This is a genomic window from Photobacterium sp. NCIMB 13483 (assembly GCF_003025475.1).
GTDB lineage: Bacteria > Pseudomonadota > Gammaproteobacteria > Enterobacterales > Vibrionaceae > Photobacterium > Photobacterium piscicola.
The window spans coordinates 115,344-173,014 of sequence record NZ_PYLV01000005.1 but is presented as its reverse complement, the minus strand read 5'-3'; the positions used below and the strand labels follow the sequence as shown (position 1 = coordinate 173,014).

General features: G+C 36.4%; 50 protein-coding genes and 2 pseudogenes (2 of these 52 cut by a window edge). 38 read left to right on the top strand and 14 right to left on the bottom strand.

Translation table 11 applies throughout. The features are described 5' to 3' along the window. The 6 genes in view from C9I86_RS06575 to C9I86_RS06550 are tightly spaced (at most 44 nt apart) and all read right to left on the bottom strand, a layout consistent with a single transcriptional unit that may run on beyond the window. On the bottom strand, positions 1–481 hold the 5' portion of the coding sequence (locus tag C9I86_RS06575; RefSeq protein WP_107275964.1) for an AMP-binding protein. The gene continues 920 nt to the left of window position 1, outside the view; only the first 481 of its 1,401 coding nucleotides appear in the window; the start codon lies at positions 479–481; the stop codon falls past the left edge of the window. A gap of 39 nt (positions 482–520) precedes the next feature. Continuing rightward, a complete protein-coding gene (locus C9I86_RS06570; protein ID WP_080156504.1) occupies positions 521–1,084 on the bottom strand; it encodes a hypothetical protein in 564 nt (187 codons plus the stop codon). A 5-nt stretch (positions 1,085–1,089) separates the two neighbouring features. After that, entirely contained in the window at positions 1,090–1,347 is a 258-nt protein-coding gene (locus C9I86_RS06565) for an acyl carrier protein (protein WP_107275963.1), read from the bottom strand. Between the two features lie 5 nt (positions 1,348–1,352). After that, positions 1,353–1,610, bottom strand: a complete 258-nt coding sequence (locus tag C9I86_RS06560; protein WP_080155440.1) for a phosphopantetheine-binding protein — start codon at positions 1,608–1,610, stop codon at positions 1,353–1,355. A gap of 44 nt (positions 1,611–1,654) precedes the next feature. Continuing rightward, positions 1,655–2,434: a 1-acyl-sn-glycerol-3-phosphate acyltransferase gene (locus tag C9I86_RS06555; protein WP_241956855.1), complete on the bottom strand. Its 780-nt coding sequence runs from the start codon at positions 2,432–2,434 to the stop codon at positions 1,655–1,657. After that, complete coding sequence (locus C9I86_RS06550; protein WP_107275961.1) at positions 2,434–3,168, bottom strand: beta-ketoacyl synthase chain length factor; 735 nt, start codon at positions 3,166–3,168, stop codon at positions 2,434–2,436. The genes C9I86_RS06555 and C9I86_RS06550 overlap by 1 nt, the downstream gene beginning before the upstream one ends. A 270-nt stretch (positions 3,169–3,438) precedes the next feature. On the opposite strand from C9I86_RS06550, the gene C9I86_RS06545 reads away from it, so the two are divergent. Next, the gene (locus C9I86_RS06545; RefSeq protein WP_107275960.1) at positions 3,439–4,512 is read left to right on the top strand and encodes a methyltransferase; all 1,074 of its coding nucleotides are present in this window, start codon (positions 3,439–3,441) and stop codon (positions 4,510–4,512) included. Positions 4,513–4,533: 21 nt separating this feature from the next. Next, entirely contained in the window at positions 4,534–5,787 is a 1,254-nt protein-coding gene (locus C9I86_RS06540; RefSeq protein WP_107275959.1) for an NAD(P)/FAD-dependent oxidoreductase, read from the top strand. Positions 5,788–5,849: 62 nt separating this feature from the next. On the opposite strand, the gene C9I86_RS06535 is transcribed toward C9I86_RS06540, so the two are convergent. Further along, positions 5,850–6,062, bottom strand: a complete 213-nt coding sequence (locus C9I86_RS06535; RefSeq protein ID WP_065167185.1) for a VF530 family DNA-binding protein — start codon at positions 6,060–6,062, stop codon at positions 5,850–5,852. Between the two features lie 351 nt (positions 6,063–6,413). Continuing rightward, on the bottom strand, positions 6,414–7,235 hold the full coding sequence (locus C9I86_RS06530; protein WP_107275958.1) for a hypothetical protein: 822 nt from the start codon (positions 7,233–7,235) through the stop codon (positions 6,414–6,416). A 587-nt stretch (positions 7,236–7,822) separates the two neighbouring features. Between C9I86_RS06530 and C9I86_RS06520 the strand changes: the two genes are divergently transcribed. The 9 genes from C9I86_RS06520 to C9I86_RS06480 are packed head-to-tail and all read left to right on the top strand — an operon-like array spanning position 7,823 to position 14,715. Next, complete coding sequence (locus C9I86_RS06520; protein ID WP_107275957.1) at positions 7,823–8,221, top strand: hypothetical protein; 399 nt, start codon at positions 7,823–7,825, stop codon at positions 8,219–8,221. 1 nt (position 8,222) lies between these two features. Further along, positions 8,223–8,990 carry a F0F1 ATP synthase subunit A gene (atpB, locus tag C9I86_RS06515; protein ID WP_080155448.1) on the top strand — a complete coding sequence of 256 codons (768 nt, stop codon included), beginning with the start codon at positions 8,223–8,225 and terminating at the stop codon, positions 8,988–8,990. A gap of 51 nt (positions 8,991–9,041) precedes the next feature. Then, complete coding sequence (gene atpE / locus C9I86_RS06510) at positions 9,042–9,278, top strand: F0F1 ATP synthase subunit C (RefSeq protein ID WP_036791577.1); 237 nt, start codon at positions 9,042–9,044, stop codon at positions 9,276–9,278. Between the two features lie 52 nt (positions 9,279–9,330). Then, complete coding sequence (atpF, locus tag C9I86_RS06505) at positions 9,331–9,801, top strand: F0F1 ATP synthase subunit B (RefSeq protein WP_080155449.1); 471 nt, start codon at positions 9,331–9,333, stop codon at positions 9,799–9,801. Between the two features lie 14 nt (positions 9,802–9,815). Beyond that, on the top strand, positions 9,816–10,364 hold the full coding sequence (locus C9I86_RS06500; protein WP_080155450.1) for a F0F1 ATP synthase subunit delta: 549 nt from the start codon (positions 9,816–9,818) through the stop codon (positions 10,362–10,364). Positions 10,365–10,376: 12 nt separating this feature from the next. Beyond that, complete coding sequence (gene atpA, locus C9I86_RS06495; protein ID WP_080155451.1) at positions 10,377–11,918, top strand: F0F1 ATP synthase subunit alpha; 1,542 nt, start codon at positions 10,377–10,379, stop codon at positions 11,916–11,918. Positions 11,919–11,975: 57 nt separating this feature from the next. Beyond that, a complete protein-coding gene (gene atpG / locus C9I86_RS06490; protein WP_080155452.1) occupies positions 11,976–12,848 on the top strand; it encodes a F0F1 ATP synthase subunit gamma in 873 nt (290 codons plus the stop codon). A 21-nt stretch (positions 12,849–12,869) separates the two neighbouring features. Beyond that, positions 12,870–14,255, top strand: a complete 1,386-nt coding sequence (gene atpD / locus C9I86_RS06485; protein WP_080155453.1) for a F0F1 ATP synthase subunit beta — start codon at positions 12,870–12,872, stop codon at positions 14,253–14,255. 16 nt (positions 14,256–14,271) lie between these two features. Continuing rightward, positions 14,272–14,715 carry a F0F1 ATP synthase subunit epsilon gene (locus C9I86_RS06480; protein ID WP_080155454.1) on the top strand — a complete coding sequence of 148 codons (444 nt, stop codon included), beginning with the start codon at positions 14,272–14,274 and terminating at the stop codon, positions 14,713–14,715. A gap of 191 nt (positions 14,716–14,906) precedes the next feature. Here the strand turns inward: C9I86_RS06480 and C9I86_RS06475 are convergent, their stop codons facing one another. Then, positions 14,907–15,887 carry a helix-turn-helix transcriptional regulator gene (locus C9I86_RS06475; protein ID WP_107275956.1) on the bottom strand — a complete coding sequence of 327 codons (981 nt, stop codon included), beginning with the start codon at positions 15,885–15,887 and terminating at the stop codon, positions 14,907–14,909. 185 nt (positions 15,888–16,072) lie between these two features. Here C9I86_RS06475 and C9I86_RS06470 point away from each other — a divergent pair, with 185 nt between their 5' ends. Further along, positions 16,073–16,834: an EAL domain-containing protein gene (locus C9I86_RS06470; RefSeq protein ID WP_107275955.1), complete on the top strand. Its 762-nt coding sequence runs from the start codon at positions 16,073–16,075 to the stop codon at positions 16,832–16,834. 224 nt (positions 16,835–17,058) lie between these two features. On the opposite strand, the pseudogene C9I86_RS20260 reads toward C9I86_RS06470, so the two are convergent. From C9I86_RS20260 to C9I86_RS06460, 3 genes and pseudogenes are all read right to left on the bottom strand, one after another. Continuing rightward, positions 17,059–17,574: pseudogene (locus C9I86_RS20260) on the bottom strand (DDE-type integrase/transposase/recombinase); the annotation flags it as partial. A gap of 367 nt (positions 17,575–17,941) precedes the next feature. Then, positions 17,942–18,844 (bottom strand): helix-turn-helix transcriptional regulator, encoded by a 903-nt coding sequence (locus tag C9I86_RS06465; protein ID WP_080155457.1) that lies wholly within the window; start codon positions 18,842–18,844, stop codon positions 17,942–17,944. A 1,479-nt stretch (positions 18,845–20,323) separates the two neighbouring features. Next, positions 20,324–22,591, bottom strand: a complete 2,268-nt coding sequence (locus C9I86_RS06460; protein WP_107275954.1) for an Ig-like domain-containing protein — start codon at positions 22,589–22,591, stop codon at positions 20,324–20,326. A gap of 309 nt (positions 22,592–22,900) precedes the next feature. Here C9I86_RS06460 and C9I86_RS06455 point away from each other — a divergent pair, with 309 nt between their 5' ends. From C9I86_RS06455 to C9I86_RS06420, 7 genes are all read left to right on the top strand, one after another. Next, entirely contained in the window at positions 22,901–23,476 is a 576-nt protein-coding gene (locus C9I86_RS06455) for a hypothetical protein (protein ID WP_080155459.1), read from the top strand. Between the two features lie 78 nt (positions 23,477–23,554). Then, positions 23,555–24,100, top strand: a complete 546-nt coding sequence (locus tag C9I86_RS06450) for a hypothetical protein (RefSeq protein ID WP_144396125.1) — start codon at positions 23,555–23,557, stop codon at positions 24,098–24,100. Beyond that, positions 24,097–26,895, top strand: a complete 2,799-nt coding sequence (locus C9I86_RS06445) for a CS1-pili formation C-terminal domain-containing protein (protein WP_080155461.1) — start codon at positions 24,097–24,099, stop codon at positions 26,893–26,895. Before C9I86_RS06450 ends, C9I86_RS06445 begins: the two co-directional genes overlap by 4 nt. A gap of 2 nt (positions 26,896–26,897) precedes the next feature. Next, on the top strand, positions 26,898–27,617 hold the full coding sequence (locus C9I86_RS06440) for a hypothetical protein (RefSeq protein WP_065194313.1): 720 nt from the start codon (positions 26,898–26,900) through the stop codon (positions 27,615–27,617). Beyond that, complete coding sequence (locus tag C9I86_RS06435) at positions 27,580–28,671, top strand: hypothetical protein (RefSeq protein WP_080155462.1); 1,092 nt, start codon at positions 27,580–27,582, stop codon at positions 28,669–28,671. The genes C9I86_RS06440 and C9I86_RS06435 overlap by 38 nt, the downstream gene beginning before the upstream one ends. 654 nt (positions 28,672–29,325) lie before the next feature. Next, positions 29,326–30,417: a NapC/NirT family cytochrome c gene (locus C9I86_RS06425; protein ID WP_107275953.1), complete on the top strand. Its 1,092-nt coding sequence runs from the start codon at positions 29,326–29,328 to the stop codon at positions 30,415–30,417. A gap of 13 nt (positions 30,418–30,430) precedes the next feature. Continuing rightward, positions 30,431–32,884, top strand: coding sequence for a molybdopterin guanine dinucleotide-containing S/N-oxide reductase (locus C9I86_RS06420; RefSeq protein WP_080155465.1), 2,454 nt, complete (start codon positions 30,431–30,433; stop codon positions 32,882–32,884). A gap of 612 nt (positions 32,885–33,496) precedes the next feature. Here the strand turns inward: C9I86_RS06420 and trpS are convergent. After that, entirely contained in the window at positions 33,497–34,528 is a 1,032-nt protein-coding gene (gene trpS / locus C9I86_RS06410; RefSeq protein WP_080155467.1) for a tryptophan--tRNA ligase, read from the bottom strand. Positions 34,529–34,969: 441 nt separating this feature from the next. Further along, positions 34,970–35,191, bottom strand: a complete 222-nt coding sequence (locus C9I86_RS06405) for a GntR family transcriptional regulator (protein ID WP_107275951.1) — start codon at positions 35,189–35,191, stop codon at positions 34,970–34,972. 1,040 nt (positions 35,192–36,231) lie between these two features. Here C9I86_RS06405 and C9I86_RS06400 point away from each other — a divergent pair. The 19 genes and pseudogenes from C9I86_RS06400 to C9I86_RS06310 form a co-directional block, all read left to right on the top strand. Then, complete coding sequence (locus C9I86_RS06400) at positions 36,232–37,695, top strand: MFS transporter (RefSeq protein ID WP_107275950.1); 1,464 nt, start codon at positions 36,232–36,234, stop codon at positions 37,693–37,695. A gap of 244 nt (positions 37,696–37,939) precedes the next feature. Beyond that, positions 37,940–39,802: a potassium transporter Kup gene (locus C9I86_RS06395; RefSeq protein WP_107275949.1), complete on the top strand. Its 1,863-nt coding sequence runs from the start codon at positions 37,940–37,942 to the stop codon at positions 39,800–39,802. 107 nt (positions 39,803–39,909) lie between these two features. Continuing rightward, complete coding sequence (locus tag C9I86_RS06390) at positions 39,910–41,376, top strand: ATP-binding protein (protein WP_080155471.1); 1,467 nt, start codon at positions 39,910–39,912, stop codon at positions 41,374–41,376. Beyond that, complete coding sequence (locus C9I86_RS06385; RefSeq protein ID WP_080155472.1) at positions 41,369–42,064, top strand: response regulator; 696 nt, start codon at positions 41,369–41,371, stop codon at positions 42,062–42,064. Before C9I86_RS06390 ends, C9I86_RS06385 begins: the two co-directional genes overlap by 8 nt. A gap of 125 nt (positions 42,065–42,189) precedes the next feature. After that, positions 42,190–42,462, top strand: a complete 273-nt coding sequence (locus tag C9I86_RS06380) for a hypothetical protein (RefSeq protein WP_107275948.1) — start codon at positions 42,190–42,192, stop codon at positions 42,460–42,462. A gap of 1 nt (position 42,463) precedes the next feature. After that, positions 42,464–42,571, top strand: a pseudogene (locus C9I86_RS06375) (twin-arginine translocase TatA/TatE family subunit); the annotation flags it as partial. Between the two features lie 214 nt (positions 42,572–42,785). Beyond that, positions 42,786–43,127: a hypothetical protein gene (locus C9I86_RS06370; RefSeq protein ID WP_107275946.1), complete on the top strand. Its 342-nt coding sequence runs from the start codon at positions 42,786–42,788 to the stop codon at positions 43,125–43,127. A 261-nt stretch (positions 43,128–43,388) separates the two neighbouring features. Further along, complete coding sequence (locus tag C9I86_RS06365) at positions 43,389–45,104, top strand: NAD-dependent malic enzyme (RefSeq protein WP_080155475.1); 1,716 nt, start codon at positions 43,389–43,391, stop codon at positions 45,102–45,104. Between the two features lie 369 nt (positions 45,105–45,473). Continuing rightward, positions 45,474–45,893 (top strand): D-ribose pyranase, encoded by a 420-nt coding sequence (rbsD, locus tag C9I86_RS06360; RefSeq protein ID WP_080155476.1) that lies wholly within the window; start codon positions 45,474–45,476, stop codon positions 45,891–45,893. A gap of 56 nt (positions 45,894–45,949) precedes the next feature. Then, entirely contained in the window at positions 45,950–46,876 is a 927-nt protein-coding gene (gene rbsK / locus C9I86_RS06355) for a ribokinase (RefSeq protein ID WP_080155477.1), read from the top strand. A gap of 54 nt (positions 46,877–46,930) precedes the next feature. Then, on the top strand, positions 46,931–48,253 hold the full coding sequence (gene fucP / locus C9I86_RS06350) for an L-fucose:H+ symporter permease (RefSeq protein WP_107275945.1): 1,323 nt from the start codon (positions 46,931–46,933) through the stop codon (positions 48,251–48,253). A 53-nt stretch (positions 48,254–48,306) separates the two neighbouring features. After that, a complete protein-coding gene (locus tag C9I86_RS06345; RefSeq protein ID WP_107275944.1) occupies positions 48,307–49,323 on the top strand; it encodes an aldose 1-epimerase family protein in 1,017 nt (338 codons plus the stop codon). A 172-nt stretch (positions 49,324–49,495) separates the two neighbouring features. Then, positions 49,496–50,413 (top strand): ribokinase, encoded by a 918-nt coding sequence (gene rbsK / locus C9I86_RS06340; protein WP_107275943.1) that lies wholly within the window; start codon positions 49,496–49,498, stop codon positions 50,411–50,413. A gap of 32 nt (positions 50,414–50,445) precedes the next feature. Further along, entirely contained in the window at positions 50,446–51,453 is a 1,008-nt protein-coding gene (locus tag C9I86_RS06335; protein WP_080155481.1) for a substrate-binding domain-containing protein, read from the top strand. Between the two features lie 214 nt (positions 51,454–51,667). Then, positions 51,668–52,615: an alpha/beta hydrolase gene (locus tag C9I86_RS06330; protein ID WP_080155482.1), complete on the top strand. Its 948-nt coding sequence runs from the start codon at positions 51,668–51,670 to the stop codon at positions 52,613–52,615. 300 nt (positions 52,616–52,915) lie between these two features. Further along, complete coding sequence (locus C9I86_RS06325; RefSeq protein WP_080155483.1) at positions 52,916–53,212, top strand: SemiSWEET transporter; 297 nt, start codon at positions 52,916–52,918, stop codon at positions 53,210–53,212. 209 nt (positions 53,213–53,421) lie between these two features. Further along, entirely contained in the window at positions 53,422–55,866 is a 2,445-nt protein-coding gene (locus C9I86_RS06320) for a polysaccharide lyase 8 family protein (RefSeq protein ID WP_107275942.1), read from the top strand. A 203-nt stretch (positions 55,867–56,069) separates the two neighbouring features. Next, positions 56,070–57,359, top strand: a complete 1,290-nt coding sequence (locus tag C9I86_RS06315) for an anaerobic sulfatase maturase (protein ID WP_158258926.1) — start codon at positions 56,070–56,072, stop codon at positions 57,357–57,359. A gap of 70 nt (positions 57,360–57,429) precedes the next feature. Further along, a protein-coding gene (locus tag C9I86_RS06310; RefSeq protein ID WP_080155485.1) for a sulfatase crosses the window boundary here: on the top strand, positions 57,430–57,671 show its 5' portion. It continues 1,378 nt past the right edge of the window; only the first 242 of its 1,620 coding nucleotides appear in the window; its start codon is at positions 57,430–57,432; its stop codon lies beyond the right edge, outside the window.

Genomic DNA, 57,671 nt, shown 5'->3' with positions numbered 1-57,671 from the left:
CTTTGGGTATGCCACTTGAACCGGAAGTAAACAATGTCAGTTCGGTATCAGCAAGGGCTAATGGTGGAAAGACCATGTGAGATAATGATATTTGTTCTTGAGTATTGAGCAAGGAGCCAATATTGATGGTAGTCACTGATGAAGGAATGTGTAGTTCCTCATCATGTAGCAAGATATCAAAATGAGTATTTAATTCAGCCAGTGCTGCGGGCTGATGATTACTGGGTAAAATAAGTTGTTTTTTAGCATAAATTACCGCCATAAATGCAACTGCAAACAAATAGCTGTCGTGGCAACAAAGTGCAAAACGCGGCTGTTCAATTATGGCTAATTGTTGGCTTAAACTAAAAACATGGGCTCGAAATTGAGGCCATGAATATTGTTTTGTGCCATTAAATGCCACGTGAGTGAGATGATGAGTAGGGCGCTGCATTAAGGTCGATAATGATGTTAACGTCGAGGGTGTTATTGCTGTATGCATAGCCGTTCTCGTGTGCTATTAATGAAAGTTTGTGCTTACTTACTGTTGGTGTTTTTGTCTAAACCATTGCCGACATAGCCATTCGATTCCAAACAAACTGCCAGCAAAAATATAGCTAATAAAGCCATTATAAAATGTCCAGATATGTAATGGCATAAAACAGGTTATGAATGCAATTGCTCCATTGATAATAAAAAACACACACCAGATTTTAGTGACATTGCGAGTATAGCGTACGCCACTTGGTGGTAGGTTAGGTTCTTGCAGGCGTGCTAATCGCTCAATTAAGCTTTGCTGTTGCCACAAGCTACTGCTGAACAGTCCTAGCATCAATATATTGACGATAACAGGGTAATAGAGCAATAGTCCTTGCTGGCGAAACAATGTCCCTAACAGGATCAACGTAATACCAACGCCACCACTTAACCAGCCAATATATTTTAGCTCTTTGAGTTGCGTCTGCTTGGCTGCAATAATGCGAACAATAAAAAATACCGCCAGTAAAGCGCCAACCGTGGTTATTCCCCAACGGTTAATACCGTAATAAACAGCCATGGGATAAGCTATTAGGGCTAAGGCTGACAGTATAGTTAGCAGACGCATCACCATTATTCAGCCTTGAGTAAATCAGCAACCGCTATAACGACATCATTGACAGTACGAACATTTTTAAATTCATCAGGTTGGATTTTCTTACCTGTGAGGTTTTGTAAGCGAACAACAAGGTCAACCGCATCAATACTATCGAGATCTAGATCTTGGTAAAGGTTTGATTGTGGTTGAATGTCATTGGCATCAAGTTCAAATAGTTCAACTAAAAGGTCTTGGATTTGGATAAAAATCTGGTCGTTATTGATTTGAGTCATAATGATTACGCTTTGTTCTGTGAGATGTAATGAGCAAGGTTAGCCACTGACGCGAAATGTTGGCGCGTATTGGTGTCATCTGCATCAATAACAATATTGTATGTTTTCTTAATTGCCAGCCCAAGCTCTAAAGCATCGATAGAATCGAGGCCAAGTCCATCATTAAAAAGTGGTGCATTGGTGTCGATGTCATCAACGCTAATATCTTCTAAATTTAATACATCGATAATCAATGTTTTTAATTCTGTATATAGTTGTTCCATATTACCTGCTTGTTATTAATGGTTAACGACAGCATAAATAGTTGTCACACATGAGTTGGAAAAATAGCACGGGTTAAATATTGATTTAATTGTCGAGCTGCTGCTGTTGACGATCGGTTTTGGTTTAAAAATGACGCTGTATTAATTTCGTCTTTTATTTCAATTAAAAATAATGGCTTATGATTCGGTACTTGATACCATTTTTGCTGCTTAGTTAAAAAACTGGGTGTAACAGTAATGTGCACAACCCGAATATTAACCTGACTGCGAACGGCTATTTGTGCTGCTCCACGCTGTAACTTTGGCGTTGTTAAGGGCGTAGTGCGTGTGCCTTCAGGAAAGACCAATAACACATTCCCTTGCTGTAAGCGCTGATTACATGTCTCTAACAATAATTCTGGATCTTTATTGGGAATATACCCCGCAGCTTTAACAATACCTTTAATAAAAGGGTTATGCCAGATTGTTGCCTTCACTAAGCAATCACACTGGGGTAATTGTGATGCTAATAAAACATAGTCAATCAGGCTGGGGTGGTTAGCAACAATTAAACATTGTTTATCTGCTTGAAGTGCTGCTAAATTTTCAAAGCGATAATCAATAACACCTAAAAAACGCATCGTACGACAGAAAAAATTAAAGGTACGTTGAATTGTCGTTTGTACTTTGATCTCTCGTTGTTGTTGCGGTGTTAGTAAAGTAATGACCGGAAAGACGATAAAAGTCAGTACCAGAGCACCTAATCCGAATAAGCTGAAACATCCAGCAGTTGCAATAATACGCCAGCTCTTATTGAGTCGTTGTGGTATTGAGAGTGTTTTCATTATTGATGCTGCCATTGCCACTGTTGTTTTTGCGCATTAATAAACCATTGGCTATCTTTATTAGCAAGATGTTTGATAACAGTGAGTGTCTGCGGATAACAATCGACACCATGATGATGTTCACAGATAGCGGGTGACATTGGTTGCCAGCATAGTTGGCTATTGTTGCCGTAAGATATCACCATTGCTAATGCAAAAAGTGGGTATTGATATTGTTCAAATTGTTGGTATTCATTTGGTAGAGGTTGATCATAATCAACCACCAGAACATGATGATCTGGATGCTCATTGAGGTAACATGCAACTTCAATCAATGCCATATGAAGAGTATTTTCACCACCGGTAAGTGATGTAACGGCAAGAGGTTGTTTGGTCGCAATAGTATATAAGCCTGCCGCGGTATTATGTACCGACTGTGAGAAAGCAATCGGTGATGCATCATCACCGTTGATAATGTCTTTAATTAAATTAACGGTGCGGTGTAATTCCCCATGACGGCTGGAAAAAACAATATAATCAACCGTCGTTTTCTCAGTGATCGTCATTGCTGCTTGAAGCGCTAATTTACTTATAGGGCTCATACGTCGACGTATCATTGGCGGGATTTTATCTGCTGCTGGTGGTTGAGCATGTAATAATTGAGGGTGGTTAGCCCATGCTTGTTCGTCTTCTTGTAAGACTAAACCAGGAGTAAGTGCAATCCAGTGGTCAATATTGAAGTGAATTGTATTCATAAGCTCCACATAAACAACAAAACAATCAGAATGATGAGTATAAATAAAGATAACTATTGATAAAGTTTATCATTAAATCAAGCAGATAACTGTGTATTTTATGATCATATATTTAATATTTTAGAATTTATTGATATTTATATTAGTCGTTTTTCTTAGGTTACTGATATATGTGTAATTATTAATATTGTTTGTTTTAAAACAGTGTCTATTAAAAGCGGCTAGTTAGAATAACCGTTGAATTTCCTTCTCCTTAATTACAGGTGTCGCGTGAGTCACTTTACTAAAGATCCATATAATGCATTAGCTGCAAAAACGGAAGCTCAAAAATTGGCTTTTTCGCCGATTGTTTTTCATACCGCACGTACGTTACGCGATTTAAATATACTACAGGTATTGGATAATGCAGGCAAAGATGGGCTAAATGCCCTACAAATTGCAGCAGCAACACAAGTCTCTGAATATGGTGTAAAAGTATTATTAGATATGGCGCTTAGTACTCATATTGTGATTTGGCAACAGAATAAATATTGCTTAGCTAACCTTGGCTATTTTCTATTACATGATGGCATGACCAATGCCAATATGGATTTTACCGCTGATGTTTGTTATGCCGCAATGATGCACCTAACAGATTCTATTCAACAAGGAAAACCAGCAGGGCTTAAAGAATTAGGGGATTGGTCAACTATCTATCAAGGATTATCGCAATTGCCTGAACAAGCCAAACAAAGTTGGTTTGCATTTGATCATTTTTATTCTGATCGTTCATTTCCGTTGTTACTCGACAAAGTATTTACTCACCCACCAAAGCGAATCTTTGATATTGGTGGTAATACTGGCAAATGGGCATTGCAGTGTTGCCAGTACAATAAAGATGTAGAAATGACGATCATTGATTTGCCTCAGCAGATTGCTGTCGCTCTTGAAAATGCTAAACAGGCTGGATTTTCCGATCGTATTAAGGGATATCCTGTTGATATGCTTGATCGCACTCAAGCATTACCACAAGGTGCTGATGTGTGGTGGATGAGTCAATTTTTAGATTGTTTCTCCCCGATGGAAATTTTAAGTATTTTACGTCGAGTAAGACAAGCAATGAGTCATGATGCCAAAGTTTATATTCTTGAATTATTCTGGGATGCGCAACGCTATGAGGCTGCATCTTATTGCTTAAATGCCACTTCGTTATATTTTACTTGTTTAGCGAATGGTAATAGTCGATTTTATCGTAGTGAAGATTTTCTAGAGTTAGTGACAGAAGCCGGCTTTATCGTTGTTGAACGTGAAGATGATATTGGCTTAGGTCATACGTTGCTCACGCTACAAGCAGGACAAATTTAGCGAAAGGTAAGGGTAGCAATTGTGAAGCAGAAACAGCGTACGCAAGTGGTTATTATTGGTGCTGGCCCTTCAGGTTCAGTTGCTGCAGCGTTATTACATCAGCAAAATATTGATGTCATTGTTGTAGAAAAAAGTACTTTTCCTCGGTTTTCAATTGGTGAAAGTTTATTACCTGCCTGTATGGAAGTGATTGAACAAGCAAAAATGTTGGATGCTGTTACTGCCGCAGGATTTCAATATAAAGATGGGGCTGCATTTCGTTATCAAGATCGCTATACCGCATTTAATTTTAACGATAAATTCACGTCTGGTATTGGGACAACCTATCAAGTCCAGCGTGGGGATTTTGATAAGGTTTTAGCTGATGAAGCTGTTGTTCAAGGTGTTGAAATTCGCTATCAACATACTGTGGACGCCATTGAATGTTTAGCTAATAAGTCAGTGCTTACTATCGTGGATGAGCAGCAACAAAAATACACAATAGATGCTGATTTTGTATTAGATGCCAGTGGTTTTGGGCGTGTACTACCGCGATTGTTGGGATTGGAAAAGCCTTCACATTTACCCTCAAGGCAGGCGATATTTTGTCATATAACCGATCATATTGATGCTGACCTCTGCTTGGTTGAATATGACCGCAACAAGATTTTAATTTCAGTGCACCCTCACTCGGCTGATGTTTGGTATTGGTTGATCCCCTTTAGTAATGGCACTTGTTCATTAGGGGTCGTTGCTCCACCGCATTGGTTAGCAAAATACGGTGATGATCCACTTATGGTATTAAAGCAGTTAGTCATTGAAGAGCCAGGGCTTGCGAATGTGTTAGCACATGCTGAATATCCTCAAGTGGCTTCTACTATTGGTGGTTATTCTGCTAATGTGACGCAATTGGCTACGTCAAATTATGCCTTATTAGGCAATGCTGGGGAGTTTTTAGATCCGGTCTTTTCTTCTGGCGTGACCATTGCGATGAAATCAGCGCAATTAGCGGCTGGGGTGTTGGGACGTGCTTTTGCTGGCGAGAATATCGATTGGCAACGTGATTATGCCGAGCCTTTGATGTTAGGCGTTGATACGTTTAGAACTTACGTTGAAGGGTGGTATTCAGGTGAGTTACAAACCGTTATTTTTCATCCCAACCCTGACCCTAAAATTAAGCAAATGATTTGTGCCATTTTAGCGGGCTATGCTTGGGATACTCATAATCCTTTTGTTGCGCAATCACAGCGTAGATTAGCGGTTGTTGCTGCTATATGTGCTGATAATATTAAATAGTGTTACAAGCCGCTACATGTCAGTTTTTAAAGGTCAATGTAGCGGCTTTTTATCTGTGTTTATTAGCGAACCATATCAAGATACAGGTTTTCAACTTTAGTACGTGCCCACTCAGTTTTACGTAAGAATTTGAGGCTTGATTTGATACTTGGATCATCATTAAAGCAACGAATGTTAATTCGAGCTCCTAGTTCATTCCATCCATAATGCTCGACAAGCTCTATCAATACTTTTTCTAAGGTAATGCCGTGTAGTGGGTTATTTTTTTGTGTCATGGTATATGCCGTCTGAGTGACTAATTTAAAATATTGAGTTATTCGCTGTTAGTGTAACTGACAATGGCCTGATCACCCAGCGTCGTTTTAAGAGTCTTTGGTGCTGGCGAAACGAAAGGATGGTAACTTCAATATAGAGCAAGTGTGCTAATACTGTCTTTAAGTGAATCAAAATATTTTTATTAATAACCAGTCTTATTCAATCGCATTATTAATTGTAAATACCCAAATAACGCCAGCTTATATTTAAAAGAGTATGGGTTCGTCTTTTAATATGGTGCTTATTATACAGTAGGAGCAATATTTTGTACTCCGCCATTGGTGGCAAAATAAAGCGTCAACTTAAGTGATTTAATAAGATTGTAATAATTTAATTGGCGGTTGTTTATTTATGCCATTGATTTTTTTTCTTCTTTGTAGAGCACATTTTTGGCAGCCGCTGCCTGCCAAATGGTTGGTTGGTAATTGACAAAATTGGCCATGAATACTGCAAATAATAATGCCTTTCGTTCGCATGTTTTGATATTCAAACAATGAATAGTTATACCGATTACCATGAATTTTTTTTGCATCAACGATAAATTGTTTTGTGGTTTTTTTATGGCTGTTTTTTGCACATTTTGGACAGCCACTTCCGCGTAAATGTGCATCTGCACGTTGAGTGAAAATACCATGAATAAGACAAGTTATGTCTATTTTTTGAAGTGCGCTGGTATAGTTTATATTTGAATATTGATAACGATGAAGGTGAATAGCATTGGCTTTTTCAATGTAGACAGCTTGTGAGTAATGATACGACGAAACACATTTAGGACATCCTTTTCCTGCAAGATGTGCATTAGGACTTTGTGTAAAGTTACCATGAATACGACAGTGAATGATCCCCTTCTGTAAAGTTCCACTATATATAAATTCCCCATAGGTATATTTGCCACCATGAAGTACCGTAGATCGGCTAATAAAGGTTTGAATGTCCATTTTTAACTTACCAGAACAAGCAGGACAGCCATGCCCTGCAAGATGAACATCCGGCCTTTGTTCAAAATTCCCATGGATAGGGCAAGTAATAATACTTTTCGTTTTGGCGTTTATATAATCAAAAAAAGCATAACTATACCGTTGCTGATGGCGTTTTTTTGCTTTTTCAATAAAAATAATATTCTTGTTTTTCATTATATTTTAGTTTCTAAATGGTATTTTTTTGATTGTTTTTTGTTACTAAAATGATTTTTTAAATAGTGGTTACTTTTTCTAATTTAAATAAGTAATTATGTAATGGCAGAGAAAACAACGTAATTTTCAATCAGCTATGTTAGTTAACTAATATTCCTATCTGTAAAAATAAGTTAAAGATTATTAATGGTTAATTATGCTGATTTTGCACATTATAATGTAAATGTTAGGTTGCAACATCAACTACCAAAAATGGTAATCATTGTTTGCATTTATTTTAATGGCTATCGCAAAATTGTTCACGTAGATTTCATAACGCATTCAGTAGGTCTAAACGTATTGAAAAATAAGCCTATTAGTGAAAATGCTTATTATATATAACTTGGTTTTATATATTTAAGTAAGTGCAAAATTAATGTTTTATTGTGATATAAAAATATTTGAAAATATATTCAGTTTTTATACAGGCTCAATGTGTAGCCTGATATAAACAGAAAATAATTAATGATTTTATATTTTCTGTAATAAACATTGCAAAACTAAGGAGTCATAATAATTACGATACAGTCGGTGTAGAGGATTTAAATATGAAAGCAGACTCAGGTTGTAACGATATTATTTCTGCAGCAAAAATCATATTACTCGGACAGTTAATACTTGGATTTTTATTTATAATATCTATTTGTATTACAAAAAATATGTTTGATGTGAAATCTGCAATTATAGGTGTGGCGATTGCTGTTATTCCTTCATTGCTCGGACTTGGTAGTGCGGCATATAAATTGAAGATGAATAGAGATATTAGTATCAGATATTTAGCCAAGCTTAACTCATTAGTTAAATGGGTTTATACCGCGTTAATGATACTCGCTGTAGTTCGTTTTATACCCGTCGATAACAAAATTATGCTATTGGCGTATAGCGTTACATTTTTAGGGTGCTTTTTAACTCCGATACTTAACAAACCTCAATTTAGGATGACGTAAGGTGGAATCAGTAACTACCGCTCACGATTATATTGAGCACCATCTAACATTCTTCACTGTGGGTAAGGGTTTTTGGAGCATTAACATTGACTCCATGCTCATGGTTTGGTTGTTAGGTTTACTGTTTATCGGTGTCTTTCGATATGTTGCTTCACGAGGAACCAGTGGTGTTCCGGGTAAGTTGCAATGTTTCATTGAGATCACTTATGAATTTGTAAATGACCTTGTTAAGGAAATTTTTCAAACTAAAGATAAGTTAATTGGGCCATTGGCTTTAACTATTTTTGTTTGGGTTTTCTTAATGAATACCATTGACTTACTACCGGTTGATTTTATTCCAGCACTTGCTCGTCTACTTGGTTTTGAGCATTTCCGTGAATTACCTTCAGCGGACGTCAATGTGCCGATGTCGATGGCGCTTGGTGTATTTATGTTAATCATAATTTATACACTAAAAGCAAAAGGACTTAGTGGCTTTATTAAAGAACTCACTACACAACCTTTTGAAAGTCCATGGCTTTACCCTGTGAATTTAGTTTTGGAGTTAGTGACATTAATATCAAAACCAATTTCTCTCGGTCTTCGGTTGTTCGGCAACATGTACGCAGGTGAAATGATTTTCATCCTAATAGCATTGATGCCGTGGTGGATGCAGTGGGCACTTAGCGTTCCATGGGCATTATTCCACATTCTTATTGTGTTCCTTCAAGCCTTTATCTTCATGGTACTAACCGTTGTTTACCTTGCGATGGCAACAGAAGAACATTAATAAACTAAGTTCGATTTACGTTTTAACTATTTAATAATTTTGGAGTCATTCATGGATATTGTAAGTGCAGTTCTTTATGTTGCTGGTGCACTACTGATTGGTTTGGGCGCTGCAGGTGCGGCGGCTGGTATTGGTAACTTAGCAGGTAAATATCTTGAAGGTGTTGCACGTCAACCTGATCTTATGCCGATGTTACGTACGCAGTTCTTTATCATGATGGGTCTTGTCGATGCGGTTCCTATGATTGGTGTTGGTATTGGTCTTTACATCATCTTTGCTGTGGCTTAATAGCTAAAACTACCGTTATTTATCATAACGTTATTTAAATAGTGAGGATGGTATGAATTTAAATGCAACCATGCTTGGTCAAGCAATCTCCTTTGTGATTTTTGTTTGGTTATGTATGAAATATGTCTGGCCGCCGCTTACTGCGCTAATAGAACAACGCCAGCGTGATATTGCAGATGGGCTTATTCATACTGAAAACGCAGCGAAAGAACTTGATATCGCAAAAGCGAATGGTGCCAAAGTTCTTGAAGATGCGAAGAAAAGTGCGAGTGAGTTAGTTGAGCAAGGTAATAAGCGTCGAGCACAAATTATCGAAGATGCCCATGCAGAAGGCGAGAAAGAGAAAGCCCGTCTTGTAGCGCAAGGTCAAGCAGAGTTAGAAAGCGAACGTAATCGCATTCGTCAGGAACTACGTGCTGAAATGTCCGATATGGTCATTGAAACAGCAGAGAAACTGATTAATCGCAATTTGGATACTGATGCTAACCGCGATCTCGTTAATAAACTTATCACGGATATGTAAGCGGAGAGCACATTATGTCAGATCCACTAACCATTGCTCAGCCCTATGCCAAAGCTGCATTTGATTATGCAGTTGCTAATCAGGCATTGGAACAATGGGAGCAAATGTTGACCATCGCAGCAACGGTTGCTAGTCAACCAATCATTGCTCAACAGATTGAAGACAGTGAACAGTTTGGTGCTAACGATTCAGCAGCGTTTACTGACATGTTCTTGGGCGTTTGTGAAGGTCTACTGGATGAACATGGCCAGAATCTGATCAAAGTAATGGCTGAGAATGGACGTCTAAATGTGATCGTTCAGGTTGTTGAATTGTTTCGTGAGCTTAAAGATGATTATGAACGCATGGTTACTGCGCATGTCACCACAACTGAGCCATTAAGCATTCAACAACAAGCCAATTTAGTACAGGCGCTGCAGAAAAAATTAAATCGTAGTGTTGAGCTTGATTGCCACATCGATGAAACGCTAATAGGCGGCATACTGATCAACGCTGGAGAACTGGTGATTGACGGCACGCTTAAAAGCTCTATCAACCGACTCGCAACGAGCCTTCAGGCGTAATAGGTAATAGATATGCAACTAAACTCGAACGAAATTAGCGATTTAATTAGACAACGAATCGCAACCTTCAACGTGACAAGTCAAGCACGTAACGAAGGGACTATCGTCTCTGTAAGCGACGGTATTATTAATATCAATGGTCTTGCTGATGTTATGCAAGGTGAGATGATTGAACTTCCTGGCAACCGTTATGCGTTAGCACTTAACTTAGAGCGTCACTCTGTAGGTGCGGTAGTGATGGGCCCTTATGCTGACCTTGCAGAAGGCATGAAAGTAACAGGTACAGGTCGTATTCTTGAAGTTCCTGTAGGTAAAGGTTTATTAGGGCGTGTGGTTAATACCCTTGGCCAACCTATTGATGGTAAAGGCGCTATTGATAATGACGGTTTCGCACCGGTAGAAATCATTGCTCCAGGTGTTATTGACCGTAAATCGGTTGATCAGCCTATTCAAACAGGCTACAAAGCAGTTGATGCAATGGTACCAATCGGCCGTGGTCAACGTGAACTTATTATCGGTGACCGTCAAACAGGTAAAACAGCGATGGCGATTGATGCCATTATCAACCAGAAAGATTCTGGTATTTATTCTGTTTATGTTGCGATTGGTCAAAAAGCGTCAACTATTGCGAACGTAGTGCGTAAATTAGAAGAAAATGGCGCCCTACAAAATACTATCATCGTGGTTGCTTCTGCTTCAGAAGCTGCAGCACTACAGTACCTAGCACCGTATGCTGGTTGTACGATGGGTGAATATTTCCGCGACCGCGGTGAAGATGCACTAATTGTCTATGATGATTTGTCAAAACAAGCAGTAGCTTACCGCCAAATTTCACTATTGCTTAAGCGTCCACCAGGCCGTGAAGCCTTCCCTGGTGATGTTTTCTACCTTCACTCACGTCTACTAGAGCGTGCATCACGTGTAAATGCTAACTATGTTGAGCGTTTCACTAATGGTGAAGTAACAGGTAAAACTGGTTCATTAACTGCGCTGCCAATTATCGAAACTCAAGCAGGTGACGTATCAGCATTCGTACCCACTAACGTAATTTCGATTACTGATGGTCAGATCTTCTTGCAGACTAACTTGTTTAATGCCGGTTTACGTCCAGCAGTAGATCCTGGTATTTCAGTATCGCGTGTTGGTGGTGCAGCTCAGACTAAAATTATCAAGAAGCTGTCAGGCGGTATTCGTACAGCACTCGCGCAGTACCGTGAATTAGCCGCATTTGCGCAATTCTCATCGGATCTAGATGACGCAACACGTAAGCAGCTTGATCATGGTGAAAAAGTAACGGAATTGATGAAGCAAAAGCAATATGCACCGATGTCAGTTGCGGAGCAAGCACTTGCTATTTTCTCTGCTGAGAAAGGGTATTTAAACAACGTTGAGTTATCTCAAATTGGTGTGTTTGAAGAGGCATTAATGGCGTTTGCTAAGAGCCAACATGCTGAGTTGCTTGCATCAATTAATGAATCAGGTAATTACAACGATGATATCGAAGCAAGTCTGCATCAGCTTCTAAAAACATTCGTTGATACGCAGTCGTACTAAGTAACGAGAATACTTTCCGTCCAAACGACGCAGTATGAATGTAGATAGGAGCTAACCATGGCAAATGCAAAAGAGATCCGCACTAAAATCGCTAGCGTACAAAATACGCAAAAGATCACTAGTGCAATGCAAATGGTTGCCGCAAGTAAGATGCGTAAAGTTCAACATAACATGGAAGCTACCCGCCCTTACGCAGAGAATATGCGTAAGGTGATCGGACACTTAACTTCCGGTTCGTTGGAATATAAGCATCCCTATCTTGAAGAGCGTGAAGTAAAACGAGTCGCTTACATCATCATTTCCTCAGACCGAGGATTATGTGGTGGTTTGAACATTAATTTGTTCAAGAAAGCCATGGCCGATATGCGCCAATGGCGAGATCAAGGGGTTGATGTAGATACCACCTTGATCGGTTCAAAAGCAATTTCGTTTTTTCATCGCTTCGGCAACGTAATTGCACAAACATCAGGTATTGGTGATGAGCCAAAATTAGAAGATATTTTAGGCCCGGTTAATGCCATGTTGGAGTTTTTCGACGAAGGCAAAATTGACCGCTTGTTCCTGGTTTACAACCAATTTGTAAACACCATGGTGCAAATGCCAAAGGTAACCCAGCTGTTACCTAACCCGGAACTTGAAGAGACTGCATCTGAAGATGCGAATAAAGCAAGTCGCTGGGATTATATCTATGAACCTGATCCTAAACCGATCCTCAATGAATTGATGCTTCGTTATATCGAATCACAAGTCTACCAAGGCACCGTTGAGAGTATCGCTTGTGAGCAAGCAGCACGAATGGTTGCAATGAAAGCTGCAACAGATAATGCGGGTGAGCTGATTAATGATCTTCAGCTTGTATATAACAAAGCCCGTCAAGCAGCAATTACCCAAGAGCTAAGTGAAATCGTAGCTGGGGCACAAGCCGTTTAAACAGAATTTTAAGGACATCAAATGAGTATTGGTAAGATTGTCAAAGTCATCGGCGCTGTCGTTGACGTTGAATTTGATCAAGATAGCGTGCCTCGAGTATATGATGCGCTTACCTTAAGTGATAGTGAGCATGCAGCATTAGTATTAGAAGTGCAGCAGCAAATTGGTAGCGGTGTTGTTCGTTGTATTGCAATGGGTTCATCAGACGGTCTTCGTCGTGGTTTAGAAGTGGTTAATACTAATGCGCCAATTTCTGTACCGGTAGGTGAAGAGACCCTCGGCCGTATCATGAACGTATTGGGTACCCCAATCGATGAGTGTGGTGAAATCGGTGAAAAGAAAAAATATGCTATTCACCGTGCTGCACCTTCATATGAAGATCAATCAAACAGCTCTGAATTACTAGAAACTGGCGTTAAGGTAATTGACCTTATTTGTCCGTTTGCGAAAGGCGGTAAAGTGGGTTTGTTTGGTGGTGCGGGTGTAGGTAAGACCGTTAACATGATGGAGCTTATCAACAACATCGCCAAAGCACACTCAGGTCTATCTGTATTTACCGGTGTCGGCGAACGTACTCGTGAAGGTAATGACTTCTACTTCGAGATGAAAGAAGCCGGAGTGCTTGATAAAGTTGCCATGGTTTACGGTCAGATGAATGAGCCCCCAGGTAACCGTCTACGTGTAGCGCTAACTGGTTTAACTATCGCAGAAAGTTTCCGTGATGAAGGCCGTGATGTTCTTTTATTTATCGATAACATCTACCGTTACACACTTGCGGGAACGGAAGTATCTGCATTGTTAGGCCGTATGCCATCAGCGGTAGGTTACCAACCAACATTGGCTGAAGAAATGGGTGTACTACAAGAGCGTATTACCTCAACTAAAACAGGTTCTATCACCTCTATTCAAGCGGTATATGTACCAGCCGATGACTTGACTGACCCATCACCAGCAACAACCTTTGCTCACTTAGATGCAACCGTTGTACTGTCTCGTAATATCGCTGCATTGGGCCTATACCCTGCGATTGACCCATTGGATTCAACTTCACGTCAGCTTGATCCATTGGTTGTTGGTCAGGAGCACTATGATGTTGCTCGTGGTGTGCAGACAGTACTTCAGCGTTATAAAGAATTAAAAGATATTATCGCTATCCTTGGTATGGATGAGCTATCTGAAGAAGATAAGCAAACCGTATCGCGTGCACGTAAGATTGAACGTTTCTTAACGCAGCCTTACCACGTAGCGGAAGTATTTACCGGTCAAAAAGGTATTTTCGTTTCTCTTAAAGAGACTATCGCAGGCTTTAAAGGCTTATTAAGCGGCGAGTATGATGACATTCCAGAACAAGCATTCTTGTACTGTGGTGGCATTGAAAATGTACTTGAAAAAGCGAAAACCTTATAAGGCTTGAGGAGGCATTATGGCTATTGGCGTTACCGAGAACACGTTCCAGCTTAATATCGTAAGTGCTGAAGGACCGTTGTTCTCTGGTCCAGCTCACGCGCTGGCAGTTTCAGGCTCCGATGGTGAGTTGGGTATTCGCCCTGGTCACTCTCCTTTATTGAGCCGACTAAAACCTGGTGTAGCAAGCTTTGTCACAAATCTGAAGGATCCCGAAGAAATCCTTTATATTTCTGGCGGTATAGTTGAAGTTCAGCCCAACGTAGTAACTGTACTTGCCGATACGGCAATGCATGGGAAGGACATCGATCAAGCCCGCGCTGATGAAGCTCGTCGCGCCGCCGAAGAAAACATCAACAAGCATGCTGATGATGTTAACTTCGCAATGGCGGAAATGGATCTGGCAAAAGCAATGGCACAATTACGTGCGGTTGAATTGACCCAGAAACAGATGCGTCGTTAAATCAGTTGGAATAAAACGCTAACCGTGTGTTATGGCTAAATCACCATAGCGATAATATGTGGTTATTGTCTTATGCTTACTGGTTCCCGTCTCTATCGGTCTCCAGCCTAATACCAAGGGACAAAGTAATAGATATACAGGATGTTATTTATTATTGGTGAACGTAAGTTTACCGTCACTATCTAAAGCCCCTACTCTGTACCGAGAGCTGGGGCTTTTTTTGTGTTTTTTAATGTTTGAGCGTGAATTGATGTTTCATAGATCTTGTTTAATAGTAGAGGATTATTTTTTTCTAAATCGTAATAACATTTTAGACAAAAGAATAAAAAATCTTTATTCGTTAATAATTTTATAGCGTCAATTTTTATTACACATAAGAATTTCAAATCCATATGTTCATTTAACACCGAATCAGGCTCAGTAATTGTTGCTACTGCTTCAAAGCCAAGGGAGAGTGCTAATTTTAAAAAATAGTCAGTACGAACATAAGTAAAGACATATTTTAGTTCGTCATTTTTAATAAGAGTATCAAATAAGCATAAGGAACATAGTCTATAAAAATCTCTAGTTGATGATATTTGTTCTAATAATAAAATGCTATTTATTTCACCATCAATGTTTTTTTTATATAATTGACTCCAACTATCACAATGACCATAAGTAAATATTTCGTTATTTGTATATAAATGTATAAAAAAAGCTTGTACTTGATTATCTAAATACCAAGTTCCTACATTGATTGGCCATTTATCGATTAGAGAAAGATACCCAATGTCTTGTTTTTCTAAAAAATCAGTTATATTTTTACCAAGATTATGTTTTTTATTTGAAAAATCAAAAGATATTTTTTTTGAGTTATTTAAACTATTTATTTCCTTATATTTATTAAGTTCTATTCCAAATCTAATGTTCATTGATTTTTCTATTTTGGTCTTTATATTAAAATCATTAATTGAATATATATAGGGTACAAGTAGCTTTAGCTTTCGCATAATTCTTACTTTTTTTTCCAACGAAGGTGAGGTTTTTTCATTCTCCCAACGACTTAAAGTAACCACATCTAATTTAGATAAAAAATCATCATTTAACGTTAGTATGTCAACAAGATCATTTTGAGATAACTCATTGTCATTTCTGTGTTTTTTTATAAGCGTAATAAAATTATCTTGCACTTTTTACCTCTAACATAAGATAAGCATAGTATTAACATAAGTAATATTAATGCTAATTGCATGTGAAAATCAAATGTTTTAGTTATAATTTATAGCATTAAATTATCTCTTAAATTAAGGATGCTATTACGATGCGATATGCATAAGGGTAAGGTGTGTTTACTAACTCTAATGGTTGATTTTATATGTGTAGTCAAAAAATTGTAATAACAAAAGATACTATAATTGATGGTCTGAGTAATAATTTTTTCACTAATAATTATCAACCAATTTATAATGTAGAGGATAACTCATTAAATGGTGTTGAAGTTTTATTAAGATATAAAAGCCCATATTTAGGGGATGTCAGCCCTGAGATTTTTATCGCAAGTGCAGAGCGAGATAATTTAATTAGTGAACTTTTTTTCTTTTCCGCTAATCAGGCGATAAAGGATTTAACCTATAACAATAGGCTAAAAAAAATATCTATTAATATTTCTCCAAGTACATTAAATGTTCCTTACCTATACCAGTGGTTAGATAATAAATGTAAAGAAAACTGTATTCCAAACAAAAATATAACGTTAGAAATAACAGAAAATGTTGAGTATATTGAAACAAAAACATCATTAGAAAATATTGAAAAATTAAATTTTCTCGGATTCGGCCTTTCTATAGATGATTTTGGTACTGGATATTCTTCTTTGTCTCGGTTAAGAGCCATACCATTCACTGAGTTAAAAATAGATAAAATGTTTATTGAAAATATTACTACAAATTATTCAGATAGAAAAATAATAGAGCATTTAGTTGATTTAACACAAAGCATGGGGTTACAAACGGTTGCTGAAGGTATAGAAAATTTAGAAACCTATCGCATAGTTAAAGAGTTGGGTGTAAATTTATGCCAGGGTTATTTCTTTCATAAACCAATGGCTATAGATGATATTTTAAATGTATCAATCTAGCTATATTTCAATGCTCAATTGAAAAACAAAACAGAGTTAGACTTTTAGCTTTAAGTCGTTTTTAAGTTGCCAAGTAAAACTGTACACCTTTATAGGTGTTTACATTAAGCTGCTGCTTCCATCATTACTGGAAATAAGTAGTTGTTATAACTATGACTCCGCTTGATACTGCAATATATTTGAGCATGTCCCTTTCTGCTTCTGCATAATTATTTGGGCATCTACTCTGTTTTGAAACTTCTCAAAAATCGTTCCATTGGGGCATTATCCCAACAATTTCCTCGTCGACTCATATTTTGAGTTAATTGGTATTTCCACAATGTTTACTTGAATTGAAGGCTGGTGTAATGACAACCTTGATCTGAATGAAATATCACATTTTATAGTCGGCCACGGCTTTCATAAGCCATTTGAAGAGAAATCACTGTTTGGGCTATCTGAGCTATGCTCAACCCACATTATTCGAGCAAATAGATCCATAACAGCGGTTAAATATAGCTATTTATTACCCGCCCAAACGTACGTCACATCGCCACACCAAACTTGATTTGCCGCTTTAACATTAAATTTTCTATTTAATAAGTTCGGGGCTATTTTAGAGACGTCATCAGATATTTTATATTTATGTTTATTCGGCTGGTTACTTATAATACTGGGCTCTTTCATTAAGCTAGTAGCTTTATAATACCCTCTTGGATTAGCTGCTCAGCTATTGTCCTTGCACCCGCAGAGCCTCTACTACGAGGTATTTCAAATAGCTTACATCATGGTTTTTTTCATTATGTACGCCATTTTAATTTTAAGAGTATTTTATCTTATTTAGGTGTACAAGTTCATTAAGCCATAACATTTATTAAAATTAGTAAATGTAAAACAGTGTAACTTTTATCTCATTTTAGATGAGGGGAGGTATTGCTCTGTTGTTGTTTTTATAATATATCTAATCTAAAAGTTAATGATAAATGAAAAATAAAAAGTGCTAAGTATATAATACTTAGCACTTTTTTATGGTTTTTATCATATTTACCACAACGTATGTAATTCAAATGACAACCATTTTTGAAAATGGCTTATTATGTATGGTTAATATTTTAAGTGTTAATTAATTTAACATTTGAAGTCGTCTATCTGAGCTAATAATTGAGGGGTTGTAATTTTCAATTCAGTGCGACTTTGTAAGCAAAAGAACAAGAAGTCTTTATTTGATAATAACTTAATGGCATCTATTTTAATTACTGTTGTGTGCTTTAAAATAACTTCATTGCAGGGTGGGGGGGCTGATAAATCACCTATGGTAGTAATTATATCCCCACCAATAGCTAAAAATAACTTTAAATAAAACTTAGTATTTGCAAATGCAAATACATAGTCAATATGGTTGTTATTTAAAAGTGTATTGAATGCACTTAATAAGCATAATTTGTAAAAAATTCTCGTTGAAGTTACCTGCTCAAGAAGAATGATTGAATTTATATTATTGTAATTGTAATTGTAATTGTTATATATGTTTTCGTTAACAAATGCATGAATGAAAAATGCTTCTGTTTTCTTATTTAAAAACCAGTGTCCAATACTTAATGTTGGGGAAGGATCTATGTTGATAATTTCTATAGTTTCAGGCATTAAATATTTTTCTATATGCGCATGTAAGTTTTTCTTATCTGAAATGTGCTCAAATTGTATATTCTGTGTTGTATCGATTCCGTTGAGTTTTTTATATCGCTCATATTCAATTCCAAAACGGATGTTAAGTGATGCATCTATCTTAGTAGTTTTGTCAAATCCACGTATACTATCTATATATTGAGTGAGCAGGTTAAGTGTTCTCATAATATTCATTTTTTTTTCAATCGATGGTACTGTTTTACCATTCTCCCAGCGGCTTAATGTAACCGTATCTAATTTTAGTAAAAAATTATTAGATGAAATAAACATATCGACAAAATCATTTTGAGATAAATTATTATCAATTCTATATTGTTTAAGTAAACTTTTAAAATTATCTTTCATACCCGACTATATCTTAAGATGATTAAAAAGGCGCTTAGGATGCTATGAGTGCATATAAAAAGCAAATGTTTTATTAGATAATATTATTTAATATTTTCGATTGGATATTTTTTATCTATATAATGTAATGTGATTTTTATTTTTATCTAATTAATAATAGCATCAGTTATTTGATGTGTTTTAATATGCTATTACTATAGGGCTTGTTTTTTGAGAAAATAAAAAAGAATTTTGTTTGTTTTTGATTTCTTTGTTTTTTATCAATGTTCTGAGTGTTTTTTAATAAGAGTTGAATAGTTGAATTATGTTTATAAAAATAATGTAGCATATAATATATATCTTATTGGTATGGTTTTATAATAGTAGATTAATATATAAATGAAGATAAGGATTTATAGGGTGATTTCTTTGAGGTTAATTATTATGTGTGTCAAAGGCATCATTATTAATAAATTATACTTTAAATGAACTTATTGAATAATTAGTATCCGCAATTTTTATCGTTGAGTATATTTGTCGTTACATTAGATAAATATGTGCTATATATTTTTGTAATGATATTATAGTCATAAATCATAGCTGTATATGTAATAAAAAAGCATGAACAAATTCAGGTTTGTAATGCTATTTATTTGTTATTTTGTTGAAATTTATAGAAATAAAGAGATAGATATTGCAACACAATAGATGTTGTAAAAATGATAATAATATATTATCGTTAGTGACGATGGATCTTACCACTTAATATAAATACTATAAAGGTAATGCAATTAAGTTGCGAAATGAATAATTAAACTAATAAATAGTCATCTAAAGAAAAATCCGAGAATATTTATATTCTCGGATTTTTTTATGGATATATTTAATATTATTAATGACTGAAATACCGTCTGATTTATTACTTTTAGAGTTAATGGGTGACGTTTACGCATCTTAATTGAATATAACGATGAGAGGGGTGATGGGTCGAGCAATGATATATTACAAATAGATATGATATGAATAATTCGGCACGTTCAAGAGCTATGACAGCTGAGCTGATGAAAAATTGTGGTTAATTTAAAAATGCTATGAATGTTAGCAGTGATGTGGACTTTGAATGAGTTGCTGCTCTTAGTTTGAAAGATTCAATGTAATCTTTTATTAGTGGAGTCTCTGAACTAAGTCTACTTGACTAATTTTGTTCAAAAAATGAATTTAACTAACTAACACCAGTCATCAGTACGAATACTAAATTAATCATCTGCCATGCATAGTAATCGTCGGTCTCATTTATAATTTTATTAGTTATCAAGTGTTAGGATTTAGTTTAAATGACAGTTCATTGGTATCATATTTTTATTTCCTTGGTTTTTTATTTAAATTTTTCTATAAATAAAAAAGCCGTTCACTTTAAGTGAACGGCATATAAAAATATATTTCAATAGGTTATGGGATTATTTTAAGTAAAACGGGATAATATCACATTTCGCTTATAAGTTAATTTTTTGACCAACATGATGGGAAAGTGTACGTTTCTGGAACAAAGGCTGATTGTTGAAGAAAAGTAGTCGTAGTAGTTGATTGATTTACATATGTTGTAACCTTTGGATCTGCATTTGCATACCCTAATCCGTAGTTTCCTACATATTCGGTTCTACCATCCTGTTTCCACATCCATTCAACAAAATCTTTTGCAGGATAGTATTCAGGTGATGGTATTAGAAATGCTACACGAGTTGCAGTTCCGCGCTGTGGTTTGATATTATCAGCACCAACTACCCAATTGTCTCTCCCATCGACTTTAAGTTTAGACATTGCATCACAAACAAGTTTCAATTTTTCTAACCAATTTTTTCTAGTACTATATGTTGTATCCTTGTCACCCCATCTTATTGTTTGAAATTTAGTTACTCCTTTTCCAACTTGCTTGCTTCCAAGGGAGTGTATCTGTTTTTCTTTCATACCTAATATGGTTAACATATTATTTGATAACGCAGTTGAGAATGCTTCAGTACCACTGGCATCATACCCCTTTCTTGGGTGTAATACTAAAATACAACTTAATTCATCGGCTACTGGTGGAGTAACTGATAGAGGGCATAGCGAAACTCCTAAAATAAGTTTAGTTTTAGTGCTTGGTGCAATTATATCTGATATCTCTAGTGTTGCAGCAATAGCATACGCATTACTTTTTTTTGTCACAGTAATGGTATTACCGCTAATTGATACTGATAAATATGTTGAAGCTAAGGTTGGATCAATTAATATGCCATCAACACTTAAAGCTTCAAATTTGTACGTTAGATTATAATCATCGTCCGGAAGGAAAATGGAATCACCTGCTGTTTTTGACGTAATATAAATTTTTGTTGGTGTGTTAAATAATCCACTATAGTAAGGGTCCAAAAATTCCCATCCATGAGCAGTAAGATCATTCGTACATGAAAAATAACCGTCAGAAACAGATGCTGTACTGCCTGTTTCAAGGCTTATTGCATTAGCATCATGGGTTAAGTATTTGATGCCACTATGCCAACGATAATCAGTTTGGAATATTGGCATATCCGCTAATACATTGGTTCGCATCGCCTTTAATTCAGCAAGTGATGCTAATTTCATTCCTTTTGTTTTACAGTAAGCTTCTGCCAAATCTTTGCTGAAAGTTGGATATAAACCAGTGTAACCAGTAAATCCTAGCTCTTTATAGGAATCAGTATAAACGCCATCAATTACTGATAATTGGTTGAAAGTTAATGGGGGAGTGAAAGTAAGGTTCTGAACACTATCAACTATTGATTTATATTCATTAACATCAAATGTTAATAGACCAATGCCATACCCACCATTATGATCTGAAACTATATAAGTAATAACTTCTTTTCCTGATGAACCTGGTGTATAGAGGAAAGAGTGAGGAGAATCAATAATTACTCTTCCTGTTATTGATTTTGTGTCAATTAGTTGAATATTATCTCCATCAGGATCAGATATATAAGACGATATATCAATAGGAATATCAACTTCTCTTCTATCTAAAGCATCTATTCTTTGATCTAGTGCTATTGGACTATGGTTACTTTCTTGACCTATGGCGATATAAATAATACCTGGTCTTGCTATGTTTTTAATCGAATCAATTTCAGTGTAGAAAATTCTTACCGTACCAGTTGTTGCCGCAGGAGCTTGATATTTTATTGATGATGCATCTACACCTGCAATCATACCTATATCTGAAGAGCCTGTATCACCAATTAAATAGACAGATGTTGGATCAATCTCAAAACCAGATTCAATTAATAAATCTTTACTATTTAAAGTTAATAAACCACCTTCTATTACAGTACGTGAAACGGGAGGAAGAAAGTCTCCTCGAGTATAATCTTTTGTTACAACAACCTGAACGATAGCTTCGCTTGTTCCTTTATATTGTGATGATGCTGGTTTCACATTATATTTAAAGCGACAAACATTTTCGCTATCAGTTGTGGTGACCTTAAATGTTAAACCTTCTATATCATTTTCATTGAAAGAACACTTATTATCAATGCTTTCAACACTTTCTATTATTAAACTTTGGTTATTTTCTGCCGTTACTTTGTTTCTAAGATCTACAACTTGTGTATTTTTTATTGGAGCAAAAGTTAGTAAGTCCTGAGCATTTATTGCGACAATTTCTTGTGGCAATTGTTCTTCATTTTCACCACCACACCCTATAAGGAATAGTGGTAATAAAATAAAAATTAAGCACTTTTTTATATTAAACATGTAGCCTCACTTATAAATAAAGCTGATTCAAAAAAGAGTGAACGGAAATCTGTTCCCGTTAGTATAAATAAGTCTTAAATTATTATTTATACATTAAATATCATCATGGTTAACGAAACATTAAATAGATGCTGGCGCGATTATAATTAAACCTATCGATCCTTATTAATAGCAATTTTTAATCCCTCTTTTTTTAAATGCTATTAATTCTGTTTCTTATTGATATTAATATGTGATTCATCGGTTACATGGTGTAACTGAATAATTAAAACGTTTAATAATATAAGACGTTTAACGGAGTTAGTCTCAATGAATAAATTATTATTAGCAACAGTGTTGGCAGCGACATTTGGTTTCTCTGCAGTATCTCAAGCGGCTGTACCAGCTACTATTCCAGCAGCAACAGCACCTACACCAGCAGCTGGTGATGTTTCATCTGCTTTTCTTGAGTGGAGCGGTTTTGCTAAGGTTATTCCTGGTAACGACATCGTAATTACTGGTGCTCGTTCTGGTGCTGTTGAAGACGGTGTTCTAACTGTTAAAGGCGATGGTACGTTTGAGACAAAAACACCTATCATTCTAGAGTCTCGTTTGTACTGGGATCAAGGTTCAGGTTCTAAAACGGCTGGCGATTTATTCGCTACAAACTGGACAGTGGATGCTGATGGTATCACTGCTACTTGGGGTGCGAACTCTACAGCAGGTATGGATATTAAAATGACTGATATTGCATCAGGTACAGAGCTAACGTCTAAAGCTGGTGCTAACGGAGTTTCAACTGTTACTCTAAGTGTAAACAGTGTATCGCCTGTAACTTCAGCTACGCCTCTGAACTTGCTTGAGCCTCTAGTTGTAAACGCTAATGTTCTAGCTACAGTAGCATAATATAATATTAAGATTAGGCATCATAGATGCCTAATCTTTTATTTTATCCAGCTGGTTAATGATTTTCAGGAGTGTCTTTTGTCTAAAGAAATGTTAATAGTGTTAATGTGCACTTTTTTTGCTAGTAATTGTTTTGCTAAGACTGAATTTCCTGTTGATTTTCTACTCCAAGCTGATGTAACACCATCTGCCGCAGGGTTTAAAATTAAATCAGTTGTGATATCGCCAAATAATTTTACTGTTATTTATGATGAAAGTCATGAACGTTTCCACGATATTAATTCTACATTAACTGTTAATACTGATATACCTTCAAGTCGACTTGAAAGTTTTTATTATGATATTAATCTTGTGGAAAACAATGCTTCTTGTTTACTACATAATGGGAAAACTATTTATTATGAACCGCCAGTATTAGCTATGACTAATAATGTGGGGGATCTCGTCGAAGTGAATAGTCGCAACCCGTTATTATGGCAAGAGTTTGATGATGTTGTGTCTGGAACACAAGCTAGTGTAAAAAAAATTAATCTTTCCTTTTCAAAAATACCTGTCACTGATTTTATTAATAATTATAAATATTGTGAAGGTAAAATGACGCTAATGGTTGGGCTATCGATATGAGAGAAAGTCATCTAGTATTAACTGTCTTTTTTTTATGCCTATACTCATCTGTGGCATATTCTGATGATTTGAAATATGACAACATCCCTGATGAATTTAAGGAAATGTTTAATGAGGAGAACAAAGTTGTAAAAGTTGTTTTTCCTTCTGGTGATTTTGGAAAACAAGCGTTAATTAGTTCATATAACAAAGTACGGTTGAATAAAAACGATAAGTTAGCAATTGATAATTTCAAAAAGCTATTGAAAAATAATAATATTAAAGAAAAATATGTAAGTAAGATATTATCTGATTTGCTATCTAACGAAGGGATAATGAATACAAATGAATGTCAAGGAATACCAAGCTCTTGTATTGTATCTACAGATAGCTATGCTTTTTTCTATAATATTGACTCTAATATATTAAGAGTGTTTCTTTCTGAAAATATACTTAAAGAAAAAAAATCAAAAGTAGTATATGCATCAAATATAAATAATAATAATGCATTGATTAATAGTTCTTCTGTTTTTATTAATCAGTATGATGATGATACATCTTTAAATATATCAGATAATTTTGTTCAAGGATTTAAATATGGATATTTACGTTCTGATTTTAATATCAATACTAATAATGATGATGTATTTGATCTCAATGAATTATCTTATAGTGTAAATAAAGATAATACTGAATTAAAAGCTGGATATTTTTCAGATAATAATTCAATGAATGCAACAGATGTAATAGAGTCATTTACAGATTCTGATACTGTTGATATTTCTTTTGGCTCATCACGAAATCTGCTTATAAAATCGAATCAAGCATATAAGAAAGTTAATATTTATGTACCTTCTGCTGGGTTATTATCCATACAAAAAAACGGTACGTATATTAAACAGTATGCGGTAAAAGCAGGACAGCAAGAAATTTCATATAACGATTTACCCTCTGGTGTTTATGAAATTAGAGTTACAGTTAAATCAGGGAGTAATACATTCTTTGATAAAACATATAATATATATAATATAAAGTCAGCAATGTTATCAAAAGGCGATTTTGATTATCGTGTTCAGGTTGGTATGTTAGCTAATGGAGAGAATAATGAAGGGTACAACAATGATTATGATTCTCATAATGATGAATACGATGATGATTATAATGACTCTATTTATTCATCAGCTAAACTAGCATACGGATTATCTGATGGTTTGATTCTATCTGGAGCTATCACGTTATCAGAAAAGAATGATGTTATATTTCAGTCTGCGGTTGATTATACGTTCATTAATGGTTCTCAAGTTACCTATAATAATAAAATTTATAGTGAGGGATCTAATTTAAATTCTGTTAATTTATATTCATCATGGATTAATATAGGTTATGAGGAATATCATTTTGATGAAGATGATAAACTTGCTTGTTTTACTGAAAGTTGTAGCTCTCGAACCAATATTAATATAAATAAGTCCATGTTGTTAACTGGTTCTTTATCGACAGGATTGTACTATAATTATTATAAATATGAAGAAGGTAGCAATACATCTATAACTAATAACTATAATTATAATTATAATTCATCTAATAATTTTGATTTTGATATAACGTATAACAAAAATGATGGTAGAGTTAGTAGATATAACCAATTTGATGATGAATTTCAATTTAATTTCAGATATACAATAAATTTTGATAATAATAGCCAATTGTCTTTTAATACTAGTGCACAAGAAGATCAATTTAATGATTTTACTTCTGAATTTGATACTGGAGATTTATTACCTGACGATAATATTTCTTTTTCAGCATTAGCTAGGACTGCATTTGTAAAAGATAGAGATCAAACTAATGATACATCTTTAGATATTATGGGTGATTATCAAAATAATAATTTTGATGCGAATTATTATGGCTCTATATCAACAACAGGAACTATTCAGCAAAATATTGCATTTAATAATACTCAGGTAATTAATTCTGATGGTATTGATTTTACAAGAGAACGATCAGAAGCTTATCTTAAGTTAGATATTAAAAAATCAGATGATATTAAAGATAATGACACATATGGTATTCTTACTATTGAGCAAGATAATCGTCGTAAATATGATGTTAAGATTAATCAGAATAATAAAATCGTACCGCTAAAGTCATATTCTCAATATGACAATAAAATTGATACTGAATCATCATCTTTAGAAAATACAGGTAAGAATAGATCCAGCTTTTTTATTCATCCTGGTAGTGTAATGACGACTAATATGAATTTAACTAAAATTGTTTCTTTTGTTAGTGGTTTTAAAGATATTATTGATAAAGATATTTTAGACGTTGAATGTGTTGGTGAGGGTTGTGTTGATGTTGAAAATATTGACGGTAACATTTTTAAAATTGCAGTTAGATCTGGACAGCCTTTTGTTTTAAAGAATAAAGAAAAAGTATTAACTTGTTTAACACCTCAAGTTCGCGATATTAGTGTATTAAATATAGGTATGAATTACTGTATTCCAGAGGATAATGATCAACTGTTAGTTATAAATGATCCTCTAACTGGAAAAGACATGCGTTATGTTTATTTAGGTATATTTGAAACTAAAAATAAATGGCGATATGCATCTTTAGATAAGGATAATCAATACAATATTATTGAGAAGAAATTTGGAGATGATAAGAACTTGGTTTATGTATCTTATGATCAGGAACAAATAGTAAGTAATGATATAAAAGAAAAATTATCAGACATCATGTTAACGGCTGACGTACCGAAAGATACAATTTCGAATTATGTATTATTATTAAACCAGGATTGGAATTAGAAATGAAAAAATTGATATTATTAGTGTTATTATTTCCTTCAATATCACATGCAATTGCTATTGATACGATGCTAAAAGTTTCTGATGAACATGGTGCAGGCGTTTATACAGTTACAAATAATCAAGCTGATCCTGCATTTGTTAATGTTAAGTTGTCTAAGGTTGAAGTTAAAAGTGGCAAGGTGGTTAAGACACCTTATACTAAATCTAATTTATTAGAGTGGGATGCAACATTAACTCAAAATAAATTTATCCTTGACCCATTAATGGCGAAAAAAGTAGGTGTGAGAGCATTATGTGCTGAAGGCTGTAATCCTGATCACGATACTGTTTTTGCTGTTCAATTTACACCGACACCTTATTCTAAAAATGGGAAAATGAAAGGTGTTGCTATAAGTTATGGCTATGAAAGCATATTTGTTATTCCTGCTAAGAATAAAAAAATATCATATTCAATTGAAAAAAAGAATGAATATGCGCTACTTAAAAACACAAGTAATACAACTTTAGAAGTATTTTTTAATCAATGTTCTGCTATGTTTAAAGCAGATTGCAGTACTAAAGTTATTATGCTTCCAGGGAAAATAAGAAAACTATTATTACCTAAAAATGCAAGAAAAGGCATGATTGATGTATTTATTTCATCAATTGATGATACTTTTTATAAAAAAGAGGTTGTTGCAAATGATAAGAAAGTTATTTTTAATAAAGTTATTAAATAATAAAAAACTTTTATTATTAATAGCGATGTATTCTTCAAATTGTTTTTCTTTTATTCTCGATGGTGAACTGACAGGTAGCGATCTTAAATTTAAAAATGTGGTTTCTAGTGTTTCCTCTGCTAGTTATAAAACATTAGCTAGCTGGGAGCCTGAAACTAACTTATTACCAGCAACTTCTTGGTCACCGGGGTTTAAATACGAGAGTAAAAATATCAGCTTGGTAGGGCCTAGTGGTGTAAAAGTCAATATCAGTGATGCAATTACGATTGTTGGCCTTGAATATAAAGCAAGCAATACATTAAAGGAGGACACTTTAAAATCACCAATAACTAAATGTGATTCGTTTGGAATTAGTGGTAGTACTACTTTTGTTGTTAATTCAACGGGTTCTACTGTATGTTCTGGTTCTGTTTTAAAAAGTAATAATGCAATGCCTTATCATTTTATTCGGCCTATATTATCTATCGATAAAACGAAAATAATTGATGCTTTTGATAATTTACCTACAGCAGATAGACGAGAAGGTATATATAGTTTTAATTTTGGATTTACATATCCTTATGGTTTTGTTATGCCTTTATCTGGAGTCCAGACGTGGCAAAATAAATTTAAAAACTTAGTGATTAATATAAATTACAAACCGGGCTATTTGATGGATGTTCGATTAGAAAAGCCTGGTATACACAAGTTTGATTTTGATATTAGTAAAACAGACAGTGCTTTTCTCGAAGGGATTGCAATGTTTAATGTTATTGCAACGGGGTCTTTTTCTACTGGGTTAGTCTTAAATATACCTACGGGTAATGATTTTAATTTAAAGCATATTAACGGAAAGTTAGGTGCTGCAGATATTCCATTAAATATTGTTTGTCCTAAATGTGATGTTCAAGAGCTAGTAAAAGATGGTAAAGAGCAAGTATCAACGACTAAAATTAAAGTTAGCGGCTCTAAAGTTAAATTACCAATTTTAGTTAAAATAAAAAAAGAAAGGCAAGATGTGGCCCTTGGACGATATTATGGTAATTTTACATTTACTTTTGGGTTAGATATATAATTAAGTTTATTTTTATTTAAATACGACTAGTAGATATTGTTCTCTATGAATTATTTATAGTTAATACTTTCAAATGAATAACTTTTAGGTAACGGTGTGTCAATAAAAAAGCATCAATTAAGAAAGCGGGTAAATAAAAGATTCCAAGCGGCCTATGATACGCATGGGTATTTATCGTTATGTTCTATTATTAATTCAAATTTACAGAAAAAAAGAAAGCAAAAAAATACTATAAAGCCTAAGAAAATATATGCTTTTAAGCAATATGAAGAAAATAGGATACATATTAAATTATTACCTCAACAACTAAATATTGCAATCTATAAGAAAGCATCAAATAGTTGATGGTAATAGTTGTGAACAACCAAGCCACAATAGGCAATATATCGCCTATTGTGGCTTGGTTATTTATTGGAAAATATATATTAATTTTATAGAGTTAAATTTTAAAATACCTCGCGACACAATGCATTAAGGCTATTGTTTACAAATAAGTCAATAAAAGTAATTTGCTATTAATAAAATCATCAATTGTGAGGGCTAAATCACAGTTATGAATGATAAAAGATAGTTTATGAGTATATATGTAACATTAGTCGGTAAAATCCTTTAAATAGCCACACATATAACAAGGCTAACTAAAGGATCATACTTATGAAAAAACGCTATATTGCTCTAATTGCTGTTATCGGCATTATTATTGGTTGGATAACCTTAGGGGGTACACAAGCTGTACTTCATGCAACCTCTAGCACTGAATTTTGTGTGTCGTGCCATACGATGCAAAAACCACTCGCTGAATATCAAGGTTCCGTTCACTTCAGTAATCAAAAAGGCATTCGTGCAGAATGTGCAGACTGTCATATTCCTAAAGATCCTATTGATTATTTAATTACCAAGGTTCGAGCTTCTAAAGACATCTATCATGAATTTGTTACCGGTAAAATTGATACAGATGCCAAATATGAAGATCATCGCTTAGCAATGGCTGAAACAGTATGGGGACAAATGCGTGAAAACGATTCAGCTACTTGTCGTTCTTGTCATAGTCTTGATGCGATGGAAACCTATGACCAATCAGCAAGTGCACAGAAAATGCATTTATATGGTAAAGAAAATAATCAAACCTGTATTGACTGTCATAAAGGTGTTGCCCACTTTGCACCGCAAGCTACGTTAGATACCTCCGCTTTTGATCACCTTTTTGACATGGCTAAAAATACTAAAGCAGACGCAGTAAAAGTTTATCCAATTGAAACCATTAAAATGGCTGATCTTGCGACGATTAATCCAACCGTTGAATTAACCACTGTCGCGCATAAAGATAACCAGCGTACGGTTATGGTTTCTGGTTACCAAATGAAAGGTGCAGAATCTGTTATCTACATGGGTGAGGGTCAACGTTCAATTATCGCGACCTTAACGGATGCGGGTATTAAAGCATTAAAATTGGGTGAGGCTAAAACTGACGCTTACGGTAATCAATGGCGTAGTGCTGAACTAACGGGCACAATTGATGCTCCTGTTCTTGCTTCTAATCAACCGTTATGGGATTACGCAGAAGAATTGGATAACGTTTACTGTGCAACTTGCCACGCTAAAATTCCAGCGAATCACTTCACTGTTAACTCTTGGGGCCCTGTTGCAAAAAGCATGGGTGCACGTACAGATATTTCTGAACTAAACCTTGAGATCTTAACTAAATTCTTCCAAAACCACGCGAAAGACGTGGCAACTCATCAATAAGGGAGTGGTGACTATGACAACTATTACTCGTCGCGGCTTTTTAAAAGGCGCAAGTGCATCTGCTGGTGCATTAGCGATCACCTCTATAGCTCCATTATCGGTTAATGCTACTACGCTTGGCCGTACTGATTCATTGGTGCTAACTGCTGGTCGTATGGGGCCTTTGCTTTGTGAAGTTAAAGATGGCCAATTGGTATCGACTAAAAATGGATTAGCACAAACAGTGCCCAACAGCTTGCAACAAACGGGGCCTTCTCAGGTTTATACTAAAGCACGTGTTAAGTACCCAATGGTGCGTAAAGGCTATTTAGCAAACCCAAGTGCTCCTCAAGGTGTACGCGGTAGCGATGAATTTGTGCAAGTATCATGGGATGAGGCTTATAAGCTGATCCATGAGCAACATATGCGTATTCGTAAAGCTTATGGCCCTGAGTCTATCTTTGCTGGTTCTTATGGCTGGCGTTCAAGTGGTGTCTTGCACAAAGCGCAAACATTACTTCAGCGTTATATGAGTATGTCGGGTGGTTATGCGGGTCACTTAGGCGACTATTCTACGGGTGCGGCTCAAGTTATTATGCCGCACGTTGTTGGCTCGATTGAAGTTTATGAACAACAAACTACTTACCCTGTAATTCTAGAAAACAGTAAAGTGGTTGTATTGTGGGGTTTGAATCCTATCAATACGTTAAAAATTGCATGGTCTTCAAGTGATGGTCAAGGTCTTGAATTTTTCCATCAACTTAAGAAATCAGGCAAAACTGTTATTATCATTGACCCAATGCGTTCAGAAACCGCTGAATTTTTTGGTGATAAAGCCCAATGGATTGCACCTAACCCGCAATCAGATGTGGCAATGATGATGGGTATTGCTTATCAGTTGATCAAAACACAACAACACGATACTGAATTCCTTGCTAAATACACCGTAGGCTTTGAGCAATTTGAAGCCTACCTCATGGGTAAAGAAGACGGCATCGAGAAAACACCACAATGGGCTGAAGCTATTTGTGGCGTTCCTGCAAAACAAATGGAGCTTCTGGCTAAAATTTTCAAAGAAAACCGCACTATGCTTATGGCTGGCTGGGGTATGCAACGCCAGCAACACGGTGAGCAACGTCATTGGATGCTAACGGTACTTGCTTCTATGCTTGGTCAAGTTGGCTTACCTGGCGGTGGTTTTGGTTATTCATACCATTATTCTAATGGTGGTAATCCAACCCGTGACGCTGGTGTATTACCTGCAATGTCACCATCTCTAGGAACAAGTTCTGCAGGTGGTAATGATTGGGCTGTTCAAGGTTCGGTTACAGCTTTCCCTGTCGCGCGTATTGTTGAGTGTTTGGAAAAGCCGGGTACAGAGTACCAACATAATGGCCATACTCTAACGTTCCCTGAATTAAAGATGATCTGGTGGGCGGGCGGTGCAAACTTTACTCATCACCAAGATACCAACCGGTTGATTAAAGCATGGCAAAAACCTGAATTGATCGTTATTTCAGAACCATACTGGACAGCGGCAGCTAAACACGCGGATATCGTGCTACCTATTACGACTTCATTTGAACGTAATGATCTGACGATGACAGGTGATTACTCTAATCAGCATCTTGTGCCGATGAAGCAAGTGGTTGAGCCACAAAACGAAGCGCGTAGTGATTTAGATGTATTTGCTGATATGGCAGAACACCTAAAGCCCGGCGGTCGAAATGTGTATATGGAAAATAAAACGGAGATGGAATGGCTGCGTGATTTCTATAAAACTGCTCAAAAAGGTGGCCGTAACGCACGTATTCCAATGATGAATTTCTCTAAGTTTTGGGAAGCGAATAAGCTTATTGAAATGAAGTGGAACGCGAAGAACGCTGAGTTTGTGCGGTTTGGTGATTTCCGTAAAGATCCCATCATGAACCCACTAGGCACACCAAGTGGTAAAATTGAGATCTTCTCTAAAACGATTGAAAGCTTTAAGTTAGATGATTGTCCTCCACACCCAGTATGGATGGAGCCAACCGAGTGGATGTTTAATTACAATGATGGTGAATTGCAGTTAATGACATCACACTCAGCACATCGCTTACATAGCCAATTTAACTATGCTGATCTTCGTAAACAATATGCGGTACAGAACCGTGAACCTATTACGATCCATCCGGAAGATGCAAAAGCTCGTGGTATTAAAGATGGCGACTTAGTGCGCGCCTACAACCAACGCGGCCAAGTTTTGGTTGGTGCTTTTGTTTCTGATGGTATTAAAAAAGGCAGCGTATGTATCCACGAAGGTGCATGGCCTGATTTAGATCCTAAGACGGGTATGTGTAAAAATGGTGGACCAAACGTATTAACGATGGATATTCCAACATCACGTTTAGGTAATGGTAACTGCGGTAACTCTGGTGTGGTCAAAATTGAAAAATTCACAGGTGTTGCTCCAACATTAACTGCTTTTACACCACCAAAAAACGGTTAAAAATATAAGACTAATTAAAAGGCTGAATATAAAATATTCAGCCTTTTTTATACCTAATGAAAAATAATGTAAAGATGAGTGAGTTATCCTAAAAAGTATTATTATATACTATTATAATTGAGTGGTTAATTATATTTAATTAATGGTGAATTCTTTTCGATATTACATATAACAATCTTATGGCTTAAGTTGAATGGATTTATTTAAGTGAGGTGGATTTATACGATGGATACTTTTCCTAAAGATTATATTCGCATGTTATTGGAAAGGTTTTTTTTTAAATTTATAATGGTATTTTTAATCTGAACGAGCCATACTTAATATATAATTTAATGACAAAAAATATATACATGTATAGCGCTCTGATTAGTATATTCATTATTAATATTTTATTGGGTTTTTTTTATTGGTTTAAAAGAATAAATGATAGCCAGTATGAACTATTAGGAATGGCTATTTTTCCTTATAGCTTCTTTATTATATTGGGTTTAAAAAAGATCAAATCATATATTGTTAATAATCGAGATCTATTAAAGTAGTATCATTCTTATTGATGAAGTTAAAATTTTATCAATAACCCTGCCTAATCAATAGGCAGGATTATAAAGAAAATTAAAACAAATTTAGACCAAAGGCTGTTTTAATATCGGTTAAGACTTGTTGCGTTTGTTGATTAGCATGTTCGGTTCCTGCTTTTAGGACTTCAATGAGATAATCTTGGTTATTTAAATAATCACTACGACGTTTGCGTATTGGCGATATTAGATCTTGTAAACATTGTTCTAAGATTTTCTTGGTTGTTCCATCACCTAAACCTCCTTGGCGATATTGCTGCTTTAACGTTTCAACATAAGCCCCATCTGGGTGGAAAGCATCAAGGTAAGTAAACACAATATTACCCTCAACGCAGCCAGGATCTTCAACACGGAGATGATTAGGATCGGTATACATTGATTTTACTGCTTGTGAAATCGTTTTACTATCAGCACCTAATGTGATGGTATTCCCCATTGATTTAGACATTTTATTTTTACCGTCAGTACTTGGTAAGCGAGCGACTTTGCTTAATAGCGGTTGACATTCCACTAAAATATTCTTACCTGCAATAGTATTTATTTTTCTAACAATTTCATTGGTTTGTTCAAGCATTGGTAATTGGTCATCACCAACAGGGATTAAGCTTGCACGAAATGCTGTAATATCAGCTGCTTGAGATATTGGGTAAGTTAAAAATCCAGCAGGAATAGAACGGCCGAAGGCTTTAGACTGAATTTCACTTTTAACGGTAGGGTTACGTTCTAAACGTGCAATCGAAACAATGTTGGAGTAATACATGGTTAATTCAGCGAGAGCAGGAATCGCTGATTGTAGACAAATAGTGGTAAGTTTAGGATCAATACCAACCGCTAAATAATCAGCGACAACATTAAGGATATTGTCTGCGACCTTTTGTGGATTATGGCCGTTGTCAGTAAGACCTTGCATATCTGCCACTAAAATATTTTGTTGATATTGATGTTGTAATTGAACGCGTTGTTGTAATGATCCAACGTAATGGCCAAGGTGAAGTTGACCTGTTGCACGGTCACCTGTAAGAATAATCGGTTGATGTTGATCTGGTGTGATGGATGCCTGAGTGTTCATATGTTTCTCCGAAAAAGTGTGGCCGGAGAGGTGAGGAAATACGGATAAGATTAGGCGTATTCATTTGCAACCTTCCGGCGACAAAATGAAATAGAAATAAAAAGATAACTCTATATCAGCGCCGCTCTATGAAGAGCGCCACCAAAAGAAAAGGGGTGAGATAGTACGTGTTATCTTTTTCATGCAATGAACGTATCAAAATAAAGCAAATGAAACAAGTGGTTTCACTTGATAAATAAATGATGTTTTTTATTGATTGTAAATCTAACTTATTTGGTTGTTGAACGTAATGAATGACTAACAACGGTTCTCTATATAAAGATATCGATATTTAGATATTTTTGTTATGGAGCAGACTGATAGTTGATGTTTATGACTTTATCGATGAGTTCTATTTATTTTAATGTGTCTGTTGGCATTCCTTTGCTCGTAGTTTTAGGATCACATTAAAAACCAGCCTCGGCGCTCTTTGCGGTAGATAATACCTTGAGATTCTAATTGTAATAGTGCCTGCTTTACCGTTAATCGGCTGGCATTAAAAATATCACTTAACTCTCGCTCTGATGGTAATCGTTTTGATTGGGTTGCAAATAAACCGCGATCAATTTGTTGAAGTATAGTGTCACAAATTATTAAGAGTTGTGATGGTTGTTGTCTACTCATTGTTGCCTTTGGTTATCATTGTTAATACGGTGCTTAATAACCAATAGCATAGCAATGGTATGTCATTATTGTGTCATTACAGTTGAGGTTATTTGTTGTACCAACGGAATAAATCTCGTATGAACACTATTATTTATTCTAAATAGAAGGTCTATTCATGCAGGTTATGCATTTATTTTTATTATTAATGTTATATATGTTTTTTTGCAATAGTGATAATACAAATAGCGGCACTATTAAATGACTATGAATACAATATTAGTATCGGCATGAGTTCATATGGCGAACAAGTAATAACGGCTATGGGGGCTAAATTTAGAGTTAATGAGAGTATCACTGTTGGATTAACATCTTATTATGATTCCAACATGATTTGGTGCGTCTGTCGATGCTAATAGGTCTTTAACTAACATCATTCTTCATCGTAATTATAAGAATTAATGGATAATTTGTTTTTAATTTTTTTCGATTAAAAACATTTAGTTACGATTAGCGTCTTTGAATAAGATATCCGCTAAAGTAATGGTTATTACTTATAATAATGGTTGCTAGGTGAGGTATTGTCTTTTCATTATAATTATATAAATAGATTGTATTTTTTATTAACAAAAAAGAGGGTTATTTTTACACTTGATGATTGTTTTTTTATCAATCAAAATGATAAATGAGAGGTTATTTAAATTAATTTGCATTAAAAAATAACAAATATTGCTTAATTATTAGTTAATGCACCCATAATAAATAGTATTTTATATTTTATTTTTGATCTTTACATATAAAATAAATCTAAATATTTGTATGAGAAAGCTATTTTCATTATTTTTTGTTTTTGTCTAACATAATGATTTAAAAGGTAAATACTGGTGTTTTTTAATTTGTTTTACCTTCGAAGAAGAAACAATTCAGCCCTTGGTGCATAATGACGATTAATTACACCTAGAAAATAAATTTCATTTTTGGTTGTGATATATGTTTATATACTGCCAACTTTAATACTGATATTCGTCTGAATTAAGACAATAAGCATTGTTGATTTTAACATGAATCAAAAAATAGAGATTCAACCGCAAAATACGATCCAGAGTTATATTGATGAAATATCAACAAGTAACTTAGTTACTAGTAAATATTCAATGTCAATGACACGTGTGCAATGGCGAATTTGGTTATTAGCAACATTTGGTAAGTTTTTTGAGGGTATGATCGTTTTTATGATGGGGTTAACCCTACCATTATTAACCCTACAATTTCATTTAACAGAGCTACAGAAAGGTATAATTAGTTCCTCGATTCTGTTTGGTATTTTAATTGGAGCAAGTGCTCTGGGTGGGCTATCTGATCTTTATGGACGTAAGAAAATGTTCATTATTGAGATGGCTTTACTCTCTATCTGCTTGATAGGTATGGCGACAAGTCACTCTTATTTAAGTCTTTTAGTATTTAACTTTGGCATTGGCTTGGCTTTAGGATGTGACTATCCTACGGCGCACTTAATGATATCTGAAAGTATTCCATCCAAAAACCGTGGTAAGTTGGTTTTGGGTGCGTTTGCGTTTCAGTCTATTGGTGTTTTGTTTGGTATTTTAACCGGTATTTTTGTATTGACGTATGTTAACGACATCAATGCATGGCGTTTAATGTATATTATTGCTTTGATTCCATCATTAGCGATTACGATTGCACGTTTCTTTATTCCTGAAAGTGCGCATTGGCTTTTGTCTAAAAATCGTAAAGCTGACGCTGAAACATCACTTAAGCGGTTATTACATCGTTCGCAACAGTCGTCAATGCCTATTGTAGATACACCGTGTGACGAGGTTGAATTAACCTCTTGGTTACATGGATACAAACGGTTATTTAAAGAAAAATATCGCGCCAAAACAATTTTGGCATCGGTCCCTTGGTTTATTCAAGATCTTGGTACCTATGGTATTGGTATTTTTACGCCAGTGATTCTTGCGTCAGTGCTTGATCCTCATAAAGCAACTGGGGGCGATGCACTACATAACACGATTGCTAATACAATTTATTTAGCAAAAGGTACTGCTGTTATTGACTGCTTGTTAATTGTTGGCGTTATCTGTGCGATTATTTTTTCTGAATCTGTTGGCCGCATGAAGCTTCAGATTTATGGTTTTATTGGTTGCGCTATTGGTTTGTTGTGTGCAGCAATTTCAGTGAAATTGCATGGTGATTATCAAATGTACATGTTGTTTTTAGGTTTTATGTTATTTAATTTCATGAATAATTTAGGTCCTAATGCACAAACCTATTTGATATCGGGTGAAGTTTTTCCAGTAAAAATCAGAGCCAAAGGGGCCGGTTTTGCTGCATCAATTGCTAAATTTGGTGCTATTTTAACGGCTTTCTTATTTCCGATTCTATTACATGGAATTGGTGTGTTTACGCTCTTATTGTGTTTAGTGGTCACGTCATTGCTTGGCGCATGGGTAACACATAAGTACAGTTTTGAAACATCAGGCAGAAATATTGAAAGTATGTAAACACTGATATCATCCTATTTATTTTAAAGCATCAGCCAATGGCTGGTGCTTTTTTTATATTTATACATTGCTGATGGTTACTACAAGCTGTATGAATAACCATCAATCTTTATGTTTTATTTATATTCTGTGCTTGAAAATATACCCTAACTTTATATTACCCTTGTTAATCTGCTCGCCTTATTAAATGAAACAAGGCTTTATGTATTGCTGTTATAAAAAGCATGCATATATGTAACATGTTATGCAAAATCAAAAACAGTCATTATTAGTACTTACGTGCTTATCTGTTGGGATTGTATATGGTGATATTGGTACTAGTCCATTATATGCATTTAAAGCGATGTTTAGTGGCTCACATGCGCTAATTATTGATTCAGCCAATGTGTTTGGTGTGCTATCGCTTGTCTTTTGGACGTTTGTTATTACTGTCTCTATCAAATATTTGGCTGTTGTTACGCGAGCGTCTAAGCGTGGTGAAGGGGGAGTGTTAACGTTAACGGCATTAGCACATAGTGCAGCCCCTGAGTATAGTAAAAAAATCATTATCTTTTTAGGCATGCTTGCCGCTGGTTTTTTCTTTGGTGAAGCCATCATTACACCTGCGATGTCGGTGCTCTCTGCGGTTGAGGGAATTACCGTTATTAATCATGATTTACAACCGCTGATCATTCCGATTGCCATTACTATTATCTGTGCTCTATTTGCGATTCAAAAATATGGCTCCGGCAGTATTGGACGTTTGTTTGCGCCTGTCATGCTGTTATGGTTTAGCTGTATAGGCATACTTGGATTTATCAGCATTGTTGCTCATCCTCAAATTCTATTAGCATTAAATCCATGGTATGCATTAACGTTTGTGATTAACCATGGTATCGAGACACTTTTTACTTTAGGTGTGGTCGTGCTGGCAGTTACTGGAGTTGAGGCGCTTTATGCTGATATGGGGCATTTTGGGATTAAGTCTATTCGTCTTGCTTGGTTTTTTATTGTGATGCCGTGTCTAGTGTTAAATTACTTTGGCCAAGGGGCATTAGTGCTGGCGAATGCGAGTACTGCTTCGAATCCTTTCTTTTTACTTGCGCCAACAATACTACGTCTACCGTTAATTATATTAGCGACGTTCGCAACAGTAATCGCTTCTCAAGCTGTGATTTCCGGGATTTATTCTTTGACTCGCCAAGCGGTACATTTAGGTTATTTGCCTCCAATGCGAATTTACCATACTTCGCATCAAGCACAGGGACAGATTTACGTACCATTAGCTAATTTATTATTGTTTATTCTTGTTATTACAGTGGTATTGGCCTTTGGTAGTTCTGAACGCTTAGCCGCAGGTTATGGTATTGCTGTAACTGCAACCATGTTGATTTCATCGATATTTACGTTAGTTGTTGCGCGTCATTTGTGGCAGTGGTCGCGGTTGATGACACTACAATATGGATTATTGATGCTGACTTATGATGCTTTATTATTTATAGCGACATCATTAAAGTTTATGGATGGCGGCTGGCTACCATTAACGATTGGTTCAATGGTGTTTATATTGATGGTGATTTGGTATTTAGAACGGCAACGGTTGGGATCACTTTTAAAACAGCCATTATCAGCAGAAGCAATGGTAAGTGAACTTGAGCAAAAGCCATGGACACGAGCTTCAGGAACGGCGGTTTATTTTTCACGAAATGAAGCTCAGGTTCCGTCATCATTAATCAATAATCTGAAATATAATGAGGTTTTACACCAACGGAATGTGTTATTAACATTTAAATATCCAGATCAACCACGAGTGCATCCTTTAAAACGGATGGAAGTGACACAGTTATCGGCAACTTTCTGGCAAATGATTGTCTATGTTGGGTATCAAGAATCACCGGATATTGAACAAATTTATACGGTTTCTCGTAGTAATGGTTTTACGTTACATTCGACGGATACATTATTTTTTATGTCATCAGAGCGAATAAAAGTAAAACCAACTTCATGGTGGCATGATACAAAAGCGCGGTTATTTATTTTGTTAAGTCGTAATGCGTTACGTACGTCAGAGCGATTACATGTACCGTCTGATAGATTGATTGAAATTGGTGTTCATGTGGAAATTTAGTTATGTAAAGAATAATAACGCTTATCTTTATAATTGATTAATAAAGATAAGCGTTTTGTTGTGTGTCATATAAGATTGAATTGAGATTGTGAAATAATGAGAAATAAATGAATAACGCGTTGTCATGGTTTGATGTAGCAAAAGCCAGTGTTTTATTATTATTGTATATATTAGTGACGTATTTTGGGGTCGCGTTTCGCGATGTTATTATTGAAACTGATACTGCAATGTTATTGCTATTATTAAATATTATCAGTGGTTTTTTGCTTCGAAAGCGAATGGCATATGTTATCACCGCGGCGAGTATTGTTGCTTTTCATTTCTTTGTGTTACCGGAACATAATTCATTTAAGTTTCAAAACTACCAACATATTATTACTTTTTCGGTGATGGCATTTAGTGGTGTGTTTGCAGTTCGAATAACACAGTCGCAGCAACAAAAAATACGAGAAAATAAAATTTTACGTGCTGAGCTGAACAGTAATTATAATTTAGCCTCTGTACTTGCGGCATTAAATGAAAGTCATGCTATTGCTAAGGCATCGATTATTCATCTCGAACAGCATTTACATATGCGGGCTCAGATATGGTTATTCTCACCGCAACTACACTGCTTAACCACACATGAAAAGATCAGTGACATATTCTATCAACCTTTAGTTGAACGTTTTATAAGCCGTCAACAACAACACGTTGAATATATTTCTCCTACCTTGAGTCTACATCCATTAGATGATCAATCTGGCATGTTTGGTGTGTTAGTGATTGAGTCATTATCAGAGCAAGTCTTTAATCCTATTTTGAGTACATTGATCAGTTTGTCGCTAGCCAGATCAGAAGCAAATGCGGCGTTAACTGTAGCGAAAGAAGCCACACAGTTAGAGCAAATGCGCAATACATTACTCGCGGCGGTATCTCATGATTTAAAAACCCCATTAGGGGCTATCATTGGTTCTGCTACGACATTAAGCGATACAACATTGCATTTACCCCAACAAACCCAACACGAGCTTTTACAATCGATCGCAGAAGAGGGTTATAGCTTAAATCGCAGTTTAACTAAGCTGCTTGATATTAGTCGTTATAGTATTAAAACATTAATCCCTAAGTGTGACTGGGTGGAGCCTGAAGAAGTGATTGGTAGTGCAATTAAGCGTGTTGAACAGGTCATCAAATCACATTCTATTAAATTAAGTGGCGATACTATTTTAGTCTCACTTGATTACACCTTAATTGAGCAGATTATTGCTAATCTTATTGAAAATGCGGCAAAATATAGCCCTGCTGGAAGTATAATTGATATTAAAACCGATTATCGGCGAGGGCATTTTATTATTGAAATTGCGGATCGTGGGTGTGGTGTTGCTCCTGTAGATCGACTACGTATTTTTGAACGCTTTTATCGCTCCGAGCAAGTCAAAGTAAAAGGGACAGGTTTAGGCTTGGCTATTTGTCAGTTAATTGTTGCCGCTCATAATGGCGAGATTAGCGTATTATCACGATCGGGTGGTGGTAGCCTCTTTGTGGTTAAAATTCCTTGTGAAAAATATGAGTTAACGGATATTTATGAGTAATGATAGTAAGATTTTAATCATTGAAGATGAAGCACCTATTCGTCGATTTCTTGATATTTTAACCACAGGACATGGTTATCAGGTTAAAACGGTTGAGACAGCGCAGGAAGGTCTGAAACAAATCACGACTTGGAATCCACATCTACTATTATTAGATCTTGGGTTGCCAGACGCTGATGGGCTCGACTTTACTAAAGAATTGCGTTTATGGACTGAAATACCGATCATTGTTATTTCTGCCCGTGATAAAGAAGCGGATAAAGTACTCGCTTTAGATGCTGGTGCGAATGATTATTTAACTAAGCCATTTGGTAGTGAAGAGTTACTGGCGCGAATACGAGTTGCATTGCGAATGAACGCCACTATGAGTGCTGAGGATGTGATTCAATATCAGTTTGGTGACGTTATCTTGAATGTTGCCATGCAAACGGTGACACGGTTTGATGAATCAATTAAGTTAACGCCCAAGGAATATAAGATACTAACCTTGTTAGCTAAGAACATGGGTAAGGTGTTAACCCATAAGCAAATACTAAAAGAAGTGTGGGGCGGTAATTATACTGAACATGCGCATTATGTTCGAATTCATATAGCGCAATTACGCCATAAAATAGAAGCGTCACCCGCGCAACCACAATATATCATTACTGAAAATGGGGTCGGTTATCGCCTTATTAATGATGATTAAGTGGGTTAAATAACACTAACAGTATTTTATTTATAAAAATTTTATATTTACCCTAATAATCCTTACATAAACATTAGATTAAAATTTATACCATCAAATTAGCCCGACTAATTGAGGATAATAATGTGTTTATTGAAGTGAAAATTGCTCTTGCTGTGGTTTTTTTTGTATGGATGTTAACCCGTAGTCTTTACAACAAAGCGACGTGGTTACAATTGACCATTGTTGGTTTACAGATATTTTCAGTGCTACTTTTACTTGAATTATCTATTACCCATTATTTCCCTGAATTTATGGAAGCTAAATGGTTGATTGGTATCTTTTTTGCCGCTGTTTTTGTTATTGCTGCTGCTAAAGAACGTTACCTATCTAAAAATGAACAACAAGAGATTAATTAAAATGAGTGAAATTAGTATTGGTAAGTTACTGATCGTTGCTGTGATTTTTATTTTATTGTTTGGTACTAAGAAGTTGCGTACATGGGGCAGTGATTTAGGTTGCGCAGTAGCGACGTAACGCTCTTAATTTTACCAGCTTGACCTTCCCCTCGATGTAACCTTTATGATGCAACTCAAGCATCGTTAATAGTGAATAGAGGTCAAGATGAGCTGTTGTAATAAAGCCCCCAAAGGCGGGGCAAGCTTGGGGTTATTATTGAAGTTTATTGCTGCGATTTTTGTATTGTTGTTAATTGCATCTTATTGGCAATAAGGTCAAACGAATGAAACCTTCAATAGTTATACAGCCTCATCATCGTTGTTGTTATATCATAGGCTCCAATGCGAGTATTGAAGCGATGTTAGCCATATTGAAGGCCAACCAATATATTCGATCTGCGAAAGTGAGTTCATCACATAAATTGCAGTTGATTTATGATTTTAGATATATTGAATTTCAGCAAATATTGACCATTATCAGCACTGTTGGTGTTAATTATAAGAATGGCTTTTTTCAGCGGTTAAAATATCAACTTTATAGTGATGCCGATCTACAGGCACGTGATAATCTAAAAATTACGCCTTTTTGTTGTGATAAAGTCGCGATTAGGCGCGAAAATCTTTAATACTGAATAAAAGTAATCATCGTGATTGATCAACAAATTCAAGTGATATCTTATTGATTAGTTTCTTTGTATAACAAACATATCATTTTCACGTTTTTTAACTATCAATATGGTTAAAAATGCGGCTGTTCACATTTTTATAAAGTGGTTGGATATACACTTAATTTTATATTATGGCTTTATCATTACGAATAACAGTCGTTATGGTTATCTGTGATCATAAAGTGTGTGGGCTATTGTTGTTATACACGGAGATAGAATATGACTATCGGTAAGTACCTCAGATGGAAAGATTCGCAAGGGAAAGTGTTTCGTCCTGTGTCATTAACGGGCACCGAGTTACTCAATGATCGCACTTTAAATAAAAGTACGGCTTTTACTCAAGAAGAGCGCGATGCTTTTCAATTGACGGGATTATTACCCCCGCGAGTACAAACGTTTGATGATCAACTTAACCGTGTCTATGACGGCTTTAGCAGTGCTTCCACTGATATTGAAAAATACCTCTTTTTACGCTCACTTCAAGATCGTAATGAAACCCTTTTTTATGCGTTACTCTCACGTCATGTAGAAGAAATGACTCCCATCATTTATACCCCAACGGTAGGTAAAGCTTGCCAAGAATTTAGCCATCGCTATCAAAAAGCGCGTGGGCTATATATTACCGAAGAAAACGTAAGTGCAATGGGTGAGATGTCTCGTCATTTTATGGGCAAAGATATCAAAATTATTGTTGTAACTGATAGCCAAGGTATTTTAGGTATTGGCGATCAGGGGGTTGGCGGTATGGGGATCCCGATTGGTAAGTTATCACTTTATACTTTAGGGGCAGGGATCCACCCCGCACATTGTTTACCGATAGTATTAGATGTCGGTACTGATAACCAAGAGTTGCTTGATGATCCTATGTATTTGGGTATTTCACGTAAACGTCTTCGTGGTGATGCCTATAAACGCTTTATTAAAACATTCGTACAACAAGTTAAACGGCATTTTCCAAAAGCAGTCTTGCAATGGGAAGATTTTAGTAAAGCCAATGCGTTTGATAATCTGAGTGATTATGAAGATAGCTTGCCGTCGTTTAATGATGATATTCAAGGTACGGGCTCAGTTGTATTAGCGGGTATTTTAGGGGCATGTAAGATAAAGCAAGAGCGCTTAGTGGATCAAACTTATGTGATCTATGGAGCTGGCGCTGGTGGCGTGGGGGTTGCTGATCAGATTTATGCTGGGCTACTAAAAGAAGGCTGTACTCATCATTCTGCGCGAGCGAAAATTTTTATTCTCGACTCTCAAGGTGTGGTGTTTGATGATCGTGATGGTCTAGATGATTATAAACGTCGCTATGCTAAATCACGTTCAATTTCTGCTGGGTGGCATGCCGCTGAGTTGGGTAAAATAAGTTTAACCGAGCTTATTAATAATCATCCCGTCACGGTATTATTAGGTGCAAGTGGTATTGGTGGCGCGTTTATGGCGGAACATATTCAAAAGATGATGGAATACACACCACGACCGATTATATTCCCACTCTCTAATCCTACTGCTAATTGTGAGGCTATCCCTGAAGCGATTTATCATTGGAGTGATGGACAAGCCATTGTCGCAACGGGGAGCCCGTTCTCTGATGTTGAATATAATGGCCATCAATACCGTATTGGACAAGGCAATAATGTATTTATTTTCCCTGGGGTCGGATTAGCGTCGATTGTGTCGCAAACGGAAAAAATCACTCAAGATATGTTTACTACGGCATCTTATGCACTTGCTGAGTGTGTGAGTGATGAAGATATTGCCAGAGGTTGTATTTACCCTCGTATTAGTGCGTTGAAAGCAGTGTCTGTTCATGTGGCTCATTCAATTTTAACTCAGATGCAAGCAACGGATGCTTGTTGCCATTTACGAGATAAAGATTTGAAGCAAGCATTATCTGAGCATATGTGGGAACCGGTATACTTACCTTATCGACGCGTATAAGCACGTTATTTTATAAAATATTCAGATAAAGAAAGCCATATTCATGATTGGATATGGCTTTTTTATTTTATAAATCATTATATTAGTGTTTTTATGTTATTTGGGGCTTATCCGTTGTTATATCTCATGGCTTTATTATTTTATCGAAACGTTTCGATGGTGAAACTGTGAGCCAAATAGATATTTTGGGTCTTTTATTTGCGTTGAAAGCGATCATTCTCACACCTTATCTATTTCGCACTGGTGAAATTACTGAGGCCGTTTATTATTCACATCGAAACGTTTCGATGTGTTTTTCTGTCACTTAAAAATATCAATTCTAAGACAGAAAATTTGAGCGGTATAACGTGTAACGAGAAGGTCTACCAAATGAAAAAAACGACGCTAATTAATGCAGAGCTTTCATACCTTGTGGCAACACTAGGACACACAGATGAAATTACTATTTGTGATGCAGGCTTACCGATACCTCAACATGTAAAACGCATCGATCTTGCGTTAACTCATGGCGTACCAAGTTTTCTTGATACAGTGAAAGTAATGTTATCTGAATCACAAATTGAAGGGGTTATTATGGCCGCTGAGTTTGCTGAAATCAGTCCTGAACATCATCAAGCATTGTTAGCTATTTTAGATCAAGAAAGTACAACAACAGCTAAGCCGATTCATATTTCATATTTATCTCATGAGGAATTTAAGCAACGTACAGCGCAAAGCCGTGCGGTTGTGAGAACAGGAGAATATACACCGTATGCCAATGTTATTTTCCAAACCGGTGTCGTTTTTTAAATTATTGGGGCAGTGATCCTCGTTTATTTGTTTAACGTAACTAGAAGATATTTGATATGAAAAAGATAGCGGTTATTGGTTCGACCAATGTTGATTTAATTACTTATGGTGATCGTGTTGCTAAATGTGGTGAAACACTTGAAGCCGCCGCTTTTGCTATTGGTAATGGTGGTAAAGGTGCTAACCAAGCGGTTGCTGCGGCTAAATTGGGCGCACAAGTATTAATGGTATCAAAAGTGGGTGATGACCAATTTGCAGCAATGAGCTTAGCAAATTATCGCAGCCAACACATAGATACAAAATTTGTGACGAGTGTGAGTGGTGTTAGCACCGGCGTTGCGCCTATTTTTGTTAATACAACCACATCACAAAATTCTATTTTAATTGTAAAAGGGGCAAACAATTACCTGACTCCGGCAGATATCGATAGCGCAGAGACGGAATTAAAAACTGTCGATATGATTGTATTGCAACTAGAAGTACCTCTAGAAACGGTTTATTACGCAATTGATTTTGGTCAAAAACACAACATCACTGTTTTACTTAATCCCGCGCCAGCCATTCCTGAATTATCTCTAGAATATGTTTGTAAATGTGATTTTTTTGTACCGAATGAAACTGAACTTGAAATATTAACGGGTAAACCGGTTTCAACGATTGAAGAGATCAATCAAGCCGCGAATATGTTATTTGAACATGGTTTAAAGAATTTGATTGTGACGATGGGATCGCGAGGTTCACTGTGGATATCTAAGACGGGTGAGTATCTTGCTAAACCAATTAACGTGAATGCGGTTGATACATCAGGTGCAGGAGACGCGTTTATCGGTTGTTTTTCACATTTCTTTACTCAAACAGGGGATGTGACATCAGCATTGGAAAAGGCATCTATTTTTGCGGGGCTTTCCGTTACCGAAAAAGGGACGCAGTCCTCTTATCCTTCGATTGAAAGATTTAACGCTTATCAAGCAAACGAAATCTAAAACCAAGAAAAATCATGCTCTTTGATTAGAGTGATTATTTATGGAAGATAAATTATGTTTATTAAGAATAATACAATTCAACATGCTGATGGTTTTTTAAATAGAACACCGATATTCCAATTTTTATTATTATCATCAGTTTTTGCGCTTTGGTCTGCGGCGGCTGCTCTGAACGATGTATTGATTACGCAATTTAAATCAATTTTTGATCTGTCTAATTTTGCTTCCGCACTAGTACAGTCAGCGTTTTATGGCGCTTACTTTTTAGTGGCTATTCCAGCCTCGATGGTTGTGAAAAAAACCTCTTATAAATTAGCGATTTTATTAGGTTTAGCATTGTATATTTTTGGCTGTTTGATGTTCTTCCCTGCATCTCATGCCGGTACATATACCATGTTCTTAGCCGCAATTTTTTGTATTGCGATTGGACTATCGTTCCTTGAAACATCATGTAATACCTACTCTGCAATGATTGGTGAGCCTGAGCGTGCAACATTACGTTTAAACGTTTCTCATACGATCAATGCGATGGGCTACATTATTGGTTTATTACTGGGTAAACATTTAATTTTCCAAGAAGGTGTTGATGTTGGTCATATGATGGCAACGTTAACTGGTCCTGAACTTGAAGCATTTAAATACCAAGTATTACAACAAACATTAGAACCGTACAAATGGCTAGTCGGTGTGATAGCAACTATCGCTATCTTAATTGCGATTACTGAATACCCTAACTGTAAAGCAACGACAGACAGTAAAGATAATCAGCCATCGTTTGGTGAGACATTGTCTTACTTAATGGGCAATAAACGTTTCTTTAAAGGTATTGCGACTCAGTTTGCTTATGTTGGTATGCAGGTAGCAGTATGGTCATTCACCATTCGTTTGGCGTTAGAGTTAGATCATAATATGGTTGAGCATGATGCGGCTAACTACTTATTGTATGCCTTCATTATGTACTTCTTAGGTAAGTTATTAGCAAACTACTTATTCACTAAAACGGCACAAGAAAATGTATTAATGGGCTACTCAGCAATCGGCTTTCTTTGCTTGATGTATGTCACCTTTATTCCTAATTTCAGCGCTGTTTGGGTTGCAGTGGGTACGTCAGCCTTGTTTGCACCTTGCTGGGCTACAATTTTTGCTTCTACCTTACAATCTGTTGATACACGTTACACAGAAACAGCGGGTGGTTTTGTGGTGATGTCTATTATCGGTGGTGCGGCTATTCCTGTGATTCAAGGTCTACTTGCCGATAATATTGGCCTACAGTCTTCTTTCATTGTAAGTGCATTGTGTTTTGCTGTGGTATTTGTTTACTTCATGAATGAGAAGAAATACAAACAACAATTCAATTTTGTGGCTGCTAAAGCGTAATGTTCTGTTATGACCATTCAATCATGGGTGGTCAGTTTTTGGAGGAATTAAATATGTTTACCTTACCGTTATATAAAGAAAATTTCACGAAACAGAGAACCTTGATCGCTCAGTCTGAACATTTTGAGATCCATAGCTTTCTATATAATTCAGGTGTGCATGCTGTTGAAATTAAAAATGCAAAAGGGCATTTAGTCGTATTACCGTTTATGGGACAGATGATTTGGGATGCCCAGTTTTTGAATACTGATTTGTGCATGAAAAATATGTTCTCTGAACCAAAGTTTGCCAAAACAGTCGTTGAAACTTATGGGTGTTTTGCTTTTCATGCTGGCATGATTCGTATGGGGTGCCCATCGCCACAAGATGATCATGTATTACATGGCGAAATGCCTTGCGCAACAATGGATACTGCGTGGTTAGAAATTGATAATGATAGTGTTGTTATCAAAGGCTCTTATGAATATGTAATGGGATTTGGTGATCACTATTTAGCGACGCCTTCAGTGCAGTTGAATAAAGATGCCAGCCTTTTTGATATTAACATGGCGGTGAAAAACCTTGCCTCTGTGAATATGCCGTTGCAGTATATGTGTCACATTAACGCCACATATGTTGAAAATGCAGTGATGACGCAGAATATTCCAGACAGTGCTTTAATGTTACGTGAAAGTGTACCTGCGCACGTACAACCGACATCACAGTGGTTGGCATATAACGAAGGTTTGAAAACATCAGCACCGATTTCAATATTAGATCAACCAGAAATGCATGATCCTGAAGTGGTGTATTGCATGGATGATATTGCTCGTTATGTTGATAAAGCCGTATTTAAGATGCAGATTGATGCTGATAAGTACCTGCAAACTGAGTTTGATACCCACGACTTTAATTGTGCGACGCGATGGTTATTGTGCAGTGGTGATCAACAAGTTGCGGCATTTGCATTGCCTGCAACGTGTCGACCTGAAGGTTTCTTAGCCGCTAAAGAGAAGGGTACTTTGATTTATCTTCAACCGAATGAAGAGCGTTGTTTTAGCGTACGTACGGGTATTTGCCAATCGTTCTAAATCGTTATCAATGAGAGTTTACTCTCTCCTAAATGTTATTTAACGATGATAGGAGAGAGTAAAATGGATGCTTTTGATTTTTTATTTTAATAGTTTATTTAACTAAAAATTAAAATCATCCATTTTTGTTATGTTCTACTAGAAAGGCTCATAAAGAGTCGAGGAAAATCCTATGAATAAGTTAGTGGTATTAGGTAGTGTTAACGCTGACCATGTTCTGCAAGTCCCTTCTTTCCCACGCCCAGGCGAGACGCTTCACGGTCGTAATTATCAAGTTATTCCTGGGGGAAAAGGGGCTAACCAAGCGGTGGCTGCTGCGCGTTTACATGCAGATATCGGCTTTATTGCTTGTGTAGGAGATGATTCATTTGGAATCAATATTCGTGAAAACTTCCGCATGGATGGCATTGATATTACGGCCGTAAAAATGGAGCCGAATTGCCCCACTGGTATTGCGATGATTCAAGTATCTGATTGTGGTGAGAACAGTATTTGTCTTTCTGCTGAAGCGAACGCAAAGTTAACAGCTAGTGCGATTGAAGCTGATTTAGATCGTATTCGTGATGCTGATTATTTATTGATGCAATTAGAAACGCCGTTATGTGGCATTGAAAAAGCGGCGCAAGTTGCTAAAGACGCAAATACTATTGTGATCTTAAATCCGGCACCAGCGCGCGTATTGTCTGATGAATTATTAGCATGTGTGGATATGATCACCCCCAATGAAACCGAAGCTGAAGTGTTGACTGGGGTAACGGTTATTGATGCTGAAAGTGCACAACAAGCGGCGAATATTCTGCATGCAAAGGGAATTAAAACGGTAATGATTACCCTTGGCGCTAAAGGTGTATGGCTAAGTCAGGATGGACGTGGAGATATTATTGCAGGCTTTAACGTTGAAGTGACTGATACAACGGCGGCGGGTGATACGTTTAACGGTGCATTCGTGACTGGTTTGTTAGATGGTTTAGCTTTAGAATCAGCAATCAAATTTGCTCATGCGGCGGCGGCTATTTCCGTGACGCGTTTTGGTGCTCAAACATCAATTCCAACCCGTAAAGAGGTTGAAGATTTTCTTGCACAGCAATAAATAAACGTAATTATTCACCAAGGATCAACAACATGGCTACGATGAAAGATATCGCAAAATTAGCTGGGGTTTCTACATCCACGGTGAGCCATGTTATTAATAAAACCCGCTTTGTCAGTGATGAAATATCAGAGCGGGTTAATAACGCGGCAAAAGAACTGCATTATAACGGGCCATCAGTGTTGGCGCGTAGTTTTAAAGTTAATCGCACTAAAACATTTGGCATGTTGGTGACAACATCAACTAATCCATTTTTTGGTGAAGTCGTCAAAGGTGTTGAGCGTAGTTGTTATCAAAATGGGTATAGCCTTATTTTGTGTAATACTGAAGGTGATCACCAACGGATGCGTGAATCTATCAATACCTTATTACAAAAGCGGGTTGATGGGTTGATCTTAATGTGTTCATCATTAGAAGGTGAACGTATTGATGTCTTTGAACAATATCCTGATATTCCCGTTGTAGTCATGGATTGGGGACCGATGTTGTTTACTAGCGACAAGATTCAAGATAATTCTCTACGGGGCGGCTATATGGCAACCCAATATTTGATTGAATCAGGTCATGTTGATATTGGCTGTATAACCGGACCATTGATTAGACATCAAGCTCAAATGCGTTATGAAGGTTATAAACGAGCGATGAATGAGGCGGGTTTAACCTTTCATGCTGAGTGGATCATTGAATCCGATTTTGAATGTGAAGGTGGCTATGATGCCTTTATGAAAATGAAGCAACATGGTGTGCTACCAAGTGCTATTTTTGTCTCTAATGACATGATGGCATTAGGGGTGATGAATGCGGCTAATGAGTGTGATATTCGTGTTCCTGATGATTTATCTGTGATTGGTTATGATGACATTCATATTGCTAAATTTATGTCGCCAGCGTTGACGACTATTCACCAACCAAAGTATCGCTTAGGGCAGGCCGCGGTTGAAACCTTATTAACCCGTTTAGATCATCAGGCAAGTGCAACACAAGTGATTCAAATTGAGCCTACATTAGTGACTCGAAATAGTGTCAAGATAGTTAATTAGAATAAGTAATAGCTTCGACTTTATCAAGCTAATAATAAGTGAGTAGATTACCGTTAGATGATAAGTTTCCCCGCTTGTCATCTTTTTTTTTATCTTACATAGCATGATGTTATCTCAATAGATTATAATTTAACTATCGCTATTTTTTTAGATAGCGCTGAGATTTAAAATAGCATACTCAATAAGCGGTACTTTGAGAGAGGCGAGATAATCTATGCGCAAAGTAGATGATTCACTTGCAGTCTGGTTACAGGCGTTTAATCATGAATTAGCCGCTACAATGATTGCGGGTGTTGAATTTAGTACGATCAATGTACGAGCAGGGCTAGCGACCATAACTCGAACATACATTACTGAGATACCACATATAGATATGGTCGTTGATGACATTATTGAACATGTTCCTATTCGTGTTTACCACCCTCAACCTCAAGTAGCCTTACCTGTATTGGTGTATTTACATGGTGGTGGACATGTTGCGGGCAGCCTTGATGTTTATGACCCTATTTGCCGTAAATTAGCCTTAGCTTGCCAGTATATTATTGTGGCGATTGACTATCGTCTAGCTCCCGAATATCCCTATCCCGCTGCGATTAATGATGTGCGATTGTGCTTACAACATCTTTTTTCACGACTTAATAATATGGCGGTTAATTATATTCCCTACCTTGCTATTGGCGGTGATTCTGCTGGTGGCGCTCTGGCGGCAACCGTGTGTGCTATCGTACAAAATGACGAGGTACACATTAGTAAACAAGTGCTTATATATCCTAGCCTTGATTATACATTGTCTTCACCTTCGGTGATGATGAATGGTAATGATTATTTTCTTCAGATAAATAAAGTGCGATGGTATTTCGATCAATACTTTCAAAATAACCAAAATCGATACTCGGCATCACCATTATGGCTACCAGTATGTGCGAATTTCCCTGAAACATTAGTGATTACGACTGAGTTTTGTCCGTTACGGGATGAAGGCATTACTTATTATAATAAATTACGTCAGCAAGGTATTGAGGCGCAACATTATCATGTATCTGATATGGTACATGCGTTTTTAAATTTAGAAAATGTGGTACCACAGCATTGTCGGCAATTGTATACCGTCATGGGGCAATTTCTAACAGCAGAGAGAGGCATGATAAAAAGCCGTAAATAAATGAATTAATTACGGCTTAGTGGTTGGGTAATAGTTGCTTCATTATTCAAATATTGACTCTAGTAATAAATATAAACCGCGTAGTAAATCCATCTAACACCTTCCATAGTTTGGCTATATTTCATCATTTTCTTCTTATCCAGAATAGTGTGATTGCGAAGTAAGTCAATGGCTGTTGCTGTAAAAAAGTGCATATTGTGAATCTTAATCACGATTTGTTATTAATGAGTAATAACGGGTGTTTTAAACTGTATTTTTTGAATACTATTAGGTTATCAATAAAATACATAAGGATAGCCAATGATTCCTCGTCTTAAACGTTTAGCAAGCGCATTTGAACCGTTTATGTTGTTAATGGGTATCGTAGGGCCTTTAGCAACATTACCGCAGTTGTTTAAGTTGTTCTTTTCTCATACAGAACACGCATTGGGATTATCATTAACCACATGGGTACTTTATGCCCTGTTAGCAGCATTATGGGCTGTATATGGCTTTGTTCATAAAAACCCCCCGATTTGGGTTGGGAATAGCTTGGGGTTTTTAATGGATATGGCAATGGTGATTGGTATCTTTTGGCATACTGGCGGCACGTTTTAAGGCTATGTACGATTGTTGTATGTAGTTTGTTTACCAATGGTCATTGCTTTCATTCTTACATATATTCAGCTTTCAGTTGTGATATTGTGGCTAAAACTGAAGTTATGATCATTTTTTAACCGAAAAAGAGTGATAGTGACTCTTTATTGCTTTCATTTTGTCCGGTACCGTAATTAAACGAAAATTAATAACGGAAGGATAAAGGAATAATGAAACATGCTAATTTAGCGGTATCTATTGCCGTAGCGTTATCGACATTGATTGTACCTACCTTTGTATTTGCTCAACCTAACTCTGCTTTGATTGTTAGCCATCAACAATCACAATCGCTGGTGGAATATCAAGCATTGCGCCAACGTTGGGCGGCGAGCTTTCTTGGTGATGCCACTATTCCCTTTGATGAAACTTTAAAACAAACTGTTATTACAACTAATAATGCTGCTAATCGATATTGGTCATCAATGTTAACCGCATCGACACGGACGAGTCTGTGGAGTGATGTGGTATTAGATGATCAAACTGATGTAGGTAAAAAGGTTTTAGGGGCTAATCTTCGAACCTCTTACCAGCGGCTATTTAGTATGGCAAAAGCTTATCGTTTACGTGATGGGTCGCTTCAAAATAATTCAGCGTTATTAAATGCGGTTATCGATGGAATGACATTTCTAAATCAACATTATTATAAAGTTGGTGCTAAAGAATGGGGTAATTGGTGGCACTGGGAGCTTGGTACGCCCAAAGATATACATAATATTTTAGTGTTGTTATATGACCAATTACCGCTGCAACTAATTACCGCTCATACTCAAGCAACCCGTTATTTTACGCCAGAGGCAACCCATTTAGGTGCTGGGCCTGGTGCTGATGTGTCAAGTAATCCTCATTACCGTTTATCAACAGGGGGTAACCGCACTGATAATACTCAAGTAGTTATTTTGCGTGGTATTTTGGATAACAATAGTGCTGAAATAGAAGCCGCTATTGCTGCTTTATCACCTGTATTGGCGGAAGTGACAACCAGTGATGGCTTTTATAGTGACGGTAGCTTTTTACAGCATTATGATATTGCTTATAACGGTACTTACGGCAATGTGTTACTTAATGGCCTCGGTGCACAATTAGATTTGGTTGCGGGATCACCTTGGCAAGCTACTGATCCTGTGCTTAAAAATATTTATCCAATTATTTTTAAAAGTTACGCGCCATTATTAGAGCGTGGCACCATGATGGAGTTTGTGAACGGTCGTGCTATATCTCGGCCAACAGAGCAAGGTCATCAGGTTGGGCATTTAGTGATTGCTTCACTGTTACATTATCTTGATGGTGCTGATCCACAAACAAAATTGCGGTTACAAGATTTAATTAAAACTCAAATTATTCAAGATACTTCCCTCGACTTTTTTACCTCGATTAATCACGTTGGAAATTACCAAAAAGCAAAACTATTAGTGGCTGATTCCAGTATTAATGGTGAGCAACAGTTACAAGGTTTCTTTAACTATCCAGCGATGGACAGAGTTGTCTATCGTGGTAATGATTGGAGCTTTAGTTTAGCGATGCACTCAAGTCGGTTAGGTAATTTTGAGTGTATGAATAATGAAAACAAACAAGGATGGTTTACTGGCGATGGCATGGGCTATCTCTACAATGGTCAGCTTGATCATTATCAGAATTATTGGCCAGCAGTAAACCGTTACCGCTTAGAAGGGACAACCGTCGATAATCAATTGATGTCTGATTGTGGTGGTCAGCGAAATCAAATTCGAGGTGGTCGTCAAACACAAATGGATTGGGTTGGCTCGGTGCGTTTTGATGATATTGGTGCTGCTGGAATGATGTTTAGTAATTGGAGTAACACGTTAACAGCTAAAAAGTCATGGTTTATGTTTGAAGATGAGATCGTAATGTTAGGCTCTGATATTAAATCAACTATTCAAGCTGATATTACCACCACAGTAATGAATCGAAAGTTGGCTGATAGGGGAAGTAGTACGTTATATGTTAATGGTAAGCGTTGGCAACCGCAGTTAAATCAATTATTGAAATTACGAACATTAACCCTTAGTAATGATGAACTTGATGATAGTGATATTAGCTATGTATTTCTAAAGCCAACAACGGTTACTGTTGATCAACAGCTAAGGACAGGAGACTGGAGTGATATTGGAACGCGCAGTGGACAAGTGAGTGCTAACTTTGTTTCTGCTGAAATAGCGCAAACTTCGACAAATGATCACTATGCATACGTCGTTATGCCTAATGCTAATAAAGACGATGTTCAGGATTTTATTGATGAAATGCCAATTAAAGTTCGTCGTAATGATAATTTAGCCCATATTATCATTCATAAAGATGAAGAGGTAACAGCGGCTAACGTCTGGACAGAACAAGGCGTTATGATCACCAAGCAAATCACGGCATTTTCAAAAATGGCACTAATAATTGAAAAAGATGATCGTGAATTAGAGATTGCAGTTAGTGATCCATTACAGACGCAGACAACGTTACATATGAAGTTAACAAAGCCTGTTCAAGTTGAAAGTGATGCAGAGCAACGATTACAACTTGATAGTCAAGGTAACCTGATGATCAATGTAGAAGGATTAGTTGGTCAAAGCTACCACTTCGCGCTGAAAGTCGTCTCCGCTGATTAATTATTCTGTCATTAATATCGCCGTTGTTAAGTTGCAGATATTGCTACTTAGTAACGGCGTTTTTTTCGCTTACCATTTCATAAGATAAAAACACTTGCGTTATCTTTCATTTTTATTCGTTTGTGATCTTTGCCGCTTTAATCTTTCGTTTTCTTTCGTATTATGGGTTATCAGTATTTCGAAAGCATTTAAAAAGGTTAACTATGGCGCTGTCTTCATTTCATTCTCAACAAGCACGTTTCCATATGATGGCTAAGCCAACCAGTTACCGTTGTAACTTAAAATGTGATTATTGCTTCTATTTAGAAAAAGAAACGGTTGTGGGTAATGTCAATGATAATCGTTGTGGTTCTGCTGTAAGTGCTACAGATTCAAGCTCGACGATTTCAAGTAGTGATCAAATGTCAGATGCCACTCTTAAACGGTATGTTCGACATTATATTGCAAGTCAAAATAGTACTGATATCGACTTTTCGTGGCAGGGTGGTGAACCCACACTCGCTGGACTGGATTTTTACCGTAACGTGGTTAAATACCAAGCTCAATATGGCGTTGGTAAGAATATTACCAATAGTTTTCAAACTAATGCGGTTGCTATTAATCGCCAGTGGGCGCAATTTTTTGCCAAACATAAGTTTCTGATTGGTGTTTCAGTTGATGGAACACCAGAAGTACATGATAAATATCGTATTTCAGTCAACGGTAAACCAACTTTTGAGCGAGTTAAAAAAGCCATTGAATTACTTTTAGAATATAAAGTTGAATTTAATATTCTTACGGTTATCAATGATCAAAATTGGAACAAAGGCCGTGAGACTTACCGCTTTTTAACTTCATTAGGCGCCCGCCACTTACAGTTCATCCCTATTGTTGAAGTACAGACACAATATCAAGCCAATAGCAGCGGTCATTATTCACCCCAAAAAGATGCACCATTAACCCATTTTTCTGTGCCTGCAGAGGGTTATGGTCAGTTTATGAGTGAAGTGTTTGATGAGTGGTTACAGCACGATGTTGGCACTGTGTTTGTACGTATGTTTGACAGTATTTTAGCGACATGGCTTGGTTATCCAGCCTCTGTTTGTGTGCAATCAAAAGAATGTGGTCAAGCAATGGTAATAGAAGCCAATGGTGATATTTATTCATGTGATCACTATGTATATCCCGCTAATAAACTAGGCAATATTGCCACCACCGAACTGGTTAAGTTAGCTACCAGTAAACAACAACAGCGTTTTGGGAGTGCTAAATCGCAAAAGTTGACTCAACAATGTCAGCAATGTGAGGTTCATGGGTTGTGTTATGGCGGTTGCCCTAAGCATCGGCTAGTTAGTGTGGCGGGGGAAAAACATAAACAAAATTATCTGTGTGGTTCCTATAAGCAGATTTTCCGCCATACCGCACCTGCAATGCACATGATGAGTCAGGCGATTCAACAAGGTGGAACGGCAGCAGATGCTTTGCCTTACTTAGCACAATTACGCTCAGCATAACATTGATTATTAAATTGAATTTTAAGACGTATTGCTGTGTGTTACAGCAGTATATTACAAGGAGTATACAATGAATCTGTCCTCGACGAAGAAGACGGTAATTGCGAGTTTTGTGGCCGCGGCTTGCATGGCCTCTTCTGCTGTAGCAAATGCAGCCCCAACAACAGCCACAGCAAAACAACCCAATGTATTATTAGTGGTTATGGATGATTTGGGGACAGGTCAATTAGATTTTGCATTAGACAGTTTGAATAAAAAAACCTTAGCTGAACGGCCTGTGCCAGTTCGCTATCAAGGTGATTTTGATAAGAT

What these genes read in the sequence shown, in the direction of transcription:
- C9I86_RS06425 (WP_107275953.1), top strand. Translation starts at nt 29,326, where the DNA reads ATGAAAAAACGCTATATTGCTCTAATTGCTGTTATCGGCATTATTATT.
- C9I86_RS06520 (WP_107275957.1), top strand. Translation starts at nt 7,823, where the DNA reads ATGAAAGCAGACTCAGGTTGTAACGATATTATTTCTGCAGCAAAAATC.
- C9I86_RS06400 (WP_107275950.1), top strand. Translation starts at nt 36,232, where the DNA reads ATGAATCAAAAAATAGAGATTCAACCGCAAAATACGATCCAGAGTTAT.
- rbsK (WP_080155477.1), top strand. Translation starts at nt 45,950, where the DNA reads ATGAAAAAGATAGCGGTTATTGGTTCGACCAATGTTGATTTAATTACT.
- C9I86_RS06395 (WP_107275949.1), top strand. Translation starts at nt 37,940, where the DNA reads ATGCAAAATCAAAAACAGTCATTATTAGTACTTACGTGCTTATCTGTT.
- C9I86_RS06480 (WP_080155454.1), top strand. Translation starts at nt 14,272, where the DNA reads ATGGCTATTGGCGTTACCGAGAACACGTTCCAGCTTAATATCGTAAGT.
- C9I86_RS06420 (WP_080155465.1), top strand. Translation starts at nt 30,431, where the DNA reads ATGACAACTATTACTCGTCGCGGCTTTTTAAAAGGCGCAAGTGCATCT.
- C9I86_RS06315 (WP_158258926.1), top strand. Translation starts at nt 56,070, where the DNA reads ATGGCGCTGTCTTCATTTCATTCTCAACAAGCACGTTTCCATATGATG.
- C9I86_RS06365 (WP_080155475.1), top strand. Translation starts at nt 43,389, where the DNA reads ATGACTATCGGTAAGTACCTCAGATGGAAAGATTCGCAAGGGAAAGTG.
- rbsD (WP_080155476.1), top strand. Translation starts at nt 45,474, where the DNA reads ATGAAAAAAACGACGCTAATTAATGCAGAGCTTTCATACCTTGTGGCA.
- C9I86_RS06560 (WP_080155440.1), bottom strand. Translation starts at nt 1,610, where the DNA reads ATGGAACAACTATATACAGAATTAAAAACATTGATTATCGATGTATTA.
- trpS (WP_080155467.1), bottom strand. Translation starts at nt 34,528, where the DNA reads ATGAACACTCAGGCATCCATCACACCAGATCAACATCAACCGATTATT.
- C9I86_RS06470 (WP_107275955.1), top strand. Translation starts at nt 16,073, where the DNA reads ATGTGTAGTCAAAAAATTGTAATAACAAAAGATACTATAATTGATGGT.
- C9I86_RS06325 (WP_080155483.1), top strand. Translation starts at nt 52,916, where the DNA reads ATGATTCCTCGTCTTAAACGTTTAGCAAGCGCATTTGAACCGTTTATG.
- C9I86_RS06435 (WP_080155462.1), top strand. Translation starts at nt 27,580, where the DNA reads ATGATAAGAAAGTTATTTTTAATAAAGTTATTAAATAATAAAAAACTT.
- C9I86_RS06335 (WP_080155481.1), top strand. Translation starts at nt 50,446, where the DNA reads ATGGCTACGATGAAAGATATCGCAAAATTAGCTGGGGTTTCTACATCC.
- C9I86_RS06440 (WP_065194313.1), top strand. Translation starts at nt 26,898, where the DNA reads ATGAAAAAATTGATATTATTAGTGTTATTATTTCCTTCAATATCACAT.
- C9I86_RS06330 (WP_080155482.1), top strand. Translation starts at nt 51,668, where the DNA reads ATGCGCAAAGTAGATGATTCACTTGCAGTCTGGTTACAGGCGTTTAAT.
- C9I86_RS06385 (WP_080155472.1), top strand. Translation starts at nt 41,369, where the DNA reads ATGAGTAATGATAGTAAGATTTTAATCATTGAAGATGAAGCACCTATT.
- C9I86_RS06405 (WP_107275951.1), bottom strand. Translation starts at nt 35,191, where the DNA reads ATGAGTAGACAACAACCATCACAACTCTTAATAATTTGTGACACTATA.
- C9I86_RS06500 (WP_080155450.1), top strand. Translation starts at nt 9,816, where the DNA reads ATGTCAGATCCACTAACCATTGCTCAGCCCTATGCCAAAGCTGCATTT.
- C9I86_RS06535 (WP_065167185.1), bottom strand. Translation starts at nt 6,062, where the DNA reads ATGACACAAAAAAATAACCCACTACACGGCATTACCTTAGAAAAAGTA.
- C9I86_RS06445 (WP_080155461.1), top strand. Translation starts at nt 24,097, where the DNA reads ATGAGAGAAAGTCATCTAGTATTAACTGTCTTTTTTTTATGCCTATAC.
- C9I86_RS06565 (WP_107275963.1), bottom strand. Translation starts at nt 1,347, where the DNA reads ATGACTCAAATCAATAACGACCAGATTTTTATCCAAATCCAAGACCTT.
- C9I86_RS06570 (WP_080156504.1), bottom strand. Translation starts at nt 1,084, where the DNA reads ATGCGTCTGCTAACTATACTGTCAGCCTTAGCCCTAATAGCTTATCCC.
- C9I86_RS06320 (WP_107275942.1), top strand. Translation starts at nt 53,422, where the DNA reads ATGAAACATGCTAATTTAGCGGTATCTATTGCCGTAGCGTTATCGACA.
- C9I86_RS06555 (WP_241956855.1), bottom strand. Translation starts at nt 2,434, where the DNA reads ATGAAAACACTCTCAATACCACAACGACTCAATAAGAGCTGGCGTATT.
- fucP (WP_107275945.1), top strand. Translation starts at nt 46,931, where the DNA reads ATGTTTATTAAGAATAATACAATTCAACATGCTGATGGTTTTTTAAAT.
- C9I86_RS06465 (WP_080155457.1), bottom strand. Translation starts at nt 18,844, where the DNA reads ATGAAAGATAATTTTAAAAGTTTACTTAAACAATATAGAATTGATAAT.
- C9I86_RS06370 (WP_107275946.1), top strand. Translation starts at nt 42,786, where the DNA reads ATGAAACCTTCAATAGTTATACAGCCTCATCATCGTTGTTGTTATATC.
- C9I86_RS06455 (WP_080155459.1), top strand. Translation starts at nt 22,901, where the DNA reads ATGAATAAATTATTATTAGCAACAGTGTTGGCAGCGACATTTGGTTTC.
- atpF (WP_080155449.1), top strand. Translation starts at nt 9,331, where the DNA reads ATGAATTTAAATGCAACCATGCTTGGTCAAGCAATCTCCTTTGTGATT.
- atpG (WP_080155452.1), top strand. Translation starts at nt 11,976, where the DNA reads ATGGCAAATGCAAAAGAGATCCGCACTAAAATCGCTAGCGTACAAAAT.
- atpE (WP_036791577.1), top strand. Translation starts at nt 9,042, where the DNA reads ATGGATATTGTAAGTGCAGTTCTTTATGTTGCTGGTGCACTACTGATT.
- C9I86_RS06460 (WP_107275954.1), bottom strand. Translation starts at nt 22,591, where the DNA reads ATGTTTAATATAAAAAAGTGCTTAATTTTTATTTTATTACCACTATTC.
- atpA (WP_080155451.1), top strand. Translation starts at nt 10,377, where the DNA reads ATGCAACTAAACTCGAACGAAATTAGCGATTTAATTAGACAACGAATC.
- C9I86_RS06345 (WP_107275944.1), top strand. Translation starts at nt 48,307, where the DNA reads ATGTTTACCTTACCGTTATATAAAGAAAATTTCACGAAACAGAGAACC.
- C9I86_RS06550 (WP_107275961.1), bottom strand. Translation starts at nt 3,168, where the DNA reads ATGAATACAATTCACTTCAATATTGACCACTGGATTGCACTTACTCCT.
- C9I86_RS06530 (WP_107275958.1), bottom strand. Translation starts at nt 7,235, where the DNA reads ATGAAAAACAAGAATATTATTTTTATTGAAAAAGCAAAAAAACGCCAT.
- atpD (WP_080155453.1), top strand. Translation starts at nt 12,870, where the DNA reads ATGAGTATTGGTAAGATTGTCAAAGTCATCGGCGCTGTCGTTGACGTT.
- rbsK (WP_107275943.1), top strand. Translation starts at nt 49,496, where the DNA reads ATGAATAAGTTAGTGGTATTAGGTAGTGTTAACGCTGACCATGTTCTG.
- C9I86_RS06390 (WP_080155471.1), top strand. Translation starts at nt 39,910, where the DNA reads ATGAATAACGCGTTGTCATGGTTTGATGTAGCAAAAGCCAGTGTTTTA.